The organism is Novosphingobium sp. TK71 (assembly GCF_055361505.1).
Map to the genome: position 1 here is coordinate 1494940 of NZ_JBSZKA010000001.1, position 55061 is coordinate 1550000.

Consider the following 55061-nt stretch of genomic DNA (forward strand, 5'->3'; position numbering starts at 1 on the left):
CATCATGGTCCCGACCGAAAATTCGCGCGAACTCGCGCGGCGCATCTCGAATGCCGATCTCGTGCTGTATCCCGATGCCGGGCACGGCGGCATCTTTCAATATCATGAGGCCTTCCTCGAAAAGGTCAGGGCCTTCCTCGCCGCTTGAGCGGTCGACACGGAGATACGAACATGGACTATGTGACGTTCGGCCGCACCGGCCTTCAGGTTTCGAGCCTTGCGCTCGGTACCGGCAATTTCGGCACCGGCTGGGGTTATGGCGCCGACGCTGACGCCGCCCGCACGATCTTCGATGCCTATGTCGATGCGGGGGGAAATTTCATCGACACCGCCGATGTCTATCAGTTCGGCCAGTCCGAAGAGATCGTCGGCGACCTGCTGAAGGGGCGCCGCGAAGATTTCGTGTTGGCGACCAAGTTCGCCAACGGCGCCGTGCCTGCGCCGAACCGCCTCGTCACGGGCAACAGTCGCAAGGCGATGGTCGCCTCGGTCGAAGCCAGTCTCAAGCGCCTCAAGACCGACCGGATTGACCTATACTGGGTCCACCATCCCGATACGGCCACGCCGTCGGAAGAGATCGTGCGCGGCCTCGACGATTTAGCCCGCGCAGGCAAGATCCTCTATGCCGGGCTCTCCAATTTCCCCGCGTGGCGACTGGCCCACGCCGCCACTATCGCCGCTCTTACAAATGCGGTGCCGATTGCCGCTGCCCAGTTCGAGCACAGTCTGGTGCACCGCGAACCGGAGACCGATCTGTTCCCGGCATGCCACGCGCTAGGCATCGCTCCCATCACTTGGTCGCCGCTTGGTGGCGGCATGCTGACTGGCAAGTATCGCAAGGGCGATACAGGCCGGAAGGAAGGCCTTGGCGGCCGCGTCTTCCAACCGGAAGATAGTGCAATCCGTACTGCAACGGTCGATGCGCTGCTGGCAATCGCGGAGGAACTCGACACTAGCCCGGACCACGTCGCCATCGCTTGGGCCATGGGGCATAGCGCCGTTCCGCTCATCGGACCGCGCACTCTTGAGCAGGCGCGGAGCAACCTTGGTGCCGCAGCATTATCGCTCTCGGTGGAGCATCGCACTAGGCTCGATCTTGCAAGCACGCCCCCGGCAGGGGAGAAAGTCTGATCAATCCCAGAAGGCCGGAGCCTAATGGTGTCCGTCTCTCCGACTGGCAAAGCTTCGCGCCGAATATTGCGCAGAAAACGACCAGAGCTTGATGGAATTGTTGCAGTGGCCGCTTCTCTCAAGAGGAGACGTTTCCGGTGGCAAATATGAACGACACATTCTGGTCGATACCTGCCGGAATACCTGACCTTCCGCACTTTGGGATCAGGATTTGCACCCTGAGCGGCCACAAAGGGTCGACGGCGGCCGTCTCGAAAATGATCGAGCACTGGGAAAGCGGCGGCCCAATCGCCTCTCTGCGGTATATACCTTTTTATCGATGCTTTTCGGTCGCCGGCAGATTCCGATGTCCGTCGCGACAAACCACCGAATGAGAGAGCGTCCTCGTTGACGCGGTCATCTGATATACCTACCTGCAACAACAGACGAGCGGTTGATACGGCTGCTCGCGTAAGCGTTAACGTCAACCAACGCACCACGATCACGAAGCCGCCCCGTTAAGGTGCGCCTCGTGCTGTGCCGGGTTGATAGATGCTGCCTCCTCCTGAATCCTCCGTTCGCCGTTCAAGCTTTGTCCTCGCTGCGGGCATCGTCCTGATCGGCGCGAACCTGCGTGCGCCGATCACCGTGCTTGGGTAAGCGCCGACGGAAGGCGGCGTTGACGTAGGAGCTATTTGCTTTTCCGCGGGCGCGGCGCCCATTTCTTGGCGAGCGCCGCGAAGCGGGCGTGGATTATCTCGATGTTGGGCTGAGTGTGGGGGTCATGGTCGTCGCCAAGAGCATCCAACGCCTCTTCATGATATTCATGCGACGGATCGGTGAGAGCCTCCAGCTTCTCGGCATAGCCCCACGGACCACCCGAGTCTTCCGGTGGGCGCATTCCGGTAGCTTCCAGCAGGCGCGGATAGCTGACTTGCAGGTCAGCTGGAGCGATGCCGTGGATCTTGACGCTGTGCTCCCATCCGTCGCCAAAGTCGTAGAGGTACTGGAAGGTCTTGCCGCGCATTCCCTCCAACGCCTCTGCGAGAGTCGTCTTTCGGGCATCAAGTGGGCCACCAAAGCCGTAGGACGGGTCAGGGATACCGAAGCCCGTGCGCCCGAAGGTTAGCTCCCACAGATGGCTATCGGTCCATCCCAACGCTTCTTGGAAGGTAGTATGCAAACGATCGAGCCGGATTCCGAGCGGCACTTCAATCATGCGGGTCACGGCGGGCGTCACGTCATCCAGAGTGATCGTCATGTGCACGACGAAGGCGTTGCTCAAGCAGCTTGCTCCAGGTTCTGGATCGCCCGTGCGGCCTGCCAGTTCCACGGCAGGAGTTCGTCGATCCGGTTGATCGGATGGTTGCCAATACGCTCGATCACGTCGGTAAACCAGGCTTCGGGCTCCACACCGTTCAAGCGGCATGTTTCGGCGAGCGAATAAAACAGCGCCGGGGCATCTCCGCCCTTTGTGGACCCGACGAACATCCAGTTGCGGCGCCCCAGAGCAACGCCGCGCAAGGCATTTTCGACCAGGTTGTTGCTGATCTCCAGCAGGCCATCTTCGCAATAACGGACCATCGCCGCCCAGCGGTTAAGCGGATAGCGGCATGCCTTCGCTAAAGTGCTGTCAGAAGACAGTCCCTGCATCTGGGCTTCGAGCCATGGTCGCAACGCTGCCAGTTTCGGGAGGGCCAGCTGCTGGCGAACCCGCCGCCGCTCATCGGCCGGTGCTCCCTTGATGTCGCGCTCGATCGCGAAGAGCTCGCTGATCCTCACCACCACTTCAGCCGCTACCGGTGACGAGTTCTTTTCCAGAATGTCGGTAAACTTGCGCCGCGCATGGGCCCAGCAGCCGACCTCGATCACGCCGCGCGGCGCTTTGGTCTTTGGGTCATGATATAGCGCGTTGTAGCCGGCATAGCCGTCCGCCTGAAGATATCCGCGGTAACCGGCAAGGTGGGCCGCGGGATGCTTACCGCCGCGCCCGGTCGTGAAGCGGAACGCCACGGCGGGCGGGCTCATATCCCCGCTTGAGCGGCTGTCGCGCAGATAGACCCAGAAGTAGGCGGTATGGCTACCGTCTTCGCCTTGCAGCAAGGTCACGGGCGTTTCGTCGCCGTGTATCTTCGGAGCATCGAGAATGTAGGAGAGCAACCGTTCGCCGAGCGGCGCCATCAGCCAGGCCAGCTTGCGGGACCAGCGGCCCATCACGTCGCGATCGATCTCCACGCCTTGACGGCGCAGGATCACCGACTGGCGATGCCAGGGTTGATGATCGACGAAGCGGCTGACGACGAGATGCGCGAGCAGTGCGCTGCTTGCCATCACCTTGGGCAGCGGCAGATCAATGGCCGGCGCCTGGCGGATCGTTTCGCAGGACCGACAGGCAATGCGCGGGCGAACATGACGCAGGACACGGAAGCAGGCGGGCACGTAATCCAGCACTTCCGTGACATCTTCGCAGATCACGGTCTCGTTCCCGCCGCAGCCGCATGGCTCGGGAAGATGCTGGGTCGTCTGGCGCGGGATATGCGCGGGGATCGGTGCTCGGGTTCCGGCCTTGCGCGTCGGTTTCGCCTTCGACACTGCAGGTGCGTCATCATTGGCCGGCTCTGGGGCATCGACCTCCTCGAACATCAACCGCAGCTGCGCGATGTCCATCTTCTCGGAGCTGCGACCGAACTGGACGCGCAGAAGCCGCGCCAGACGGTGCTCCAGCTTTTCGATCGTCAGGCCCTGAGCTTTGACGATCTGCTTTGCCGCCCCCAGTTCGGCCCGCTCCAGCTCCATGATCTCAGCCATCTCCCGCAGCATTTTCTGCAGGAGGACAGGGTCTGTGGGGAGACGATCAAGGTCGAACCGCATGCCATAGACTATAGCGCAAGCCATATCTCGCGCCTATAAAAAATGGCAGTTTTCCGAGCTTCCATCGCTCACGCGAGGGTCGGCGTGAGTACCTCCTCGTGAACAATTGCCTGCCGCCAATCCAGCCCTTCGATCAGCATCGCCAACTGCGCTGACGACAGCCGGGCGGCTGCTCCGCCCTGGGTTCGGGGCCACACGAACTTTCCGCGTTCGAGACGTTTTGCATAGAGGCAAAGCCCTGATCCGTCCCAGACCAGCGCCTTCAACCTATCGCCTCTTTTGCCGCGGAACAGGAATACGGCGCCGGAGAATGGATCTAGCTGGAGGATGTTGCGCACCTGCGCCGAAAGTCCATCGAAGCCCTTGCGCATGTCGCACGGCGCCAGTGACAGATAGATCTTCGCCGACGGCGGCAGCGTCAGGCTCAACGTTCAAGCTCCCCGACAACCTCGAGCGCCAACTTCAGCGCCTCTCTGTTGACCAGCTTGTCGATCGACACCGTGAAGTTGCCGTGCCGGATCTCGATCCGGCCAATCTCAAGCGATGGGCCTTGCGGTTCGGCGGGCGTCAGTTCGACCGGCACGAACCCCGCCATAGCACCGCGGAGCAATTGCTTGCGCCAGGTGTAAAGCTGACCGGTCCCGATCCCGTACCGACGCGCGACCACCGCCATGATGGCGCCGGGCTGCGTCGTCTCCTTCAGGATCGCCAGCTTCTCTTCGTCGCTCCAGTGCCGGCGACGTTCCACTCGAACGACCGCTCCGCCATCTCGGCGAGCGCTCATACGAGGCTCGTTTGACTGCTCGATATCCACTCGCAAGGCCTCCATGTGCCCTGCGAACTTCACGCCAATGCCCATCCGCACAAGGCCGGGTTCCGTCGGCGCTTACCTAGGATCGCGACGTTGATGATATGTTGGCAATCGAATTCGGAGCGCCATCGCCGCGTGAGCATCGCATCCATGATCTGGCAGAACTGGTCGATTGGGGCATGGCTTTCCGCTGTATGGATGGCGGTTCCAGACCGAGGCGGCGTGCACCCGCGCGTCGATCAAGAAGATGCAGGAGGTCTCGCGCCATAAGTCGGTGAAAGTGCTCCTCGGCTATGTGCGCTCTGCGGAGATGTTTGACGATCATCCCGGGGCCGGATTTCTTTAGTTGAGGACGAGGGATTAAAAAAAAAGCCATCCACAGTCAGGCGCAATGTAGTTGGTCGCGATGCTCGCCCGATAGTGAGAACGTAGCTAAGGTGAGGATCTGACTGTCGGTTTGCGTGAAGCATCGGCACCACACGAGACCGGAGAGATCAGGATGCATTTGAAGAAGCTGGCTGTCCGCAACTTCCGCAGATTGCAGGATGTCGTCATCGATCTCGCATCCGACATCTCTATCTTCGTAGGCGCGAACAACAGCGGAAAGACCTCGGTCGGGCACGCGCTTCAACTGTTCACCGGGCATGGCCGCTTCAGTATCCATGATTTCAGCGCGGAACTGTGGCCGGGCATCATAGCGTTCGGTGCCGGTGAGGAAGCCGGTGTCTTGCCGGCTGCGGAAGTCGATATTTGGCTGGAGATTGGCGCCGAGGACGTCCATCGCGCAATTGATCTGCTGCCGAGCCTCGCATGGGACAGCACACTCGTCGGCATGCGCGTCGCCTATGCCCCGATCGACCCCGAAGCGACGCGCGCTCGCTATACCGAAGCTCGTGATCGTGCCCTCGCTGCCGTTGACAAGGACGAGAATGGCGTGCCGGTGTTCGACCCGGCGCCGCGCCACCTTCGCGATTACCTCCGCGATCGTCTGAACGACGAATATGAGCTGCGCTACTTTGTGCTCGATCCGGCGAAATTCGACGCCGGAATGATCGCCGAGCCCGGCTATGTCCCCGCGTCGCTCGCGGGACGCGATCGCAGCGGACGCGAAATTCTGAACAGCATCCTCCGGATCGATTTCCTCAATGCCCAGCGCCATTTGTCGGATAGTCCAGGCGGCGCCCGAGCAGAGGACCTGTCGCGCGTGCTCAGCCGTTTCTACGGCCGAAACCTCGAGCAGAAGGGTGAGGATCTCGAGGCCCTCCGGGCACTCGCCGCATCTGAAGTCTCGCTCAACGAGCATCTCGAACGTGTGTTCGAGCCGACGCTCAGGAGCCTTGCGAAGCTCGGCTATCCCGGGCTGTCGAATCCACGGATGATGATCCGCTCGGCTCTCGATCCCGCGCAGATTCTGAGCAGTCGCGATGGTGCTCTGGTCCACTACGTCCTTGGTCCGGATGATGGCGCGGCTGATCCGCCGACGCTGCCCGACCGCTACAATGGCCTGGGATTCAAGAACCTCATCTTCATGGTGGTCGAGCTTCTCGATCTCCACGCCCAGTGGTTGGCGATCGAGGAGAACAGGCCGCCCGTCCATCTGATCTTCATCGAAGAGCCGGAGGCACACCTCCACGCGCAGTTGCAGCAGGCCTTTATCCGCAAGGTCATGGACCTCCTCGCGCTCAAGGGCGTGGAGCGGACCGCCTATACCAGCCAGGTGGTCGTCACCACACACTCCACCCACATCCTCTATGAGCGCGGCTTTCGGCCGATCCGCTATTTCCGGCGCAGCCGGACAGAGGCGACATCGACGTCGGACGTCCTCAATCTGTCCGCTTTCTACGACAGCACCGATCCCGAGGTTCGCACTTTCCTGGAGCGCTACCTCAAGCTTGCGCATTGTGATCTCTTTTTCGCCGATGCCGCAGTGCTCGTTGAAGGCAATGTCGAGCGACTGCTCTTGCCTCAGATGATCGAAACGGCCGCACCGCGCCTCCAATCGACCTACCTGACGATCCTCGAGATCGGGGGCGCGTTCGGCTATCGCTTCAAGGCGTTAATCGAGTTCCTTGGCCTTACCACGCTCATCATCACCGATCTCGACAGTGTCTTCGGTCCGCCAGCTCAGGCGGAGGCAGGTGCTGAGGCGCCTGCGATCGCGGCGGTAGAGGAGGACGGGGACGAGGACGATGGGGAAGCTGCTGGTCAGCCGCCGGGCAAGACCTGCATCGCCGGCCATCCGGGGGCGGCGACCTCCAATCAGACGCTTCTGCAATGGCTCCCGAAATGCAACACTGTCGATGCGCTGTGGGCAGCGTCCGCCGACGACAAAACGCAGGCGCGCGCCAACGACAACGCCGCTCTGGTGCGCGTTGCCTATCAATGCCGTACTGACGTGACCTGGGGTGGCGTCACCCTCTCATTGGCAGGCCGCACGCTGGAGGAAGCGTTCGCGCTCGAGAATCTCGCATGGTGCCAACATCTGGATCGTAAGCCGCTCCAGCTTCGCATCGCCAAGAACGACGAGAAGGATCTCGTCGAGCTGGTTCGCCGCATTCATAGGCGCGTCCAAGCACAGAGCTTCAGCAAAACCGATTTCGCTCTCGCGCTGCTCGCACAAGATCCTGCCACATGGTCCGTACCTGAATATATCGCCGATGGCCTTCGCTGGCTCGAAACCGAAATCGCGCCGCCAGAATCCGAGCCGGAGCCCGACGAGGCGGCAAGAGCGGACGAGGGGCCAGGTGACGCGGCCGGTCCGGATGATGAGGCCGCCGCGTGACTAGTCGGATCGGCAGCCCCGACACGCAGGCAGACATTGAGGTCCGCGCCTGCCTCGACAGCGTTGTCCCGCGCTCGTTCATAATGGTTGCGGGCGCTGGCTCGGGCAAGACGACATCGCTGATCAAGGCGCTCGATCACCTCGCCCGGACTCGTGGTCCCGCACTGCGCCGAGCGGGGCAGCAAATTGCCTGCATCACTTACACCGAAGTCGCGGTCGGTGAGATTTCCGATGATGTCGGTGTTTCGCCCCTGTTCCAAATCTCGACGATCCACAGCTTTCTGTGGTCCGTGATCCGGCCGTTCCAGAGCGATATCGCGACCTGGGTGGGTATTCGCATCGAGCAGAAGATCGCGGAGCGCCGCGAACATTACGACAAGCCGCGCACGCAGGCCCGAACCAAGGCCCGGTTGGAGATCGAGATCGCCGAGCTCGAAGCCCAACTCGCCGCGATCGGCGCCGTTGAGAGATTCATCTACGGCACCGGCAGCAGCTATGCCGAAGGCATCCTCGGCCATGACGATGTGTTGAAGCTGACGCCCTACTGCGTTGACGCACATCCACTGTTGCGCCGGGTCGTCGCCGGTCGTTTCCCGTTCATTTTCGTCGACGAGAGCCAGGACACCGACCCCGAAGTCGTCGAAGCGCTGCGCTCGATCGCTGCAGAGCAGCCTCGCTTGTGCGTCGGCTTCTTCGGCGACCCAATGCAGAAAATCTACATGAGCGGCACTGGCGCCGTTCCTCTCAGCCCTGGGTGGGCCGAGATCAACAAGCCGGAGAATTTTCGGTGCCCGACCTCGGTGCTCGGTGTGGTCAATGCGATCAGAGCAGCCGGTGACGGCTTGGTCCAGACCCGTGGACGCCGGATCAAGGTTGACGACGTCGAGCAGCCTGTGGTCGGCACAGCCAATCTTTTTGTCCTGCCGGCCGACGATCAGCGGAGTGCTCGCCTCGCTGCGGTCCGTGCCTGGCTCGCCGGAGAGACTGACGATGAGCTCTGGTTGAGTGACGTGCCCGAAGGCGATGTTCGGCTGCTGGTGCTTGTGCATCGCATGGCAGCAACGCGGCTTGGGTTTCCTAACCTCTATTCCGCACTCAATGACCGTGCGCCGATGAGTCTTAGCGAAGGGATCGCCGACGGCTCGGCCTGGCCGCTTAGACCGATTGCGCAGCATGTTCTGCCTCTGGTCGTGGCCGCGCGTGAGGGTGACCGCTTCACGGCAATGTCGATCCTGCGCAGCGAAAGCCCGAGGCTCGAACCGGAGCGTTTGCGCGGGCTACCGGCCGCTCCGATCCTGACGGGTCTTCAGCAGGCGCTCGACGCGTTGGTGGCGATGCTCGCGGATGGATCACAGGCAACGGTGCGGCAACTCATGCGGCATGTCCGCGACACTGAATTGCTACGCCTCGATGACCGGTTTGGGCCTCATTTGGTAGACGATCCGATTGATGATGGCAGCAGCGGTTTCTCCAATGTCCAGGCTTTCCTCGCCTGCCAGATTGGGGAGCTCTGGGCCTATCGGCGCTATTTCACCGAGGAATCGCCGTTTGCGACCCATCATGGTGTTAAGGGCGCACAGTTCGAGCGCGTTCTGGTCGTGATCGACGACGAGGAAGCGGCGTTTCACCAATACTCGTATGGCAAATATTTCGGCTATGCGCCGCTGTCGGACAATGACCAGGCGAAGATCGATGCAGGAGAGGAGACGGTGCTGGATCGCACCCGGCGTCTCTTTTACGTCTGCTGCTCGCGGGCAGTGAAGGATCTGGCGGTCGTCATCTTCGCCCCCGACGTGGCGGCGGCGAATGCGGCGATCGCAGCGAAGAACCTTTTCCCGGAAGCCTCAATTCGAAGCCTTGACGTACTGGCATGATCGGCGTTGTCTCACGCTACAGGTTGGTAAAAGTGCTCCTCGGTCCTTTGTCCTCTGCCGGGATGTTCAACGACAATGCCCGCGCAGGATACCGCTGACATGGCCGGGGGGACGCCGATTACGGAGTGGACGTCCGGCGATCGTCTCGTCGGAGACGACGCACGCGCGCTGCTCCGGGAACAGATCGAGGAGCACAGCGCCGGCTTGCACGCTGCGCTGGCGAAATTCGATCCGCAGTCGGCCTTCTCGAGCTTGTTCGAGACGATACGCGCGGTCGAGGAGTTCATCAACCTGCCATGCTTCGGCCTGAAGGAGCCTTGGCTATGGGAAGCGCTGCTGGACCTGCCTCTGGACGTGACCCGGGCCCCGCGCCGGTTCCGGGTCGTCCATCACCACATCGTCTATCAGTTCGGCGCAGCCTTCGCTCAGCGTTTCACGACGCTGATGGCGCAGACGATGGCGATCGGCGTCTCCTTCGCTATGCTCCGGATCGAGACGACCCGCGGGGCGTTCGGCACGGTCAACTCGGCGATCGACTACTTCCAGTCCCGACGCCGGCACCTGGTGTCGCTGCTGTATACCTTACCGGATGCGGCGAAGGGGCGGGAGCCGGTCCCTGTCATCGACACCCTCAACCTGTTCCTGCCGCTGGTGGAGCTCAATGGGGCAACCCTGACCGGGCTGTATCAGAAGGCAATGCTGGCCGAGGTCTTCCCGGATTTCGCCCTGCACGTCATGGGCGACGGCTTCTATGGCTCCCACGATTATGCCGTGCTCGACGGGCTGCACCTGGAGCCCGAGCGGACGACGATCGTCGACATGCAGGCGCTCGATCCGGAAATCCTGGAAGGGGCAGGCCTCGAGCCGGTATCGCCATCGCGCCTTTTCTCGGCTGCGGAGCTTCGCAATGACATCCGCCTGATGGAGGCGGCCTATGCCGAGTTCGATCTGGCCGGGTCCGATTTCAGGTTCGCGGCCGCCTTCGTCCGCCACATCGCCGATCTCGCCGAGGACGATTATTGGGTCCGCCTCTCACGCCGGAAGTTCGATCGTGTGGCGGATGCGCTTCGTCTGCCGCAGGCGCTTCGCCAGGCGCTGGTCCATCGGCCCGGGACCTATACGGAGAACACCAATAGCTATGCGCCGCTCATAGAGCTGGACGGCCAGTTGACTGGCTCGGTCGCGTTGCTCAGCCGGTTCCTCTATAACTGGCGCAACGTCTGCCTCTACAAGATCAGGCGCTATCAGATCCGGTCCGGCTTCATCTTCGAGCAGGCCGTTTCCGCAGAGCTGGAGGAGCAGGGCTTCACGCTCACCGGTATCAAGCGCATCAACCACAAGGAGTTCGATGTCGTCACCACGCGCGGCGGCATCATCTTTAACGTCCAGTGCAAGAACAACCTGGTCGACATCACCAAGATCGAGGCCAATGTCCGGCTCTTCGCCCGATATAATCGTGCGCGATCGGCAAGCTACGAGCGCGCGCTTCGGAAAGAGGAAAAGCGCGAGGATCTGCTGCGAACGGAGCTGGGGCTCGATCGGGTCGAACATCTCGTGGTGAGCCGCTTCCCGGTCGCCTCGGAGAATCCGCGGATTATTCCCTACAGCCGTATCGGCGACGTCCGCAGGATCGCGTCGGCAATCACAAAATCTCGTTAGGGCATGGGAAACGAAGCCTGCGCCCTTTAGGAAGAATGGGATTACGAAGCCTATTCACATCTTGCGGCGGTACTCATGCCCTATTGGAGCAGACAGCGGATTGAGCTGCCAATTTCCTCTTCCCTCCGACGCGGTCAGAGGGAATTGGCCGCATAGTTCATCGCTTTGAGATCGGTCAGCAGATCAGGGCCGGTCGGCACCCATCCAGTGATTTCGCGGGTTCTGGCACTGGAGGCAGGCATGTCCTCCCCCGCTAGCATGGCAAGCCATCCAAAGTAGTCCTGCGTTTCGTGGCGGGGCAGCGAAACCATCGGCAGATCCATGCCTTCGGCGAGAACCTGCGCGATGGCGCGGGCGGGAACTCCTTCTTCGCCGACCGCGTGAAAGCGTGTACCGGGTTCCGCTCCGACGATCGCGAGCGCATAAAGGCGGGCAACGTCGTTGACGTGGGCAGCTGGCCAACGGTTGGCCCCTTCACCGACGTAGGCGACTTTGCCCTTTGTGCGCGCGATTTCGATCCAGCTCGTGATGAGGCCTTGCCGACGCGTGTCGTGGACTTGCGGCAGGCGCATCACCGATACATTGACCCCTTCCTCAAGCAATGTCTGGCTGGCCTGTTCAGAGGCGATGCGCGGGTTCGGGTGGTTGAAGTTGACGACGCTTTCGACAGCGATGCCACCTTCTTCCGCAATTCCGATGCCCGTTCCGGAGGTGATCAGGAGCGGCCGGGGACTGCCTTTCAGAACTTCTCCGAAAGCGCTGATCACCTTGCGATCCTTCTCGCAATTCTCCACGAAACGGGAAAAATCGTGGTCGAAGGCGGTGTGGGCGATGGCATCTGCCATTTCTGCACCCGCGCGCATGCTCGCGAGGTCTTCCAGTGACCCATGATGCGCAGTCGCCCCGGCTTCGGCAATCGCCCTCGCGCCGTCCTCCGATCGCGTCAGGCCCAGCACTTCATGGCCGGCAGCCAGAAGCTCCGGCAGAATTCGCGAGCCGATGAAGCCCGTCGCGCCGGTCAGAAAAATCCGCATGACATATCTCCGATTGCGTTCGGAACGGGATATCGTCAACCTCATCATCCTGTTAAAGTAGTGACCTTATCCAGGTATAAAGATCAACAGGCAGACATGGCTTCTTCCAAGAACAACGCACTCGGAGTGTTCCTGCGCGACCGGCGCATGCGCCTCGACCCGGCGAGCTTCGGTTACTCGACAAGCCGTCGCCGGACTCCGGGTCTGCGCCGGGAGGAAGTCGCCCAGCGCGCCAATATCAGCGCCACGTGGTACACATGGCTTGAACAGGGGCGCGGGGGAGCCCCTTCGGCAGATGTCGTCGAACGCATCGCCACGGGCATGATGATGACGGAGCCCGAGCGCGAGCATCTCTATTTCCTGGCGCTCGGCCATTCCCCCGAAGCGCGGTACAATCACTCAGAGGCGATCACTCCGCGCCTGCAGCGCGTTCTTGATGCCATGCCGGTCAGCCCCGCGATAATCCGCACCGCGACCTGGGATGTCGTTGCCTGGAACCGGGCTGCGGCAACGATCATGACCGATTATGGAACGCTCCCCAAAGAGGACCGCAACATCCTGAGGCTCATGTTCTCGAATGCACGCATTTAGGCCGCGCAGGAAGACTGGATGCGTATTGCCCGCTTCGTTGTCGGGTCCTTCCGGGCGGATGCAGCACGAGCAGGAGCGGGTCAGGAAATCCGTCAGCTCGTCGAGGAACTCTCGGCGATGAGCCCCTTGTTTGCGACCCTGTGGAGCGACAACGAAGTGGTCGGCCACGGCTCTGGCGTGAAACGTCTTCATCATCCGGATCTCGGTAAACTCGAACTGGAATTCTCGACGTTTGCCGTGGAAGGACGGCAGGATCTCGTCATGATGATCTACAGCCCCGCGAATGAAGACGTCGAGCAGCGCATGCGGGACTTCCTGATGTTGGCGTGACCTTTTGATCCTTGGTTCAAGCGGAGAGGGAGGAAAGCTGCCGGTCCGGTCTCAGCGATCGGAATTCGGCGGCTGAGTGACCGGGAAGGGTCGCACGAATCGGCGGCGATTGAAGCTGGCTTGCTGTTCGATGGTGCCGGATCAATGGGCATTTCGTTTTCTCGCAGATCCCGAAACATTGCCTTAAGGTAGTTCCACTCAAGCTGGGACCTCCCAACCTGCCTCGTCTTCTTGGTGTGCCTCGGTGGGCGGAGCCTGGATCGATTCGCTCTGCGGCAAGATCGCGCGCGGGACTAGCGCCGCACTTTTCGCCTGCAGCTCTTCGAGCCGTTGATCTGCTGCCTCAGGGACCTCACCTGCACTGGTGACAGCCGCGAGGTAGCGGCCTGCCGCAGTCTCTTGATCAAAATACGCGGCTTCGCTCGACGAGTTTGTCGGATCCGCATCGAGCCTTTGAACAGCCATCACGTCGAACGCGCCGCACTCGTCAAGGCGAGCCCACGAAAACTCGTGAGCCAGACCCTCGAAGCAATTCTGACTGAATATCATCGCACCTGCGAGATCCTCAACTGAATAGACTGCCTTGAAGTCCTTGCCCGCGACCTTGATGCTCAGGGCTGCCAACGGTTCGACGGCCGGCGGCGCGGCGCTCGCGATTGCCTCGCTTGTCTGCGCAGTGAAGTTGGCGGCAGCCTGCTGTTGTTCACTCTTTGGCGTCGGCGAGCACTGTGCGATCGCGATAAAAGCGATAACTACAACAGCCACAATGCCCCATCCACCAGAGCCCTTGTTCGGCTTCGACGCTCCCGCCCTCGTCATTTCCAATCTCGCGAATTCTTCAAGAATGAGGATGCTATCGGCGGAGCAAATAGTCTTTGCAAGCAACTTGTTGGTTTAGTGTCATGGCCCCTTGCCTGACGCCAGGAATTTCCAGTAGACTGGCGAACGTGCGGGGGAAATATGCCAACTATTGTGTGCCGGCCGGGCTCGGAAGACGCCGAAAATCTTTTGGCGATACAATCCAATATCACCAGATTCTATCCCCATCTCGTGGTGCAGGTTGGTGAGGGCTACCTTACTCTGGAGCATGGATGCAGCCCGGAGGCGGAAATGCGTCGGGCGTTTCTCGCGGCTTGCCTTACCGTGCGATTCGGTGCGGTCAGTGCTGATTTTCGTAAGGGCGTCTGGGAGCTTCTCCTGCGATGATGCTGCACCCTGTGAGAGTGCGCGCCCTGTCTCAGGGAAGTCTGATGGTAAGCGATACCGGTCGCTTCGTGCTGGCATCGGATTCCTTTATGGAGCGAGCTGTCGCCAGCGGGATTTCTGAAGCTGATGGCGAGGTCCTCGGCGCACTGGGCCATGCGATCGACCCCAATGATGATTTCTCCGTTCACAGCCATGCCTATAGCATTGCCGAGCGCCTCGATCGCGCGAATGCGCTGGATTATCTGATTGTCGTTCCCACGCTGCGCTGCAATCTGAATTGCAGTTACTGCCAGGTCTCTCGTGCCGGCCTCAATCAGCAGGGTTTCGACTGGAATGACGAAACGCTTGCCGCGGTCTTCAGCATTATCGACGAGCTTGAGACGGACAGCATCAAGATCGAGTTCCAGGGTGGGGAATCAACACTTCGCCCCGATCTCATTCGTGCCGTCATGGAGCGGTGCGAGCGCTTTTTCTTCAAGCAGTTTGTGATCTGCACGAACCTGCAGCAGATTTCGGACGATGTGTTGGCGATTTTCGATCGCGATGATGTATATATCAGCACCTCTCTCGACGGTACGATTGCTGCGCACGAAGCGAACCGCACGGGTCCGGATACCTCGATTTTTATCGAGAACCTCAGATTTCTGGTTTCGCGTTACGGGTCCGGGAAGATTTCCGCATTGCCCACGCTGGACCCGCGTGATCCGCCTGAAATCGACTCAATCATCGAGACTTTCACTGCATTTGGCCTTTCGAGCATCTTCCTGCGCCCGATCAACTTCCAAGGCTTTGCACGAAAGCGTCATAAGGAATCCCAAGAGCAGGATCAGGCTTGGCGCAAATATTACGAGCGTTTCGTGCGACGCATCATCGAGCGCAACTGGCAAGATCAATCGCAATGCTTGGAGGAAACCTACTTTAGCATCTGCCTTCGCCGGGTTTTTCAACCCGGTGCCGATCGGCATGTGGATCTCAGGAACCCCAACCCGATCGGGGTCGATTATGTGGTTATCGACTATGATGGTACCGTCTTTCCTACCGACGAGGCCCGCATGCTGGCTCGCTCGGGCATAATCGACCTTTCGATCGGCGACGTGACCAACGGATGGAACACCGAAAAACGTCAGATCCTGAACGAAGCCTCCACCAACCAGTTCGACCCCAGCTGCAGCGAGTGCGCCTATCAGCCGTACTGTGGTCGGGATCTGGTCGATGACCTTGCGCGCTACGGAAGGGTCGATTGCGAACGGACGAGTACCGAGTTCTGCAGGCGGCATATGCACATTTACGATTTCATCTTCGATCTCACTTATTCGGATGATCCGGCAGTCCGTTACTCGCTGACAAAATGGCTGCGCCTCCCAGCCGTTCCAAGCGCGCTGGGGCCAAAAGTGTCATGATCCCGCTAACGCTCCAGATCGTCGCCGAAGCCGATACGGCGTTCGTTACCCGCCTCCAGATGGACCCGGATCGTTTGGGCGACGAGGCGGACTCGCTCTTCGTTGCCGATGAAGACGATGGCACGGTCTTCGCTGGCTCCAAGGGACTTATCTCGATCGACGGCTTTAACGGTCAGGAGCTTGCAGGGGACGTTCTGCTGGTTGAGCCAACAGTCGGCCGCGCGGAAAGGCTTCTTCGCAGCCAATCGGATCATAATACCCTGCTGGTCACCGAACGTTGTGATCAGCTATGTGTGATGTGCTCGCAGCCGCCCAAGAAAACGCACATCGATCGCTTCGTTCATTTTAAGGCGGCCTGCCTCTTGGCCGAGCCTGACAGCGTAATCGGCATTTCCGGCGGCGAGCCCACTCTATACAAGCCCCAGCTTCTTGATCTCATTGAGACCGTCCTGACCCAGCGGCCTGATTTGGCGTTTCACGTGTTGACGAATGCGCAGCACTTTGATGCCGATGATATAAACCGCCTTCGTGCTCCGCTCTACGATCGCGTAGCATGGGGCATCCCCCTTTATTCTAACGTCCCGGCCACCCATGATTTCATTGTTGGAAAGCAGGGGGCCTTCGGGCGCCTGCATGCAAGTCTGGGTGTTCTTCTGCAGGCAAGCGCACGAATTGAGCTGCGGACGGTACTCACTTCAAGTAACCTCGACGATCTTCCGGCGCTCTCGCAATACGTAGCGGCGCGGCTGCGATTTGTTGAAACGTGGTCGATCATGCAGCTTGAGAACATCGGTTTTGCGAGGAACCGATGGTCTGAGCTGTTCGTGGACCATTCACAGCGGTTCGCTTCGATCGGCAACGCCCTCGACCACGCCCTGCTTCATGGCGTTACCGTCCGGCTTTTCAATTTTCCGCGATGCTCAGTGCCTGCTGCTTACCGCGATCTTGCGCCGGCATCGATCTCGGACTGGAAGCGCAAATACCAGCCTGCCTGTTCGAATTGCAATGAACGAGACCTGTGCTCCGGTTTCTTCGAGTGGCACCCCGACGATGAAGCTGGCACGAAGGTCATGCCGTTATGATCCCTAAGAAGTTCCTGATCCCCAGCCTCATCGCGGCCGGCCTTTTCAGGCCAGATACCCTCCAGGTGGCGCTGGCGAACGCGGCATCAACGCCTGTCGATGATCCAAACGATGCGAAGCTGCTTCAACGCTTCACGCAGGATCATCCGATGCATTTCGCCGATCATCGGAGCCACAGCAGTCACCGAAGCCACAGTAGTCATCGGTCTGGCGGAGGCGGCCATTACAGTCATACAAGTCATAGATCGAGCACCGGAGGGTACGGTTCTTCCTATTCTCCTCCGCCTGTATCAAGTCCCGTCTATTCTGCCCCCGAGAGCTACACCAGTCAGAATTCCTCTGCGCCGAGCGTCGATCAGAACTCGACGCTGAGAGCCCGTTCACTCGCCGATCTTCCAAGCACCGCGGGTCCCGACAGAGCATCACCGCCTCAATCCGGGGTGCCCGCTACGATGGAGGGACGTACAGAGCGGTTCAAAGCCGTGGTCCGTCGCGTCCAGATAGGCCTTCTTGGCCATGGCGATTACGCGGGCGCGATCGACGGTCACGTTGGTCCTGCAATGCGAAAGGCCCTGCGAAAATTTCAAAATACTCACAAGCTTACCGTGACCGGCACGATAACACCGCAGACGTTGGATGCTCTGAAAATTGCCAGCAGCTAAGGCCGACATCCCAAGATTTACGCGCTCACCTGCGCAGTTCAAAGAGATGAACCCAAAAGCAGAACAGATCTGGAAAACCGGGCTACCCAAGCCCCGATTTGGGCGTATTCCCAATCTTGATCTTCTGAGGAGTTCGTTACCATGATTCGCAAGCTCATGACCGCCGTTGCTGTTGCCGGCATCCTCACTGCCACCCCGACGCTCGCCGCGCCCTGCAAGGACGCCAAGGGAAAGTTCGTAAAGTGCCCCGATTCTGGCGCTAAGCCTGCCGCGACGAAGCCTGGCGTGGTGAAGGATGCGAAGGGCAAGTGCCACATCGCCTCGGGCCCCAAGAAGGGCCAGTTCACGAAATGCACCTGATCTGACGAAGAGGCCGTATGGCTGCGACCATTATCCTGGCCGCAGCCGGCCTTTGCATCGCTTCTATCCATGATGGCGATACCCTGCGCCTTTGTAATGGCGAGCGGGTCCGCCTTGCCAACATCGACGCGCCCGAACTGCAGGACAGCCCTCGTTGCTCCTCGCAGCAGCGGCAGCGCCTTGCTGGATCGAAGAACCCGGCGTGGTGCGACTACCGGGTCGGGGAGCAGAGCCGCAACGCGCTGCGGGCTTTAGTGCTCATGGGCCGAGTCAGCATCGAGCGCCTTGGGCGGGATCGGTATGGGCGAACCTTGGGCCGGTTATACGTTGGCGATCAGGACGCTGGAGATTACCTGATCTCACGCGGTTTAGCTCGGCCATGGCGAAAGTGAGCGACTTGCAGAGGCGTAACTTCTGAAAGGCAACCACTACCGCGATACTAAGGGTATGAAGCTGCTCCGCACTGTCTGCTTGTTCTGCACCACGCGCAGCTGGACGCCGATCGACACAATTGCGGCGTGGCTATTTCTCTACATGGCCTGCGTCCGCATCTGGATCTGATCGCCATCACCGAGGGACCTCGGTGATGGACCGGACCGTCTGCACTTGAGACTCCACAGTTGGCTCTTAAACGGCGACAATGGGTCGAAGATCGAGCTCGAAGTGGCCTACCCGATGGCATACGGGACATTTCAAGTTCCGACACGGGAGAATTTCCAGGGAATTGGTGCAGCAGATCGCAGGCTCATTGCCATCACCAACTGTCCTATTCTGATCGCCATGAGGTTTGCGAAGATCAGTATCCGCAAGGCAGAAGCTGCGCTAGAACGGAGTATCACATCGGCGCACGAGCCCACGACACATGGCAACTCGCGACCGCTTTCAGGGTCCTGTTACATGTCTACCGCGCCGATCATCGATTTTCCGTCCGTTCGCACGACCGCGCAATTCCTGAGCGGCGGTGGCAATTGTGCGCGGCTTATTGCTGACCGGGACTGGTCCGCAACATCGCTTGGCCCGATCGAGCGTTGGCCGCACAGCCTGACCAGTGCGCTATCCATACTTCTGCGATCGCGCGTGCCTATCGTCATGCTTTGGGGGCAGGACGGTGTCATGCTGTACAACGATGCCTACTCGGAATTCGCGGGAAACCGCCACCCGGCATCGCTCGGCTCGAACGTGCGCGAAAGCTGGCCCGAACTCGCCGACTTCAACGATACGGTTCTGGCCGAGGGTCTTGCCGGGAACACGCTCCACTTTCGGGATCAGGAACTGACCATCCTGCGCAACGGGTTGCCCGAAACGGTCTGGATGGACCTCAACTATTCGCCGGTGCTGGACGACGACGGCATGCCAACCGGGGTCATATGCTTCCTGGCCGATACGACAGAACGAGTGGCGGCAGAACGGCGCGCGGAATTTCTGCTGGCACTCTCTGACGAACTGCGGCCATTGACCACGCCTGCGGACATCATGAACCGGACGGCCGCCAGCCTCGGCGAACTCCTGGGCGCAAGCCGGGTCTTCTATGCCGAGATTACCGATGCCGGGATGATGACCGTCGAGCGCGATTATGCGCGAGGAGTGGCATCGATCGTCGGTGTGCACTCACTTGCATCATTTGGTCCCGACCTACTTGCCGCCTATCGCGCCGGAGAACCCGTGGTGGTGCGCAACGTCGGCGAGGACGAGCGATTGAGCGCTCCGGCCCGCTCAGGCCTCACCTCGCGTGAGGTCGGCGCATTCATCGACGTCGTTTTGTTCAACGAAGCCCAATGGGTCGGCCTTCTCGCTGTCCAGAATGCAAGCCCGCGCATCTGGAGTGAGGCAGAGGAGAGACTGGTCCAGGAGGTGGGCGAACGCGTCAAGGTCGCGATCGAGCGCGCCCGGGCGGAACGCGATCGGCTGTGGGACCTTTCTCAGGACATGCTGGCGAGAGCCGACTTTGCCGGAATGATGTCGGCGGTCAATCCTGCGTGGACCAAGGTCCTGGGGTGGAGCGAGACGGACCTTCTGACCCGCGGCTATGCCACCTTCATGCATCCGGATGATGTCGTGCCGACCACCGACGCGATCGCCGAAATGGCAGTGACCGGGAAGCCTGCACGCTTTGAAAACAGGATTGCCACTCGCGACGGCGACTGGCGGCACATTGAGTGGACCGTCGCGCCCGAACCCGATGGCGAGAATTTCGTCGCTGTCGGCCGCGACCTCTCTGACGCGAGGGCGCGAGCGGCTGAGCTGGAAACCGCTCAGGAAGCCTTGCGTCAAAGCCAGAAGATGGAAGCCGTCGGTCAGCTCACCGGCGGGATCGCCCACGACTTCAACAATATGCTGACAGGCATCATCGGCAGCCTTGATCTCATCCAGCGGAATATCGGCGCTGGACGATTGGAGCGGGTCGATCGGTACATCGATGCGGCAAACGCATCCGCCCAGCGCGCAGCCGCTCTGACATCGCGTCTGCTTGCATTTGGCCGGCGCCAGTCACTGGATCTGCGGGCACTCGACATCAATGCTCTGGTTCGCAGCATGACTGAGCTGCTAGATCGGACGCTTGGCGAGCAGACGGCTCTTGAAACCCATCTGAAACCGGACCTGTGGGTCGCCTCCTCCGACGCGAACCAGTTGGAAAGCGCGCTTCTCAACCTGTGCATCAATGCTCGTGATGCGATGCCAGGCCGAGGAAAGCTCGTCGTAGAAACCGATAATGTCATTTTGGATGAGCACTACACCACGAACCACCCGGGCCTCACGCCCGGCAATTACGTGGTGCTGAGCGTCAGCGATACCGGGATCGATATGCCAGCCTCGATCCTCGAGAAGGTTTTCGAGCCGTTCTTCACGACGAAACCGGTTGGACAGGGCACGGGTCTTGGCCTGTCGATGATCTACGGGTTCGCCAAGCAGTCGGGTGGTCACGTACGCATATACAGCGAGCTGGGAATGGGCACGACCGTCAAGCTGTTCATCCCCCGCTCGCACGAGGCAACCGAGCCTGCAGCGGCTCCGAAAACGGAGATCGCGAGTGGTCAGGGCGAGATGGTGCTGGTGGTTGAAGATGACCCCTCAGTCCGACTCATCGTCACCGAGGTCCTGGAGGAAATCGGATATGGCGTCATCGAAGCGCTCGATGCGACTGCTGCGCTGCCGATGCTGCGGTCCGATATGAGCATCGATCTGCTGATTACCGATGTTGGCCTGCCCGGGATCAACGGTCGTCAGCTTGCCGAGATCGCGCGCGAGACCAGACCGGACCTGAAGGTGCTTTTCATAACCGGCTACGCACAGAATGCCGCGGTACGATCAGGATTTCTGGACGAGGGCATGGACATGCTCACGAAGCCATTTGCCATGGATGCTCTAGCAATGAAGATCCGCAATATCTTCGATTCCTGAGCAAGCCTCACATTTTGAAGCGATCGGCGGCGGGCTTCGCTATCTCGGGCACTTCTCGAGCGACGTTGGGCTTGTTGGGGGGATTTGTATGACGTGACTGGTCGCGAGCTGCCGGGAGAGCAGACCGTCCGCACCTGAGAGCATAAAATTGGGTGCTGAACGACCGACAAGGGTCGACGGGGGAAGTGGCTGCAACGCGCCAATCCAAGCCGCTCAGATGAGAAAGTGGCCCGCCTGCGAGCGGTCGGTCCGCTTTTGACCGGGGTTGGAACAAACCAGTCATCGCAGTCGCATCGCCGAACGGCGGGATCAACCGCTAGCCGCTGTTAGTGGCTTTTCCTAAAAGGATGGTGAAGCATGAATCAACTCACGACGTTGCGTATGAAACGGACAATTGAATTTCCGTCGTTGAAATAGGCATAAGCCTGCGCGCTGCTGTAGATCGCGAAGTCGCCCGCTTCGATCGACAGGCTGCCTTCCTCCAGTTCCACCCGCAACCAGCCTTCGGTCACGGCGACCATTTCGTGCCACCCGGCGGGATCAGGCTCGGCAACGTAGCGCTCGCCCGGCGCTAGCGCCCAGCGCCATAGCTGCGCCTCGGTGGTAGCCGGCACGCTCCCGAGCAGCACAGCCTCGCTGCCGAGCGCGGCGCCTCGCCAAGCTACTGCCTCTATGCGCCTGCTCTCGGCGTCGGGATCGGCGACCATCGCGACGAACCCGACGCCGAGCGCGTCGGCTAGGCGGTCGAGGCTGGAGAGGCTGATGTTGGTGTCGCCGCCCTCCAGGTTCACGATCATGCGCCGGCTGAGACCTGACGCCTTGGCAAGGGCATTCTGGCTCACCCCTGCCGCCTGGCGCAGGCGCCGAAGGTTGCTGGCGACGTGAGCGAGAACATCACCGCGCCCGTCTTGACTGTGCAATATGCTGCTCATAGGGAAGCGCACTATGCTGCACACTACCACCACCCGTAAAGTCTTATTTGCGCGTGCGGAACTTGCGCTGATCGGCGTGACCATGCTCTGGGGCGCGACGTTCCTGATCGTGCATGTCGCCATGCGCCACAGCGGGCCGCTGTTCTTCGTCGGGTTGCGCTTCGTTACCGCAGGGCTGATCGGGCTAGCCGTATTCGGCCGCGCGATGCGTGGGCTAACCCGGACGGAGCTGGTCGCGGGCGGCACGATCGGCGTCACCATCTTCCTAGGCTACGCGCTCCAGACCTATGGTCTCCAAACCATCAACAGCAGCACCTCCGCATTCCTGACCGCGCTCTACGTCCCGATGGTGCCGCTGATCCAGTGGGTGATCCTGCGCCGTCCACCCGCCGCTATGACCTGGGCAGGCATCGCTCTCGCCTTCATGGGGCTCGTGTTTCTGGCCGGGCCGAATGCCCTTGGCGTCGGCCTCGGCCGGGGCGAAATTGCCACGCTCATCAGCGCGGCAGCGATCGCCGGTGAGATCATCCTCATCAGCCACTTCGCGCCGCAGGTGGACAGCAGACGCGTGACGGTCGTGCAATTGATCGCGGGCGGGCTGCTCTCGTTTGCCACCATGCCGATCGCCAGCGAAGCGCTGCCCGCCTTCTCCTGGGTGTGGCTTGCCGCGGCGGTCGGGCTCGGGGCCGCCAGTGCGCTCATCCAGCTCACCATGAACTGGGCGCAGAAGTCGGTGTCGCCGACACGGGCGACCATCATCTACGCCAGCGAGCCGGTATGGGGCGGCGTGGTCGGCCGAATGGCGGGTGACCGCCTTCCGGCGCTGGCGTTGGTCGGCGCGGCGTTCATCGTCGCCGGCGTAGTGGTCAGCGAACTCAAGCCGCGCCGCTCCACCATTCAGGAGCATTGAGCGGTGTTATGCCAGTACTCCTGTAACGGGATCGAAATTCAGGAAGGCTGCGCGATCCGGCTGCGGACGAAATCTGCTCGTTCCACTACTGATACCAAGGGAAGTGCGACAAGCTCGTAGCCAAAACTGGTATAAACATCGACCATCGCATGATAGGTCGCCTCTGCCTCCGCGAGCGTCTGCTTGCGCTCGGTGTCCTGCTCGAAAATAGCGGGCCACGGCGGAGCGATGAACACCTTGTTTGCATAGCGGCGATGCACGGCCGCGTTGATCGCGGAGCTCGGAACCGGCAATCCGCACAAGCGCAGATAACCGATTACGTCAGGGATACCGCGATCGAAGATGATGGGGCCACGCACGCTCGTCGCCTCACGGTAAGACCTCATCTCCCATCCTAACATTAGCGCTGCGAACGCTTCCCGATCGCTCCAGGGTAGGGCTGTGCCGCCAATCTCCAGTTGGTCCTGGATTATAGCCCTGCCGGCCTCTGGCATATGTTGGATTCCCTCCATCGCGAGCGCGTCAATCAGACTCGTTTTTCCTGATCCAGGGCCGCCAGTGATGATATGAAGGTTGTTGGTCATACGATCCTTATGGCTAAAACCGGCCTTGCTGATACAAAATGGCCGGGGCATTGCAGTTTAATCGAGTTTCAGGATTTGCAGCGTTGCAGCGGCTGCTGTCCGGCAGTCTAGTGGCGCTCGATCGGCAGCTTACGATAAACCCAGATGTTCAGGCGAACAGAGGTGGACTGCAACATCTGGTGGGCTACTGCCGCGCGATAGCGGCATTTATCCCAGTTTCCGCACTCTGAACCCGACGGTCTTCTATCGGCCAGTCTTGGGCATCCTGAATGGCATAGCAGACCGGCTGCACCTGGGAGCGGACAATCGGCGGTTGAACGGCGACAAAGGGTCGGTGGTGTACGCGCACCCCGGGGCATGTAGCTATTCGAATTCAGCTGTTTCAGCAGGCCGCATGGCTATGAATTTCGCGGCATCGATGCCGCCTGTACGCAGGCTCGCCGTTAGGCGCCGGGCGGGTTCATCCCAGGGTTCGTCCGTCAGCTTGAATGTCCCCCAGTGCATGCCGACAGCCGCTTTTGCACCCAGGTCCAGCATGATCTGGATGGCATCGTCGGGATCGGTATGCTGGGCTGCCATGAACCAGCGCGGTGCATACGCACCGATCGGTAGGATTGCGACATCGACCGGCCCGAAGCGTGCCCGCAAGTTGCGAAAGATCGCACCTGTGCCGTAGCCAGTGTCCCCAGCGAAATAGACCGTCCTGCCAAAGGCCTGCAACATGAAGCCGCCCCACAGAGCCATGCGGCGGTCGCGGGCACCAAGCGATGACCAGTGCAAGGCCGGTACGACATGCGCTTGAGCACCCGGGGCGATGTCGAAGCGGTCGAACCAGTCGCCCGTTTCGACGCGGGCATCGGGGATGTGGCGGCGAATTATGCTGTCGTTGCCCAAAGGGGTGATGATCCTTGGGGCATGCCGCGCCTGAAGCTGACGCAGGGTCGCAACGTCCAGATGGTCGTAGTGATTGTGGGACAGGAGGACCGCGTCGATGGGTGGCAGATCGCTCATCCGGACACCCGGCGCGGTCACGCGGCGCGGCCCGGCAAAGGCGAGCGGACTGGCACGGTTGGACCAGACCGGATCGGTCAGGATCTTGAGCCCGCCGGTTTGGATCAGCACGGATGCATGGCCGACCATGGTGATGCACAATCCCTCCACCCGTTCCGCCGGAACGATGGGAGACACCGGCATCGATTTCGGCCATCTGGTCCGGGGAGCCGTGCGATACCAGCGCAGGATATCGCGCATAGACCGGTCCGTTTCCGGCTCTCCTGCCGAGTTCGTAAAGCGGTGCCCGTCGAAGTGGGATGAGACGGGCCCGGAGTAGTAGCGGTTCGCGGATGACATAGGGCCTCGCTTCAAGTGGATCACTTCACCTCCGCCCAGGCAATGGCGTCTGCGCCCGCCGGAAGAACCGCCGGACAGTCCGCGTCGGTCGCCGCACGGAAGATCGCATCCGCGACGTCCTGGGCCTCTGTGACCGGGCCATTGGCAGCCTCCATCATCGTCGCCAGCGTTTGCCGGGCATAGTCGGCATAGGGTTCGGCGAAGCCACCGGCATCGGCCACGTGGCCTTGGGCGGTGCTGCCAAAACTGGTCGATGGCGCCATGCCGGGCATGACGACCCGAACGCGGATGCCGAAGGGTGCCAGTTCGTGCGCGGCGGATTCGCTGAGAGCGTTCATCGCCGCCTTGCTGGCACGATAGACCGACAGCAGGGGCAAGGGCTTGTAGAGCGAGCTGGAACTGACATTGACGACGACGCCCGAGCGTCGCTCTCGCATCCCGGGAAGGACGGCCTGCATCATCGCGATCGCCCCGAACAGGTTGGTTTCAAAAACCTCGCGCACCGTTTCGAGAGGCGAGCCCTCGACCGCGTTCAGCCATCCCATACCGGCGTTGTTCACGAGCACGTCGATCGCTCCGGCCTGCCCGATTGCAGCCGCGATGCTGTCTGCATCGGTCACGTCGAGCGGAAGGATATGCAGCCGGTCCGACGTCGGGAGTGTACTGGCGGCCGGATTGCGCATGGTGGCTACCACGCGCCAGCCCTGGTTGAGGAAATGTAAGGCCGTGTCGCGACCGAAGCCGGTCGAACAACCGGTGATGAGGACAGTCTTCAACGGAAAACTCCTTGCAGGGGATCGTTCTTCTCCCTTAGATATGAATGATCCTTCAGCTTTGGTATTCGCATATGAGCCGCCCGACGCCTGCACTGCTAAAACCGCGCAAGACGCCGCGACAGGTGCGTTCTGCCGTGACGATCGAGGCCATTCACTGCGCGACCATTCAGGTTTTGCTGACGCGGGGACTCGGACATCTCACCACGACGCGGGTCGCCGAGCGCGCCGGCGTTTCCGTAGGTACGATGTACCAGTATTACCCCCACAAGCAGGCGTTGCTCTTCGCTCTGGTCGAGCGCCAGTTCAACCTGATCGAAACGGCGATGAGGGACGCGACAGACCAGTTGATGGGCGGTGACCTCAAGACGATCGCGCATGGCGTGGCGACGGCCTGGCTGGACGCGAAGATGGCAGACATGGTCGCCTCGCGCGCTATCTACGGCATCTCTGCCGAATTTGACTTGTCCGAACTGATGAGCAGAGCGGCGCAGACCATGACGGTGTCGATCGATGGGCTGCTCGCCAGTGCCTGCGATGCGCAATTCGCCGACCGAGCGTCAGTGGCTTTCATGCTAGCGGCGCTGTTGGGCGGGTCCGTCCGGGTCGTCATGGAGGCCGACCCTTCAGAGGAAAATTTCGCGCGACTTCGGCGCGAACTCCCCGAGGCCTGCCACGGTTATTTGGTGGCCGCCAGTCGGAGCGTGTAAGGATAAGCGGACCTTCCTCTTATCGGTGCGCTCAATTTGCCATTTAAGGTCCGGAATGGGTCGGTTTCAGAAAACGCTCGGCACTCGTCTTAATCCAATCAGCCTGATTTTAGTTTGAATGCTCTTGATGGCGATGAAATTGCCGATCTGATCATTCAAGCGATGCGACGAAGCGCCTTTCCTTGGGGCTGACGTGATCGAGACAGTCTTCCGAGCGACTGCTAACACTCTACGGTGATTACGAATTCTGACGGCCGGGGGCCGCCGGGATCTAAGCTCGAGATTGTTAAGACGGGGGCGGCATTGTTGAAGCAATTCCTTTTCATCGGCTTCTGTGCCAACGCGCTCGCCGCCTGCACGGATGCGTCCACGGGACAGGCCCAGGCAAAAGAGACGCCCGGCGTAGCCGTACAACGAGGGGACGGGCGGCCCTACGAGGTCACCGAAAGCGAGGTATGGGACGTGCCCGATCCCGCATCGCAACGAGGCTATCAGGTCTTCGTGGCCCTACCGCCATCCTACCGCACACAGCCTGAGCGTCGATATCCGGTAATCTATGCGACGGACGCCGATTACGCGTTCCCGATGCTCAAGCAGATCGGCCGCCGTCTCAATGTCGAGGGGCCGACCATCGAAGAGTTCATCCTCGTCGGGCTCTCTTATGCAAAAGGGGAAGGCGGCGTGGAAAGCCGCCGTCGCGATTACACTCCGACGGAGAACGGCCCTGCCGGATCGCCGAAGGGAGCGGTACACGGTCAAGCGAAGGCCTATCAAACCTATGTTCGGGACCAAGTGCTACCTTTCGTCGCTCAACGCTACCGGACGGACGAGAAGCGGCGGATTTTTCTGGGCCATTCATACGGCTCGCTGCTCGGCATGCAGATCCTGCTGAGCGAACCCGGCCTGTTTGATGGCTATGTTCTGGGGAGCCCCTCGTTCTGGTACGATCATCATTTCATGGTGAATCAGGCACGCGCCTACGCGACCAGCCACGACGACTTGCCGGCGCGGGTCTACATGTACATTGGCGAATACGAAGAGACGCGACCCGGCGATGCGCGTTTTTCCAAATCCGCCAATATGGTGACTGATACCAGGGACATGGATCAGATCCTGCGATCCCGCAGATATCCCTCCCTTCGTTTGCAGACGGAAGTTCTCAATGACGAAGATCACGTCAGCGTCGCGCCGCGCGGCTTCACCCACGGGCTGAAGTACCTACTGCCGGTCACAGTCGGGCTCCGCCAGTAGGATAGCGACCAGTCGGCTCCTGGGAAGGAAAGTTTTAGCGTTGAGCGTCTGGAATGGGTCGGCGACGGACTGGCAGCAACGCGCCCATCCAAGCCGCTCAATTGGAAAAGTCCCGCGCCTACGAGCGGTCAGTCCGGTTATGGCCGGGGCTGGGACGAAGCAGCCATTCGCAGGCGCGGTGTTGAACGGCTGGTCTCGGAAAAAGCAGACATAACCACCGGCGCTCAGGACGTGCTCCTCTTTCTGCTCCAAGCCACTCAGCTCGAGGTGAGATAGAAGTGCGGTGGGAATTTTACCCGCCGCTGCATGTCGTTGACCGCGCTGTCGGCAAGCGGCACGATTTCTCGTATTTCCTGCGAGCGCATTGTTCTGCGCGTGATATTCAGAGCTGCGCTGATACCGTATCTCGACCTGGTCGCGACTGTAGAGATCGATGGCGAGATATCTTTCACTTTGAATTCTACGCGTGATCTCGTTCCGAAACATCGCGCTGTAGAACACAGATCGGACGGTCAATTTCAGCGGGCAGATGCTGCGAACTAGCTCATCGAAACAGGGCATGATTCAGCCGCACCAAAACTTCCGCGCCAGGATTGATCGTTTCATGGCCCATTCGTTCCGCAATAGCCAATGTCGCTATATCGCGGCGTTTTGCAATCCTGTGTCGTTCGGTGGACGCTAGTGCAGGCCCCATCTCCTGATAGATCAGATCCGTGCAATAACAGGGAGAGAAGTGGCCCGGCTCGTCTGAACAGCCTTTGACGTTTGATAAGTGGATCGTCTGCGGGTTGGTTGTTCAAGCTGCCGCCTGCGGGGCGTCATGGAGGTCGGGCGTAGCCCGGCCGGAGTGACGCCCCGCAAGTCGCGGCCAATTCACGCTGCCACGGCCTGTGGCAGATTGTCAATGTAGGTTTGATCGGGCGGACGCCCACCGAGGCTCGAGTGAGGTCTCCGGGCGTTATAGAAGCCCAGATATCGGCCGATCGCGTTGCGCGCTTCGCTGACCGAAGCGTAGGCGTGCAGGTAGACTTCTTCGCACTTCACCGACCGCCACAGCCGCTCGACCACGACATTGTCGCGCCAGGCGCCGCGGCCGTCCATGCTAATCGCGATACCCTCGCGCCGGAGCACGCCGGTGAAGGCCTGGCTCGTGAATTGGCTCCCCTGATCTTTATTGAAAATCTCCGGCTTGCCATAGCGCGCCAGGGCTTCCTCGAGCGCTTCCACGCAGAAGTCGGCCTCCAGCGTGATCGAAATCCGGTGGCTGAGGACCTTGCGGCTGAACCAATCGACGATGGCGACGAGATAGACGAAGCCCCGGGCCATGGGGATGTAGCTGATATCCGTAGCCCAGACCTGGTTGGGCCTCACGATCGGCAGCTTACGCAGCAGATAGGGGTAAATCTTGTGCCCTGGCGCCGGCTTGGAAGTGCTGGGACGGCGATAGACCGCCTCGATCGCCATCTTCTTCATCAGGCTCGCGACATGGCAGCGGCCAATCTCGATACCCTCCTGGCGCAGGAAATCACGTAGCATTCGGCTTCCCGCGAACGGAAACTCCAGGGGCAACGCGTCGATGCGCCGCATGATCGCGAGATTCTCCGACGAAACCGGCCGGGGCAGATAATAGACACTGCCCCGGCTGATCCCCAGTTCCTTCGCCTGACGCTTCACCGGTAAGGTGTGCGTTCGGTCAATCATCGCGTTGCGCTCGGCAACAGTCCTGCCTTGCCGAGCGCGCCTTCCAAAAAGTCGTTCGCCAGCGTCAGCTCACCGATCTTGGCGTGCAGCGTCTTCACGTCGATCGCGGGCTCGTCCGAGGCTTTCTCCGAGCCAAACACGCCGGCCGCCCCTTCAAGCAACTGCATGCGCCAGGTCATGATCTGGTTGGGATGCAGGTCATAATCCTGTGCCAGCTCCGCCAGCGTCTTCTCGCCCTTGATCGCGGCAAGCGCTACCTTCGCCTTGAAAGCCGGGCTGTGGTTGCGCCGGGGTCGTCTGCTCATTCTCTGCTCCTATCTCGCAGCCTTTCTGGCCGCTCTCAGGCAGAATATCCAATTATCTCAGTGCGCAGATTCCCCAGGCCACCTCTATCTTCATGTCTTCTCTCTCTTCCTTGATAATCGGACCTTCTGCCATTCGCGGGTCCGGGGAATGGAAGTGCTGCCGGCGTTCGATCCGGATAGATGCACGGTTCAGTGGGCGACAAAGCCGCCGTCAACGGAGAGATATGCTCCAGCGACGAAGCTCGCGGCGGGACTGCACAACCAAAGAACGGCAGCTGCGATCTCTTCGGGTTGACCGAGACGGCCGATGGGCTGGTCGCGCTGGATCTGCTCCATCGCTTCAGCAGACCGTGCGACGAGGTCTCCAAGCATCGGCGTTTCGACGACGCCGGGGCACACCGCGTTCACCCGGATACCTCGGGACGCATACTCAACGCCCACGCTCTTCGTTAGACCGAGCACCGCGTGCTTCGTACCATGATAGGCGGCGCGACCCGGTAGCCCGACCAGGCCGCCCAGGGACGAGCAGTTGACGATCGCACCGCCACGCTGCTTTTCCATCTGACTCACTTCGTATTTCATGCACGACCAAACGCCGCGAAGATTGACGCTGTTTACCGCATCGAAGCCCTCGACCGTCTCTTCAGTGAATATGCCCGAAGGGCCGGCGATCCCGGCGTTGTTGAATGCCATGTCGAGCCTGCCGTAGGTCTCGACGACCTTAGCAATGAGGGCAGCCACCTGCGCATCGTCTGTGACATCGCAAGGCAGCCCGATGGCAGAATGACCAGCCGTAGAGAGTTTCGTTGCAGCCTCGACAATGCCGTTCATATCGATGTCTGCCAGAATCACCGACGCGCCGTTTTCGGCAAAAGCCTTGGCGGTGGCGAAGCCGATGCCGGCGCTAGCGCCGGTGACCAAGGCGACCTGTCCGGAAAAGTCGTAGGATGGATTTCCGGTCATTTGTCTGAGGTGCTCCTGTAGAATGGACTGAAATCCTTGCCCGATCGTGCTTTCAGCGTCAGGCTTGCGCGGCCCTGGCGATTGAGAGAATGCAAGGCCTTGCGATAAATTAGGCCAGCTTCTCGAGTGTGATCGGCAGACTTCGAATGCGTTTACCCGTCGCATGGAAGACGGCGTTGCCGATCGCAGGCGCGATCCCCACGACCCCGATTTCGCCGACGCCCTTGCCGCCCAGTGCCGTGGCTCTCATGTCCGGAATACCGACGGAGATGACCTGAACGTCCGGAACATCGGCATTCACGGGCACGGCATAATCGGCAAAGTTGGCGTTTACCGTGCGGCCGTCGCGCTGGTCGACATAGCCCTCTTCGAGCAACGTCTGCCCAAGGCCCATGATCATGCCGCCGATCCACTGGCTTTCGGCCAGCTTGGGATTGAAGATCCGGCCGCTGTCGAAGGCGGACACCATGCGCTTGACGCGGATCGTGCCGAAGTCCTCATCGACGCGGACTTCGACGAAATGCGCGCACCAGCTGTGCGCGGAAAGCCCGCCTTCGGTGGCGCCTTTCAACTGCGCGAAACTGCGGTCGGCGCCGTTCTTCATGTCTTCGGTGGCGCCCGCGGCGAAGGTGTTGCCTTCCACTTCCAATCTGGTTTGACCGACAGCCTTCAGCAGGTCGGCGAAACTAATCCCTCCGCGCGTTCGCCGCGCCGGCCGGATGACGCCCTTCTCGAAAGTCAGGCTTGATATCTTGGCGCCCGCCAATGGCGACTTGGGATCGGTCGCCGCAAGCGATAGCAAGGTGTCGCGCGCGTTCTTCGCCGCCCGGGCGACCGCGCCGGCCAGGTTGTTGGCCTGCTGCGAGCCCCCGGCGAGCGCTGATCGGGGGAGAATCGTATCACCGAGGCGAACCGTCACGGAGCCCACCGAAACCTCCAGCGCATCGGCCGCGGTCTGGGCGAGGATAGTATAGGTGCCCGTGCCGATATCGGTGCCGGCGCTGAGAACCTCAATCTGCCCACTGGCATGCAGGACGATTTTCGCTTCGCTGGCGGTGCGGATCATCGGATAGGCCCCTGCGGCCATGCCATAGCCGATCAGTTGCCGGCCTTCCCGCATCGAGCGGGGTTCGGGATTGCGCTTCCACCAGCCGATCGCTTCCGCGCCGGCCGCATAGGCTTCGCGCAGCTGCCGGGTCGACCAGGGCATCTGGTTGCTCGGATCCACGTCAGCCCAGTTGGCGAGGCGCAGCGTGAGCGGGTCCATCTTGAGGGCATAGGCCAATTCGTCCATGGCGCTTTCGAGCGCCCACGCGCTGGGGTTCTCACCGGGGCCGCGTTTCCAACCGGGCATGACCGCATTGACAGGCACGACATTGAGCCGCGACGTCAGATTAGGCGTGGCATACATGATCTTCGTCACATTGTTGCACGCCTCGACATGGGTCTCGTCGATCGCGGTCTCGTTCCAACTCTCATGGACAATGGAGAGGATTTTTCCGTCCTTCGTCGCGCCGATCGATAGATTTTGCCTGGTCGCAGGGCGGCCACCGAGGCCGGTGAACGTCTGCGGACGGGTGAGCGAGACCTTGATCGGCCGCCCCAGCTCGCGGGACGTCACGCAGGCCAGCCCGACATGGGGATGCGCGCCGATCTTCGACCCGAAGCCACCGCCAACATAGGGCGATATCACCCGCACATTGTCGATCGGGATGCCGAGCCATTCTGCCACGACGCCGCGCGCACCGCCGACCCATTGGCTGGGTTCCCAGACCGTGATCTTGCCGTCCGCCCATGACGCGATGCAGGCATGGGGTTCCAGAGGCACGTTGTATTCGCGTGCGGTCGTGTAGGTCGCATTCAACTTGACCTCGGCGCTGGCGAGCGCGGCCGGAGCGTCGCCCCATGCGGTGGCCATCGCATTGATCGGCTGCGGCTTGGCCTTGGGATCGTCCAGATCGAGGATGGGGCTCGCATCCTCATACACGACCTTGAGCAGGCTGGCCGCTTCGGTCGCCTGCTCGAAGGTCTCGGCAACGACGAGCGCGATGTGCATGCCGTTGAAACGGACGATGTCATCCTGAATCGGCGTGAACACCTCGGTTGCGCCGCCGCCCGCGCCGTAGAAGGTCGGCTTATTGATCTTCAGCGAATTCTGATGGGTATAGACGTCGATGACGCCGGGCAGCGCCTTGGCTGCCGAGGTATCGATGCTGATGATCCGTCCCGCCGCGCGTGTCGATTGCACGGTGACGCCGTACGCCATGTTCTCAAGCTTCTGCTCGATCGCATAGCGCGCCTGACCGGCGACCTTGAGAGGTCCCTCGGCACGCGACAGCGGCGCTCCCAGCGAAGGGCGCGCAGTGGGGGCGGGCTCATTGGCAAGCGCCGGCTCGCCTGTAAAGGCAAGCCCGGTGGAGGCGACGGCGGCGGCGCCGGCGCCCAACTTCATGATGGTGCGGCGGTCCAGACCGATATCGAGATCGGTATCCTTGCTCATGCGATATCTCCCACCGTCATCAGGGCACGTGCCACGACCTTGGGCGTCAGCTCGATCTTGAAGGCGTTATGGCCGCTCGACGTCGCGCCCTCGACGGCGGCAGCGGCGGCAGCGCGCAGCGTTGCCTCATTGAGCGTCTTGCCCTTAAGCGTCGCTTCGACAGCGTGCAGGCGCCACGGCTTGGTAGCGACGCCGCCCAAGGCGATGCGGACATCGCGAATGGTCCTGCCGTCGGCCTCGAGCTCGAGGCCGACGGCGGCGCTGGCGGCTGCGAACTCGTAGGACGCCCGATCGCGGACCTTGAGATAGTGCGAGCGCTTCAATGCCGCGACGCGTGGTATCTCGACGCCGACAATCATCTCGCCAGGCGAAAGTCTGTTTTCGATGTGTGGCGTTTTCCCCGGGACGAGGAAGAAATCGTTGACCGGAATGGACCGCTCAGATGAGCCCCGGACAATGACCTTGGCATCGAATGCCGTAAGCGCGACTGCAAAGTCTCCCGGATAGATGGCGATGCAGGCGCTGCTGGTGCCGAGCACCGCGTGATTGCGGTTGACCCCTCCGATCGCCGCGCATCCGGAGCCGGGATTGCTCTTGTTACAGTTGGCATAAGCGCCGGGGTCGCGGAAATAGGTACATCGGGTGCGCTGCATCAGGTTGCCGCCGATCGACGCCATGTTGCGGAGCTGCGCCGAGGCCGCCCGCCACAGGCTTTCCGAGACAACCGGCGCCACGTCCTTGACGTCGGCGTGGTCCGCGACCTTGCTCATCCTGGCGAGCGCCCCGATCCGGATAACGTCGGCCGACACGTCGATCGAATCGAGGCCGGAAAGGCGCGTAAGGTCGACCAGGCGCGCCGGGCGCTCGACATTGAGTTTCATGAGGTCGAGCAGCGTGGTTCCGCCTGCCAGAAATCTCGTCTCGGGCTTGCGCGCTTCGACGACTGCCGTCGCCGCATCGTCGGCGCGAATATAATCGAAGGTCCTCATCGTGTCGCTCCATGCTCGGGCGGGTTGGGCTTGAGGCGACTAGCAGCATCGCGAACGGCCGCGACGATGTGCGGATAGGCGCCGCAGCGGCAGATATTGCCGCTCATATATTCGCGTATCTCGTCATCGCTGTCGGCATGGCCTTCGCGGATGCAAGCGACAGCGGACATGATCTGGCCCGGGGTGCAGTATCCGCACTGGAACGCGTCGTGTTCGATGAAGGCGGTTTGAACCGCATGCAGCGTTCCGTCGGCCGGCCGCAATCCCTCGATCGTCGTGATCCGGCGCCCCTCGACCTGTGCCGCCAGGGTCAGGCAGCTCAGCACCCGCACGCCATCGACATGAACCGTGCAGGCGCCGCACTGGCCCTGATCGCAGCCCTTCTTTGTTCCGCACAGATCGGCATGCTCGCGCAGCGCGTCGAGCAGCGTCGTGCGTATGTCGAGCTGGAGATCATGACGCCTGCCATTGATCTCCAGCGCTGTTGAGCCGTTCGCCATGGGGTGCTCCTGTTTTTCGCAAACGGATCAGGCAGCCTGCCGCACATTGAACCAGCCGGTCATGGCCTCGATGACGGTCCACAATTTGGCTGGTATTGCGAGACGCGGCACGTCCGAAGCGCCGACGTCAAGCGCGACCGGTCCCGGCACATCGCCGCGCGCGTGGCGGACCCAATCTGGATTCATCACCAGCCCCTGACCGACGGCGACGAGCGACAGGCCTGCCGCGATCGCCTGGCTCGCTTGCTCGGGTGTCCGAATCTGGCCTGCTGCAATGAGCGGGATACGGCCATTCAGATAGTCTCGCACGATCTCGGTGATCGTCAGGCCGTCCGGCGCGTCGACCGGCCGTGCCTCAAGCGCATCGGCGAGCGACATATGGAGATAGTCGATCCCGGCGGCGATCAGGCGATCGACCAGATTGAGCGAGTCCGCGATACGCAGGCCATCGTCATGGGGTTCATCAACGGTGATCCGATAACCCAGCACAAACGGGCGCGTTGCATGATCGGCGATCGCCTTGCGAACCGCCGCCACGACGGCGAGCGGGAAGCGCATCCGATTTTCCAGCGAGCCACCCCACCGATCATCACGCTGGTTGAAATGTGGCGAGAAGAAATTCTGAAGCAGGAAGCCGTGTGCGCCATGCAGCTCGACGCCATCGAAACCCGCTTCGATGGCGCGGCGGGTCGCTTCGCCAAAGGCGTGGACGACCTCCTCGACCTCAGCGTTGGCGAGCGCACGCGGTATCACCGCGGGCGCCGATGGCCCCGCGTCGCCGGCAACCGCGCTCGCGGCGACGATGTCGGATACGAGATCCGGCGATGTCTTTACGCCGGCATGGAACATCTGAAGGATGGCCGGGGCGCCACCACTCTTGGCCGCCGTCGCCAACCGCTTCAGGCTTGGAATGAACTTGTCGTCGTAAGCCGCAAATTCATGCGTGAACCCGATGCCGTTTTCCTGGACATGGGTGCAACCGGTGATGACCAGGCCCACGTCCTTCACGCGCAGCCTGTAATAGGCCTCTTCTTCGCCGGACACAGTGCCGTCGTCATTGCCAGCCCAAGTGGTCATCGGGGCCATCGCGACGCGGTTTCGCAGGAGGATGCCGTGACCCAGCGAGACAGGTTCAAGAAGGTTCATTGGTTTCATATTCGAAGGTCCGTCATGTGATCAAAGGAGGGCAGCTGCCGCCCTCCGGGTTCTGTCGAGTGATGCTAAAGCGGCGTGATCAGAGTTCGCGCAGAGCTTGTTCGCTGGAGTCGATGTATCGTTCGCGCTGGAGCGTGCCGAAGCGACCATAGGGATAGTCTTCCGGTGTCGGGGCGCTGACGCTGTCCAACTTCGAAATCGCATCGGCGTCGATCTGAAGGTTCGCAGCGACAAGGTTATCCTCCAGCTGCCCCATAGTGCGGGCGCCAATGATGGACGCCGTCACAGACGGCCGGTTGTTGACCCAGCTCAGCGCGACCTGGCTGGGCGTAGCGCCGATCTCGTCGGCGATCTGCCGCAACGCATCGACGGTTGCCCAATTGCGTTCGGACGCGGCGTGCTCCTTGCCGATATGCCCGAGCATCGGGTTGCCGTTGCCGTAGCGCGTACCGTCCTTGTCCACGCCGTGCGCGCGATCATATTTGCCGCTCAGGAACCCGCCTGCCAGCGGCGACCAAGGCAGCAATCCGATGCCGTTATGCAGCGCGGCGGGGATGACCTCATACTCGATCTCGCGGCACACCAGGCTGTACTGCTGCTGCAGCGTGATCGGCACCTGAAGACCCATCGCCTTAGCCGTCGAGAGCGCAAGCTGGAGTTGCCAGCCGGTGAAATTGGACAATCCGACATAGTGGATCTTGCCGGCACGCGCGGCTGCGTCGAGGAAGGCAAGCGTCTCCTCGATCGGAGTCAGCGGATCCCAGCCGTGCATCTGATACAAATCGATCGCCTCGACCCCGAGGCGCTTGAGCGACGCATTCAGCGCGCGATGAAGGTGGGGGCGAGACGTGCCGACATCGTTCACATCGGGGCCGGTTCCAAACCGTGCCTTGGTCGCGATGGCAAGGCGGCTCGTGGTCTCGGGGCGTGCGGCCCGCCAGCGACCGAGGAGTTCTTCCGACGCGCCGCCGCCATAGACGTCGGCCGTGTCGATCATGTTGCCACCTGCTTCGAGGAAGGCGTCGAGAATAGCGAAGGCTTCGTCCTCGGGGGTCTCGGTCCCGAAGCCCATGGTGCCAAGGATCAGGTTCGAGGCCGACAGGCCCGAATTGCCGAGCTTGCGATACTTCATGGGTCTAAGTCTCCGATGCTTGGTCCTCACCGCAGACGCGCCCGAGACCATTTCACCGGATGAAGATAAACCTCACGGCATTAAGTGATTAGCCACCGCATTCTGCATAGCCTTAGAAGCGCGTTTTCTTAATGGGAGTGTGTCGCGGGGTTATTCCGCATTGTGCAGAGGTCAGGAGCTGCGATAGCGAAGCACTTCGAGCACGAGCGCAAAAGCGGGGGAGTGGTGCCGGCGGCTCGGATAGTAGAGATGATAGGCGGGCCGTGGCGGCGACCAGTCGGCAAGGACGCGGACCAGTCGGCCCTCCTGAATCAGCGCGTCCACCTGATCTTCGGGAAGATAGGCAAGCCCTAGCCCCTCGAGCGCGGCTTGGCGCATCAGAACCAAGGTGCTGAACGCTGCCCGTCCGTCGATGCGTACCTTCAGCTCACGCCCATCCTTGTAAAGGTCCCATGCGTAGTAACTGCCATAGGTAGGTAGCCGGAGCTTCAAGCAGCTATGCTCTGTCAGGTCGTGGGGCGTGAGAGGCGGTGGCCGTCCTTCGAAGTAGGACGGTGCGCCGACGACGGCGAAGCGAAAATCCCGGGCGATCGGGACCGAGATCATGTTCTTGTCGACCTGCTCACCGAGCCGCACGCCCGCGTCATATCGGTCTGCGACGATGTCTTTCAGACCATAGTCGCTGATGATCTCGACGTTTATGTCCGGGTATTCGAGGAGTAAAGGCGCGAGCTTTGGCCAGATTATGGTTTCGGCGGCGTGCTCCACGGTGGTGATACGCACCGTGCCGGCCGGCTTGTCGCGCATCCCGCTCAGCGCCGCGATCTCGCTTTCGATTTCGTCAAAATGCGGGCCGATGCTGTTGAGCAGACGTTCGCCAGCCTCGGTGACCGAAACGCTTCGGGTCGTGCGCGTGAGCAATCGCAGTCCCAGACGCGTTTCCAGCGTGCGCACAGTATAACTCAGCGCCGACTGTGAGACCCCCAACTGAGCCGCAGCCTTGGTAAAGCTCTGCGCACGCGCGACCGCGATAAAGGCCAGATAGTCATTCACGTTCTCTCGGCGCATTCAGAAGCCCAATTTCTAGGTCTATGCAGATAATGCCATCTAATAGGCCATTCCCGGATGAATTAAAATATCGACTTGTCGCCGGATTATGGTGAGCCCCTGTGCGCAGCGGCGGTAGTGCCTGGCAGCGATCTGAGGGCTGGATTTCGGGCAACGCGGCTGGGTGTCGGTCTCGATCGGCTGCTCAACAAACCGAGGCCGCGGCGCGGCATCACAAGAAGAGAAGGCAGATTCTATGGCTGACGAGAAAGTATGGTTCATCACCGGTGCGAGCCGCGGACTCGGCGTCGATATCGCGCAGAAGGCGCTGGCGGCAGGGCACTCCGTCATCGCAACAGGACGCGACGCAGAGCGGGTGCGGCAAGCGGTTGGTGCGCACGACCATCTTCTGACCGTCGCGCTGGATATCACCGATTCCAAGGCCGCAGCGGCAGCCGCCCAGGCCGGGGTCGATCGCTTCGGCCGGATCGATGTTCTCGTCAACAATGCCGGCAACTTCTATGCGGGCTTTTTCGAGGAGATCAGCGACGCGCAGTTCCGGGCGCAGTTGGAAACCAACTTCTTCGGCCCGTTGAACGTAACCCGTGCCATCCTGCCGATTCTGCGCAAGCAGCGTAGCGGTCAGCTGATCACTGTCACCTCCACCGCCGCTCTGGTCGGCGGAGCATTCACGTCAGCCTACGCGGCATCGAAGTTTGCGCTTGAAGGGTGGCTCGACTCATTGCGCCCAGAACTCGAGGCATACGGCATCGCCGTCATGTCCGTCGTGCCGGGCTTCTTCCGCACCGAGCTGCTGGTCGAGGGCGCCTCGACAATCTGGCCCGAGCTTTCGATCGAGGACTATGCCGAGCGCACCGCGCAGACGATCGAAGCGTTGAAGGGCATGAACGGCCAGCAGGTCGGTGATCCCGGGAAGCTCGCTGCGGCGCTGGTAACCCTGTCGGACTCCGGGGCGTTGCCCCAGCGCTTCGTGGCGGGTTCAGATGCCATCGCTGCCGTCGAGGCCAATCTGAATATCATTCAGGGTCAGATTGATGCGCACCGCGACCTGTCCGCGTCGATGTCCTTCGATGCAACGGCCTAATCATTACTGAGAAAGGCCCACTCATGATTTCGAAACTGACGGGAACCGTTGCGGTCGTGACCGGCGCAAGCAGCGGCATCGGCGCCGCCACGGCAAGACGCTTGGCGCAAGCAGGCGCCTCGGTCGCGCTCCTGGCACGCCGCAAAGAGCGGCTCGACGCCCTTGTCGCCGAGATTGAAGCGGCTGGAGGGACAGCACTCACCGTTCCTTCCGACATCGCTGACCAGGCACAGGCAGAAGCCGCCATTCAGTCGGTCATCGCCCGCTTCGGTCGGATAGACATCCTGATCAACAATGCCGGCCTCATGTTGATCGGCCCGATCGTCGGCGCAGATGTCGATGAATGGGAGCGTATGCTGGACGTCAATGTGCGTGGCCTGCTCTACATCAGCATGCGACTCTGCCGCATCTGCTGACTGCGGCGGCGGCTGGGCCCCGAAACGTCGCCGACGTGGTGAACATCAGTTCGACCGCTGGACGACGGGCATCCGCACTTTTTGGGATCTACAACCTGACCAAGTTCGGGGTGAATGGGTTCACCGAGTCGCTCCGCCAGGAGGTGACACGGCGCCATGTCCGTGTTGGTGTGCTGGAACCCGGCGCGGTCGTGACCGAGCTCATTTCGCATAATAATGACCACATGCTCAGCGAGATGCTGGAGCCGTTCAACGCACAGCATGAGCGCCTTGAAGCCGAGGATATCGCGGATGGGATCGCGTTCATGGTGACCCGTCCGCGCCGTGCGTCGATCGCAGAAATGTGGGTCATGCCGACCGACCAGGTGACCTAAATTAAGCGCGGCCAGACTTGCGGCGCTTTGCCGGAAAAGGCTCCCGCTTTCGAGAAAACGCGGAAGCCCGGGCATGCAAACTAAGGATCGCAAGCGTCGAGCGATGAGCGTCGCAGTTTCACATTCTGGGAGGTGCTGCTCATGCCGCACTATACTAAGGTGGACGACCGGTTTCGGCGCGAGCTGACTCTTTTGTCGTGGCGATGCAACGGCTGAAGTTGGTCGATAGTGTTGAAAAACTCAGCCTTGCAGTAGTCGTGAAGTCCTGATTCACTGGTCCTGTCGTAGGGAGACAGTCTGATGATGGGTGCTCGAACGGTGATGCAGGAGGCGCTGTTTTACAGCTTCAGCCTAGAGGACCATGTGCCGCAAAGTCACCTGCTGCGGGCCGTTGACCCCTTTGTGGACCTGAGCGGTATCCGGGAGAAGCTGCGGCCATTCTATAGTGAGACGGGCCGCCCTTCGATCGATCCCGAACTCATGATCCGGATGCTGCTGATTGGCTATTGCCTGGGGATCCGGTCAGAACGGCGGCTCTGCGAGGAAGTGCATCTCAACCTTGCCTATCGCTGGTTTTGCCGCCTCGGCCTTGACGGAGCGGTGCCGGATCATTCGACGTTCTCCAAGAACCGCCACGGCCGCTTTCGGGATAGCGATCTGTTGCGGGACCTGTTCGAGATGACGGTCACGCGCTGTATCGAGGAGGGATTGGTCGGTGGTGAGGGGTTTGCCGTCGACGCCAGCCTGATCAAGGCCGACGCGAACCGGCAGCGAGGTGTGCCCGGCGAGGAAGGCTTGCCCCCGGACATCGGCAACCATGCAGCCCGGGAGTATTTGGAGGTGCTCGATGCGGCAGCGTTCGGCGCGGCATCGCCCGTCACGCCCAAATATCTGTCACCTGCCGATCCTGCAGCGCGCTGGACGAGCGCTCATGGCGGACAAGCCTTCTTCGCTTACAGCACCAATTATCTCATCGATTTGGAAAACGCGGTAATTGTTGATGTTGAAGCCACCACGGCCATTCGCCCTGCCGAGGTGACGGCGCAGCGAACGATGATCGATAGGACGCAGAAACGCTTTGGCATTTGGCCACAGCGCTTGGCCGCCGATACTGGTTATGGCGATGCCGCCAATATCGCTTGGCTTGTCCATGAGCGCGGCATCGAACCGCATATTCCAATTTTCGATCATGCGGGCCGCCGGACTGGAAGCTACCAACGCGCTGAGTTCCGCTACGACCATCAAAATGATCTTTATGTATGTCCCGGCGGCAAAGAGCTGTTCCCGCGCCGCAAGAACTATGCGATCCCACCGCCTGACGTCGATCAAGACGGGTTCATCCGCTACCGCGCCAGTAAACATGATTGCGATGCCTGCGCTCTCAAGCCGCAATGCTGCCCAGGTCAGCCCAACCGAAAAGTGATCCGATCAATCCACGAGGGGGCACGGGATCTGGCAAGAGATTTGTCCAAAACCGACGCCTATGTCACCTCCCGCCGGGAGCGAAAAAAAGTTGAAATGCTGTTCGCCCACCTCAAACGCATCCTCAAGCTCGACCGCTTGCGTCTGCGAGGACCAAATGGTGCAAAAGACGAGTTCCTCTTGGCTGCCACAGCACAAAACCTCCGCAAGATGGCTAAGCTGATCCCGATGCCCGCCACCCCAGGGCCTGCATAATCGGAATGAGCCCTCCTAACTGCCCCTGAGTTGGCAACAGCGTCGATCTCAACGGGGGATTTTTCAACACTATCGGTCGACACCCGCCGGGAAAGCGGACCGTCAGCACCTAGAGGTCAAAAATTGGATGCTGAGCGTCCGATAGGGGTCGGCGACGGACTGGCAGCAACGCGCCCTAGTCAGCCACTCGAGGGCCGATCTGGCGTGCCAGGAAGCCGTCGGTCCGGTTACGCTTGTCGACCCGATCGGCTGGCAGTCGGGATGGGTGGATTGCAGCATGCCCGATTTTGAAAATGCAGATGCGGAGAGTCGATATGTCCGGCGCTGGAGCTCCCCGAAAACGACTATGGTATTCTAGGAACGGTGACGAGCCGCTGCATCAACGCGTCAGCAATAGCGGTCATGCCGTTTTCATTGGGATGATAGGGCACGAAACCCGGTGCCGATCTCTCCGTCGGGAAACCCGTAATCCATGGATCGCGGCTGCAGGCATCGTGGTGGGCTGACAATGTCGATGCCTGGATAACGTCGGCCTGCGTTTCTGCTGCCACACGCTTGGTGAGCCGCGCGAGCCTTTGCGCGACCAGCCTAATGCTCTGGACCGTATCCGGACTCATGGGAGCATTACCGCATGTCCCCGTTGCGGGTAGGACAGACAGATAATCCACGAAAACCAGTCGGGCGGTAGGCGACCGCCGATGAACTTCGGCGGCGATCTGTCGCATACCGGCCTCGACCTTTGTCCACGCATCAGCCCCTGCCGGGGGCGAGGGGCATTTGAAATTGCGCGACGCGGCAGGCACTGGAGCCGTAGTGCAGGAGGCAGACCACAGCATCCCGAAATAGCCGACATCATTGCCACCGATTGTTGCCGTGACTAGCTTGGTGTCGACAGTCAGCGCTTCGATCTGAGCTGGCAGTTCTTTCCACGGCCCGAGGACATGTTCGGTTGTAGCACCGCTACAACTTACATCGATGAGCCGCAAATTTAGCTTTCGAGCCAGGATATGCGCGTAGTTGTCCGTTGATCGCGCGCACCGGTTCTGTGGCTGATCCGCTGAAGTCGTGATGCCAGGCCCAGCGGCATAAGAACTCCCCATTGCCACATAGATTGATGCCGGCGAGATCGGACTGACATGCGTGGAACGCGGTGTCGCACAGGCGGCGATACTCAATAAAGTGAGCAGGCAGCCGAAACCCCATTTCAAATCGCGCAAGTTTGCATTCCTTTCGATGCCGTGCACCCAATCAAAGGTTCACGAAGGAACTACCAACGGCCTTACATCTTTGAAGTTTGAATTTACGAATGACCGAAGTGCGGTAGTGACCGCACTTCATGAATAGCTGCTATAGAGCCCCACATCATTGACCTGAGCAGTCGCAATGGGGCGTGTGCAGCTAGCCCTCTTTGCGCCCCTTTCTGCCCTTCGACATTGATTTCTTCGCACCTGGAAGCGGACATTCGATTTACGAATGGGTCTCCGACATTTCCGTCAGACGAAGGGTTAGGGTTGCCCAAGCTGCAGACAGTCCGCCGGATCATTTCTCATTTAGCATCTCGCTGATTTTCGCCGACAAGACCTCGATTTGGAATGGCTTCGTGATCATAGCCATATTGGTTCCGAGGAAACCGGCGCGGATCGCGGCGTTTTCCGCATAGCCTGTGACAAAGAGAATCGGGAGATCAGGATGATGGTCGCGCGCGATCTCTGCGAGTTGCCGCCCGTTCATGCCTGGCAGGCCTACGTCCGACACCATGAGGTCGAAATGCTGGCCGGAACGAAGTATTTCGCTGGCACGAGTGGGTTCGGCCGCCTCGAACGTCCGATAGCCAAGCTCCTCCAGCACGTCACGCACAACAAGCCGAACCGAGTCGTCGTCCTCGACCAGCAGAACGGACTGGCCATCGCCTTGCCGTACCGTGCCAAACGTCGCGAGGGCCTCACTATCGACCACGCTATCAGCTGCGGGCAGGAAAATGCTGACAGTTGTACCCATGCCGACCGTAGAGTGGATCCTGACCTGCCCATTCGACTGCTTGGCAAAGCCGTAAACCATCGAAAGGCCGAGGCCCGTGCCCTGACCGATCGGCTTGGTCGTGAAGAAGGGCTCGAATACTTTCTCCAGCGTCTCTTCGTCCATGCCAACGCCGGTATCGGAAACCGACACGATGACATAGCTGCCGGGCTCCACGCCTGGATGCTCGGAGCAGTAGACGTCATCAAGATCCGCCGTGCGCATCTCGATCGTGAGCCTCCCGCCGTCAGGCATCGCGTCACGCGCGTTGATCGCGAGATTGACGATCGCGCTCTCAAGCTGGTTCGCATCAACTATTCCGGCAGGCAGGGCATCAGCAGACACAATCGAGAGCTCAACCTTTTCAGTCATCGTCCGGCGCAACAGTTCCTCAAGGGACGAGACCAGAGCGTTGATGTCGGTGGCACGGCTATCAAGCGACTGGCGGCGGGAGAATGCAAGCAACCGGGCAGTCAGGCCCGCGGCGCGCTGTGCAGCGGCGGCTGCGGTGTCCATGAAGCGATCGATATCATCGATACGGCCCGATGCGATACGACGCTTCATGATGTCGATCGCGCCTATCACGCCGGTCAGCATGTTATTGAAATCGTGGGCGATGCCGCCTGTGAGCTGCCCGACAGTTTCCATCTTCTGGGCCTGGCGCAAGGCGGCTTCCGCACGCTCGCGCTCGACGGCCTCGGCCTCAAGCTGCTCGAGCGCGCTCTTGAGGTCAGCGGTACGCTCGGCGACCTGCGCTTCGAGGGTGCGAGCCGCATCGACGAGGGCCTCCTGGGCCCGTTTCTGTTCGTCGATATCGACGATCACGGAGATAGCACCTGTGACTGTGCCCTCCTCGTCCTTGAGAGGAACGCTGCCCACCCGCGTCCAGACATTCGGTTCGTTCGGCGGGTGATAGAGAAACTCCACGCCACCGAAAATTTCACCGCGAAGCGCGCGCATGCCGGGGAAGTCTTTGGGTTCGAGGCGCTTTCCATCGGCATCCCACGCCTCCCAGCGAGATTGGATGCTCGGATCCAAGCCTGGGATGGTGCCGTCAATGTCGAAGCGGCGGAACGCCGGATTGACAAGTTGCGTATCTCCCGCGGGACCGATGAAGGCGACGCCGACCGGCAAATACTCGAGCAAGGTCGACAGGCGGCGGCGCTCGGCCTCGAGTTCGACGACCTGATCACGAAGCAGGAACTGCTTCTGCCTTGCCTTCATGGCCGACGCGATAGCGCTCAGCAGAGACTCTGAGCTCAGGGGGCGTTCGAGCAAGACGACGTTGGTAGCATTGTCCGGCAATCGCCGCCTGATTGCTTCTGCGGCGATTCGGCGCCCTGCCTGACGGCCCGCGAGCAGGACGAAGGGCATGTCGGACCAGGCCGGTTGTGCTTCCAGCGCGTGACGCAAGGTCCCCAACTGTCCCGTCAACGCTTCTTCAGTGATGAGAATGGTGCCGACATGGTCGTCGAAAGCGCCCGCCAACTCATCGAGGCTCTCGCATATGAGGGTATCATAGCCACTTTGCGCCAGGAGACTGGCAACGCTTAGCGCGTCCTGTCCGTATGGAGCGTTTATGAGGACGCGATGCCCTTCGGGTGCGATCCTATGCACCTTCGCCGCGATCTTCCATGAGCGGCGCTTGGGGCCCGACATACTCCGGCGATCCAGTCAGGATACCTTTGAACTCCACAAGAGGCTCACCGACCCTCACGCCCTTCGCATCGATGCGGAACTCGCGAATCTTGTCCTCGTGTGGGCCACTGCGATTCTTGACGATGGAAATCGCCTTACGGAGGCGACCCTGCGCCTCGAAGAAGCGGATCAGGATCACGACGTCGGCGATGTAGGATACATTGAGATTGTGCCCCTGCATGTTGCCAAAGAAACCCTGCTGCGGGTTGACCAGCAGGGTCACGACGCCTGCTTGATTGAGATACGAAAGCAACTCGTGAAGCTGCAGGATCAGCTGCTGCTCCTGCGGCATCGCTGCCAGATACCCGTTGAGACTATCGATGAGGATGAATTTGGCGTTGCCCTCATTGACCTGCTTGCGGACCATGGCCGCAAACTGACCAGGCGCGACTTCGGCGGCGTCGAGCTGTCGCAGGGCGAGGCACCCTTCATCGATGAATCGTTGAAGATCGATCCCGAACGCCTTCGCACGTCCCATCAACGTGCCGATGCGCTCGTCGAATTGGTAGATGGCGCAATTCTCGCGTCGCCGGCATGCAGCTGCGATGTACTGGAGTGCTAGGGAGGTTTTGCCCGCGCCGGCAGGTCCGGTGATGAGCGTACTGGTGCCCCGCGCGGGCCCGCCGCTCAGCAGTGCGTCCAATTCCTCGACTTCGCTGCCGACCGGTTCGCCCACAAACGGCTTATGATGATCGGCGGCGATGAGACGGGGAAAGACGTCTAGACCGCCTTTTCGAATGATGAGGTCGTGGAAGCCTGCGACAAAATCGACACCGCGCAGCTTCTGGACCTGAAGGCGTCGGCGCGCGGCGCCGAAATCCAGAGTGAGACGCTCCAGTGTGATGACGCCGTGACAGAGGCTGTGCAGATGGCTGTCGCGCTCGGCCCTGGTGCCGGTCAGGTCATCGATCAGGATCACGGTTGTCTTGAGACCAGTGAAGAACTGCTTGAGCTGGAGGAGGTGACGGCGATAGCGGAGCGGATCCTGGGCCAGGAGACGCATTTCGGAGAGGCTGTCGAAGACGACACGCTTTGGCTTGACGCGCTCCACCTCCTTCTTGATGAGGTCGATGGTGCCGCCGAGTTCCATCTCCCAGCTATGCAGGATCGACTGCTCGCGTCCGGCGCCCAGCACTTCTTCTGCGGAAGCGAGCTCGAACAGGGCTACGCCGTCGAGGTCCCAACCATGCGACCGGGCGACAACCTCGAGTTCCTCACTGCTTTCCGAGAGTGTGATGTAAAGGACGGGATCGCCTCGTCTCGCACCGTCTAGAAGGAACTGGAGCGACAGGGTTGTCTTTCCTGATCCCGGGCTGCCTTCGATCAGATAGAGGCGGTTGGCCGGCAGGCCGCCACCCAGGATCAGGTCCAGACCTTCATTGCCTGTCGAAATGCGTTCTTCGGGTCCCAAAATTGCCCACCTTCGTTCCGTTCTGCGTAATGAACGCTTATCGAACGAAAACGTCCCCGATCACAATGAGGAGTCTCCTTTCCGCTTACTCTGGCGACGAAGGAGGAGGTAAGATCGATGCTATCGTAGACCGGCGCGCATCGCGCGACATCGGCGGCGGAACCGGCGGACTGCTTCTTGGTGTCGGCGCGGCCACGGTGCTGTGCAGGTTAGGGTTGCAGACTAAAGGCCGATCTTTGAAGGCCACGCTCTAAACGAGACGTTCCGGAATCGGCCCGTCTTGAGCATCCAGAATGGGAAAGCTGCCGGTCCGCACCTGGGAGCGTAAAATTGAGTGCTGAATCACCGCAAAGGGTCGGGGTGCGATGGGGCAGGGCTTTGGATAGTCCTGCCAATCGGCGGCGCGATTGGAAACATCCGGTTACGCTAACACCGATCATTCGTGGATTCGCAGGGGGAACAATGTGGGCGTGGCACAGGCCGGTCGCCGCGCATTGCAACGCCCGACAGCTAATCCCCGCGAGTGTCATTTGCGCTCCGCGGGCCGGCTGACCATCGTGACGTTCTTCGGATTGATCACGACGTTGATGCCGCTGGTCGTTGCCATTTCGGCTCCATAGTCGTCCAGATCGATGACCGCCGGCCGAACATCCAGCAGCTCGAACCCGGTGGACGCGAACGCGCTCGCCTCCTCTCCTTTCTGCTCGAGAATGACCTTGGTGGCGAGCGTGATCCCGCATCCGGCAAACTCTATGGTGTTGAAGTAGATCGCCTCCAGCCGGACCTCGTCGGTCACCCCGCCGATCGCGTCGAACTCAAAGCGTGCCGCGGAGGAGGGATTGAACATCATGTCGAGCGACATCTGCATCGCCGGTGCAGCCCAGATGTCTTCGAGCGAGAAAGGCTCCGATGTCGATATGCCAGCGATATCGAGGGCTTGTCGGAACCGCTCGACGAACTCCAGCAGGCGCGGAAGATCGTCGAGATTGGGTCCGTCCAATCCCTCTTGCGTGGGAATGCCCGGTATCCGGATGCCCCTGAAGTCCAGTTCCACCGTAGCCTTGCCACTTGCGAGGTAGGTCAATCCGCGCAGCAGTTGCCGACGCTTTCGAGGTGGAAGCTGCCCTCGTAGAACAGCAGATTGAGGGCGGCATGGCGAATCGCAAGCATCGGTCCGCCCTCGACCGGAAACGGAATCGCTGTCTCACAGTCGAACACGGCGGCCGGAAGCAGCGGCCCTGAGCGCACGATGATCGCGCATGGACCTATCGTCGGCAGATCGATCGGGAATTCCTCCATCCCTTCCAAGAGGGAGCCTTTGTAGGGGACCCGGATCCCGAAGCGACGATCATAGGCCTGGAGCTGGACCGGCCTCAGCGGCACCTGTGCGTCGCCAGCTGGTGGCGCTTGCCCTCGAAATAGCCGTCGACGTCTGTGGGGCAGATCTCGGCGAGCGCATCGCGCAGCCCTTCGGCAGTGGGCTTGAAGCGGCGCCCTTTTCGATAGTCGAAGGACATCCAGATGTGGTTGATGTCCGTCCGACCCTCGGCCTCGGCGACGCGCAAGCGGCGTAGGATCTTGGCGAGCTCCTTGCCGAGAAGATGAATGACATAGCCCATGAGCTCGGTCCCGTCCGGACGCATCCGGAAGACGACGATAGCGGACGGCCCCCGGTCCTTCGCCAGACGCTCCATCGCCGACAGGCGCGCGCGCACCGCCCCGCTCTCGCCGGCAGTGCATTTGAGCTGGACCATGCATGCGCGCGGCTCGCGTTGATCAAGCGTTTCCTGCGGCGTTCCTTCCATCGGAAACTCAACACGAAAATCCCAGCCTGCCCGATCACGGCTCGTACGGCTGCAGATCAGCTTAGCCTGGGTGCACAGTTTGGCGAAGAGGTTCTCGCCAGCTTCTCCCAGTTCATCGGGGGTCAAGGCTCCAGTCATGGCGCCTGTCAATTCCTGTTGAGGCCCATCGCGCGGCTCTGGAGCTTGTGCTTCCAGAGCTGCTCGACTGCGACGATCTCCTCATTGGTCGCCGACGATCCGCTGACCTCGAGGATGCTGACCTGATAGTCGCTGGGCTCGCTGCTCTTGAGACCAATATTGCCGCCATGTCCGTCCTGGGCATAATTCTGCCAGCGGCCGAAAAAGCCGGCGTCGCCAGTTGCCGAGCCGACGTATTGCTCTCTGGTTTTGGCCGACGTGAGGAGATAGACGCCGCGTGCCGCGCGTAGGGCAGAGACCCAGGTCGCTGGCAGCCCCTGCACGTCGGAGATGTTCGCGATGAAGTGCGTGTATCCCGGAAACGCATCTTCCCGGAACGCGCGGGTCAGCTCGACGATTGGCTTATTCTGTCGATCCGGACGCTGTACCCAGGACCTGGCGCCCGCCCCCCATTCGATCCACAGCCGTCCGATATAGAGTTCAAGTTCGCCGACCCGAGCCGTCTCATAGAGGTCGAGCTCGCCATTGCTGAGAGTCATGCCAGGAACGAGATGGAGCGGATCGATCCACGAAGCATCGACCGTGCCGACGCGCCGGGCTGTATAGATCCCTGCGAACAGCGTTCCACCGGTCGGCGGAGCCACGAAGCTCGCCCAGAAGGGCACCGCGAGCCCGGCGCGGTTGCCAATCGTCTGCACCCGTTGATACTCTTCGAAGGAAGGCCGGTCGTCCCGCCAAAGCAAATAGGGCGTGCGGCCGTTCGGCGCCTTCGTCTGGTGGCGGAGCAGACGGACCTGCCCGGCGGCGAGCCCCGCTTTCTCGAGCAGATCTGTGAATAGCAGCATCAGAACCCCCTAATCTGCTGGACGAGGGTCGAGCGCGGCGGCTGTGTCACGCCAAAGGCTGCGGCGATCTCTCCCCATGCGGTTTCGAGCTCAGTCAGCCGCTCGTCCTCGCCCAAGCCCGCCAAAGTGAACTCGGCCGTGGCGCTAGGCTCAAGGGCCACCGGCTTGCCGCCCCACCGTGTGTCCGAGATCCAATGCAGGCCTTCGAGGCCGGTGGCACCGATCATGACATCGAACGGGCCTTTAGCGCCCTGCCGTTGCAGGACTGGTAGGTTCTCGTCGATGAAGTCATTGATATGCGAGATAAGCGCATCGGCGAAGAACAAGGCCCGATCCTCCCGATCGGCGATGAAAGGGTCGACGCCCCAAAGCTCGCCGGTGCTGCGAAACTGCATCACACAATTGGTCAGAGGCCTTTCACCTGATGCCCGCAGACTACCACTGTAAACGATGAAACCGCCCTTGGTGGCACCCCAGCTATACCCCTGCGTCGGCCCCATGATCCGCGGGCGGACGCCATCTTGGACGGTCTCGCGCGGCGCCGACCAATGACGCGGACGAATGCGGACATAGCCGTAGGGGCCTTCGGTCAGGACTTTGGTGCCGGGCGCGCCATCCTCGTTGATCGTCAGTGGAGTGGCGGGATCGAACCACAGGGCCGGATCCGCGGGATGAGCGTACTGCCATGCCGGTGAGCTGGGCTCAGGCAGCGCCGGCGTTGCGACGGCGATCGATGCTCGCAGGGCCTCGCGCAGCGCGGACCGGAGCTTGTCCCGTTCCGTTCGCAAGTCCGCCGAGGGCGCGCCTTCCGGCAGATGGAAACTCATCGGCCCCCGCCGTCCGCGCATGTCGAACGGGAGCTGCTCGATAGTCGCCCCGGGATAGGCCGTGTTCCACACGTTGATGACGCGCTCGAGTCCAATTGCGCGCTTCGCATAGCCGAGTTCGATCAGAACGTTGGGATTGGCGATCGCCTTGCCGTTGGCCGCTACCGCGATCGGGGTGACGTCTCCGACGAAGACCTTGGCAGCCTCGATTTTGGCGAGGATGGTGCTGACGATATCCGGCGAGCCGGCGACACCCTTCGTATCGGAGGTAAGCTCGTGACGTTCCTCGAGTTCGGCATCCAAATCCTCGATTGCCAGCGCGAGGGCGTCGCGCACGATATTGCGAGTGACGCGCGGGTCGAGATCACTTTGCCAAGACCAGAAAATAGTACTCATCGCCCCCCTTTGTAATGCTCCTCCCGCGACATGCCATGTGTTAATATACGTGCAAACCGTGATAGGTCCGCGGCGCGTCATTCGCATGTGTGTCGCCGCCCGAACGAACGGCGAATTTCGAAGAACGCGCGCGGGGCATCGAACGGCGGCTATGTCGGCGGTTCCGACCGGGCGGCCTGAGGCAGCCCGAATGACTCTCCATTTCAGACTGCGACGTCCGTGCAGCTAGAAGCGAGCGTCTTAATCTTGTCGGCACCTGCCGGGATAGCAGACCGTCGGCAGCTGGGGATCAAAAATTGGGTGCTGAGAGTCTTAAATGGGTCGACGTAGGATGCAGACAACACCCGCATCGTGACCAGGCGCAGTCGCGGCAAAGCCGATGGAATGCCGCCATCTGCGCATCATTTCCAGCGTCAAGCTGCGGCTTGGTCCCAAAGGCCCATTAGCGAGGTAATTGCAGCATCGATCTGCGACAAAGGCACCCCGTCTTTTACTTCAAATGACATGCCAGTCAGGAAGGTGTTTAACGTCCTCGCCACCGCAATCGTATCAGTGGTTGGTGACAGATCTCCGTTGGCTTTCGCTCTCTCCACATGACGTTCGATTCCCTGCCGGTTGCGTTGACGTTCCTTTGCGAGCAGCGCCTCGACCTGCCGATTTTCTGGGGAACAATTGCTGGCTCCCAGCATGATCAGACAGCCGGGAGGATGCGATTTTGCGGTTTGCATCGCAGCGGATTTACGCAATGCCGTCTCGATCGCATCGCGCGGCGTGAGCGTATCATCCTTCAGGCTTGAAGTTACCTGACCATAGAATCCGATATAACGGTCCACGACATCCTGGAACAGCGCCTCCTTGGACGTGAAAGCCGCATAGAAGCTGGCCGATGATAGCCCTCCCATGCTGGACCTGAGCTGCGACAAGGATGTCGGCTCATAACCTTGGGCCCAGAAAAGCATCATCGCCGCATCGATGGCGGCGTCTCGGTCAAAAGTGCGCGGGCGTCCTGTGCGTGGCATGCCGTCCTCATTTATGGATCAATCGCTCTATAAATCATTGCCATCCGGCTGTCACCAGCGTACTTATGGATCGATCAATCCATAAATGTGAACGTTTCGATGCCTAACAAAGAATTCAATCGGGCAAGCGATCCCATGCCAGTTTCCGCACTGCTAGCGCTCGCGATGACTGGCTTCATCTGCATCGCCACCGAAACCCTGCCGGCCGGACTGCTGCCACAAATTTCCTCGGGCATGGACATTTCATCAGCCCTCGCAGGCCAGACTGTTACTGCTTATGCGATCGGCTCACTGATCGCTGCCATCCCCCTCAGCATCGCGACGCAGGGGTGGCGACGGCGCAGTGTGTTGTTGCTGACGATTGTCGGTTTCCTCGTCTTCAACTCGATCACTGCACTTTCACATAACATACTGCTCACGATGGCAGCCCGGTTCATGGCCGGCATGTCGGCGGGATTGGCCTGGAGCCTGCTGGCGGGATACGCGCGCCGGATGGTTGCACCCGACCAACAGGGCCGAGCGATGGCGATTGCCATGGTTGGAACGCCTGTAGCCTTGTCCCTCGGTGTTCCCTTCGGAACCTGGCTGGGTGCCGCAGTCGGCTGGCGTTCTGCTTTTGGTGTTATGTCACTCCTGACGATCGTGCTGATCCTGTGGGTCCTGGCGAAGGTTCCCGATTATCCCGGTCAGGCCCGCAGCGCGCGCATGCCGCTTTACCGCGTTCTCACTACACCAGGGGTTCGTTCCGTGTTGGGGGTCGTCGTCTGCTGGATGCTCGCACACAACATCCTTTACACCTATGTGGCGCCGTTCGTGACGCCTGCTGGTCTGGCAGACCATGTAGATCTCGTCCTGCTCACATTTGGCATGACAGCTTTGGTCGGAATATGGCTGACCGGGAAGCTGGTCGACCATTTTCTGCGGTTGACCGTGCTGGCCAGTCTTGCTCTGTTCGCGCTGGTCACGGTGATGCTTGTGCTAGGCGCTCGATCCGTCATCGTTATCTACGTCTGCACTGCGATCTGGGGCTTGACCTTCGGCGGCGCGGCAACTTTGCTCCAGACCGCCCTCGCAGATGCTGCCGGCAATAGCGCGGACACGGCCCTGTCGATGAATGTCGTTGCCTGGAACGGTGCGATCGCAGCCGGCGGCCTTGCCGGCGGTTTTATGCTTGAGGCTTGGGGTGTTGCAGCATTCCCTTGGGCCATGCTCGCATTGATATGCGTTGGATTTGTGATCGCCTGGTCAGCACGCGCACACGGCTTTCCTTCAGGAAGCCGGACTAGAGGTATGTCGGTTATAGGACATTGATTTAACGCAGGTGCGGGGGGCAGGTTGCCGCTCCTCGAGCCTTCCGTACTTAAGCAAGCGAAGGCGGTATCTTTCAGCAGGATTACGAATAGCCGCGAAGCTGCTCGCCCAGGCTTGGGTGACGGATATCGCATGCTGGGCAGCAGGAAAGGGTCGACCAGCGACCGGCCGCCTTATTGAAACCGCGTAAAACGGGAACGCCCGGCCCTGGGACAAAACTGCCGTTTACGAGCGCCACCCCGAACGGTAGGTTCCGGATCAAGCAGCCGTTCGCCGGGCTGCAGCCGGCTAGCCAGCGGACGAGATGCCTGGCCGATTGCGGAACGACCGATCGGCGACGTGGAGCGATTTACCGGCAGAGTAAGGAGAGGCTCCCGCGGTGGAGTCGCTCAACAATGCCCCGAGCCGAGCTATCCTAGACAATTATTTTTCCTCGCTTAGACGCTGGGTCAACGACGCGTCGAACCGGTTAGCTAAAGCCTCGCATGCTCCGCGTGCGCGATAGCCATCCGGATCGCCGCGCAGCTTAGCCAGCTTTTCTTCCCCGCCGGAGTGCTCGGGGTGACCGGTAATGAGGATGTCGCAAGGGAGCATGCGCATGGTTGCAAAAGACTGGTGAAACTTGCGTACAACTGCAGGATGTTCTGAATATCTGTAGGTTCCATCGGTCAGTGAGTTCAGGCTGGCAGCGAAGACGATGTCGGCACAGGTATGAACATCGCCCTCTGCTGACCTGGTACACGATGACCAAGACCAGCTCATGCTACCGGGCGTGTGGCCAGGTGTCGCGTGTGCGGTAACAACGACGTTGCCCAGCCGGATTCGCTGCCCATCACGTACTACAGTCACACGGCTGACAGATGGATAGGTGAATAGCGACGAGCGCTGCGGATCCTCGGCGCCGCTGCGTCCGGCGCGCAGCACCGGGGCGGCGGCAGCACTGGCCATCACTTTTGCTCCGCTGGCGCTGGCCAGAGCGGCTATTCCTCCGGCATGGTCATAATGCGGTTCGGTGCTGAGGATGTATTTTACGTCCTGAATGCTGAAGCCTGCCGATTTAAGACTTGCCTCAACAAGTGGGGCGGCTTGTGGAAGTCCAGCATCGATCAGGATTAGTCCATCATCGGTGACAATCATCACCACATTCAAATGCGTGAAACCTACCAGCCAAGTCGAACCGAAGATATTGATCGGCCCGGCAGGCACAAGCCAGCGAGGGGCGAGATCCACTGCAATAGGCCGAGTAAGAGCGTCGGCTGCGCGCGAAGCTGGCGGATTTGCATCCGCGCTTCGCGCAGCAGAACTTGCCACCAAGGCGAGCGCAGAAATCGCGCCCTTCCTGGCAAAGCATCTGAAGCTAGCCATCAAAGGCTGATGAAGTGGCATCGCGCTGGCCCGTCCGTAGAATGCGCGCGGGACGAATGCCTCCGCATGATACGCATCTCGTGCGTATGACTTTCTGTGGTGTGTGAACGAAGCGTTTCTTGTATTGCCCGAGCGGCGGCCAAACACCAAACGCGGGTCAGCGTTGGGCATTACGCACGAACCGCAGCAATTTCACAAGCTCAGGGTTGGACGAACCTGGGTTTGCTCAGACATGACGAAGGACAGCTTCCGAGTGATGGACATTAGCCGCTGTCCGACGACAATGGGCGTCTTGCTGCCAAGCAGCTATCAAACTTGCGAACGACCGGAAATGTCGAGAGCGGAGGTTCGAAGGTCCGGGTCGGAAAGTCGTCTTTTGGTCGCGACCTGACGGTTACCGGACGGTCCGGACCTGGAATGTGAAATTGGTGCCTGAATAGCGACAAAGGGTCGCGGCCCGCTGTAAGCGCCCTGCCCCCGCGCGCCTTAGAGGCGAAGCGGCGCCGCATTCCATCGTCGAACATGCCGGGAGGTGCGGACCGTAAAGCCGTGGCCTTAAGGCACGCGCGGACGATCCTTGCCCTGTCCGCCATAATCAACGCGGCGGATGCCTCGTGATCGCGCGGAATCACTGAACCGCCGACTTCGCAAGCGGTTGTAAAAGCTAACTTAAATCGGGATTTTG

General features: G+C 60.8%; 46 protein-coding genes and 2 pseudogenes (1 of these 48 running past the window's edge). 19 read left to right on the forward strand and 29 right to left on the reverse strand.

All coding sequences use genetic code 11. The annotated features are described in order from the left end of the window. Positions 1-148, forward strand: partial view of an alpha/beta fold hydrolase gene (locus ACXJ16_RS22680; RefSeq protein WP_463922121.1) — the 3' end only. The gene continues 698 nt to the left of window position 1, outside the view; 148 of the gene's 846 nt are visible here — the last part of the coding sequence; its start codon lies beyond the left edge, outside the window; its stop codon occupies positions 146-148. Positions 149-171: 23 nt separating this feature from the next. Next, positions 172-1131: an aldo/keto reductase gene (locus ACXJ16_RS22685; RefSeq protein WP_463922123.1), complete on the forward strand. Its 960-nt coding sequence runs from the start codon at positions 172-174 to the stop codon at positions 1129-1131. A gap of 670 nt (positions 1132-1801) precedes the next feature. Here ACXJ16_RS22685 and ACXJ16_RS22690 read toward each other — a convergent pair. The 4 genes from ACXJ16_RS22690 to tnpA all read right to left on the reverse strand — a co-directional run bounded on the left by ACXJ16_RS22690 (position 1802) and on the right by tnpA (position 4765). Next, on the reverse strand, positions 1802-2395 hold the full coding sequence (locus ACXJ16_RS22690) for a plasmid pRiA4b ORF-3 family protein (RefSeq protein ID WP_463922125.1): 594 nt from the start codon (positions 2393-2395) through the stop codon (positions 1802-1804). Then, positions 2392-3981 (reverse strand): IS66 family transposase, encoded by a 1590-nt coding sequence (gene tnpC, locus ACXJ16_RS22695; RefSeq protein ID WP_463922127.1) that lies wholly within the window; start codon positions 3979-3981, stop codon positions 2392-2394. The genes ACXJ16_RS22690 and tnpC overlap by 4 nt, the downstream gene beginning before the upstream one ends. Before the next feature lie 68 nt (positions 3982-4049). Beyond that, complete coding sequence (gene tnpB / locus ACXJ16_RS22700; protein ID WP_463922129.1) at positions 4050-4409, reverse strand: IS66 family insertion sequence element accessory protein TnpB; 360 nt, start codon at positions 4407-4409, stop codon at positions 4050-4052. Beyond that, the gene (tnpA, locus tag ACXJ16_RS22705) at positions 4406-4765 is read right to left on the reverse strand and encodes an IS66-like element accessory protein TnpA (protein WP_463922131.1); all 360 of its coding nucleotides are present in this window, start codon (positions 4763-4765) and stop codon (positions 4406-4408) included. The genes tnpB and tnpA overlap by 4 nt, the downstream gene beginning before the upstream one ends. Before the next feature lie 526 nt (positions 4766-5291). Between tnpA and ACXJ16_RS22710 the strand changes: the two genes are divergently transcribed. The 3 genes from ACXJ16_RS22710 (at position 5292) to ACXJ16_RS22720 (ending at position 11107) form a co-directional block, all read left to right on the forward strand. Beyond that, positions 5292-7574, forward strand: coding sequence for an ATP-dependent nuclease (locus ACXJ16_RS22710; RefSeq protein WP_463922133.1), 2283 nt, complete (start codon positions 5292-5294; stop codon positions 7572-7574). Further along, complete coding sequence (locus ACXJ16_RS22715; RefSeq protein WP_463922135.1) at positions 7571-9448, forward strand: UvrD-helicase domain-containing protein; 1878 nt, start codon at positions 7571-7573, stop codon at positions 9446-9448. Before ACXJ16_RS22710 ends, ACXJ16_RS22715 begins: the two co-directional genes overlap by 4 nt. Positions 9449-9547: 99 nt before the next feature. Next, positions 9548-11107 carry a hypothetical protein gene (locus ACXJ16_RS22720; RefSeq protein WP_463922137.1) on the forward strand — a complete coding sequence of 520 codons (1560 nt, stop codon included), beginning with the start codon at positions 9548-9550 and terminating at the stop codon, positions 11105-11107. A 134-nt stretch (positions 11108-11241) separates the two neighbouring features. On the opposite strand, the gene ACXJ16_RS22725 is transcribed toward ACXJ16_RS22720, so the two are convergent. Beyond that, positions 11242-12141, reverse strand: a complete 900-nt coding sequence (locus tag ACXJ16_RS22725; RefSeq protein ID WP_463922139.1) for an SDR family oxidoreductase — start codon at positions 12139-12141, stop codon at positions 11242-11244. A gap of 96 nt (positions 12142-12237) precedes the next feature. Between ACXJ16_RS22725 and ACXJ16_RS22730 the strand changes: the two are divergent. Continuing rightward, a pseudogene (locus ACXJ16_RS22730) lies at positions 12238-13062 on the forward strand (helix-turn-helix transcriptional regulator). A 198-nt stretch (positions 13063-13260) separates the two neighbouring features. Here the strand turns inward: ACXJ16_RS22730 and ACXJ16_RS22735 are convergent. Then, positions 13261-13947, reverse strand: coding sequence for a hypothetical protein (locus tag ACXJ16_RS22735; protein ID WP_463922141.1), 687 nt, complete (start codon positions 13945-13947; stop codon positions 13261-13263). A 320-nt stretch (positions 13948-14267) separates the two neighbouring features. On the opposite strand from ACXJ16_RS22735, the gene hxsB reads away from it, so the two are divergent. Then, positions 14268-15668, forward strand: coding sequence for a His-Xaa-Ser system radical SAM maturase HxsB (gene hxsB, locus ACXJ16_RS22740; protein ID WP_463923311.1), 1401 nt, complete (start codon positions 14268-14270; stop codon positions 15666-15668). After that, positions 15665-16750: a His-Xaa-Ser system radical SAM maturase HxsC gene (hxsC, locus tag ACXJ16_RS22745; protein WP_463922143.1), complete on the forward strand. Its 1086-nt coding sequence runs from the start codon at positions 15665-15667 to the stop codon at positions 16748-16750. Before hxsB ends, hxsC begins: the two co-directional genes overlap by 4 nt. Before the next feature lie 86 nt (positions 16751-16836). On the opposite strand, the gene ACXJ16_RS22750 is transcribed toward hxsC, so the two are convergent. Then, the gene (locus ACXJ16_RS22750; protein ID WP_463922145.1) at positions 16837-16974 is read right to left on the reverse strand and encodes a hypothetical protein; all 138 of its coding nucleotides are present in this window, start codon (positions 16972-16974) and stop codon (positions 16837-16839) included. A 228-nt stretch (positions 16975-17202) separates the two neighbouring features. Here ACXJ16_RS22750 and ACXJ16_RS22755 point away from each other — a divergent pair, with 228 nt between their 5' ends. The 4 genes from ACXJ16_RS22755 (at position 17203) to ACXJ16_RS22770 (ending at position 21171) form a co-directional block, all read left to right on the forward strand. After that, on the forward strand, positions 17203-17412 hold the full coding sequence (locus ACXJ16_RS22755; RefSeq protein ID WP_463922147.1) for a peptidoglycan-binding protein: 210 nt from the start codon (positions 17203-17205) through the stop codon (positions 17410-17412). A gap of 141 nt (positions 17413-17553) precedes the next feature. Then, the gene (locus ACXJ16_RS22760) at positions 17554-17772 is read left to right on the forward strand and encodes a hypothetical protein (protein ID WP_463922149.1); all 219 of its coding nucleotides are present in this window, start codon (positions 17554-17556) and stop codon (positions 17770-17772) included. A 17-nt stretch (positions 17773-17789) separates the two neighbouring features. After that, complete coding sequence (locus ACXJ16_RS22765) at positions 17790-18164, forward strand: thermonuclease family protein (RefSeq protein WP_463922151.1); 375 nt, start codon at positions 17790-17792, stop codon at positions 18162-18164. 505 nt (positions 18165-18669) lie between these two features. Then, positions 18670-21171 (forward strand): GAF domain-containing hybrid sensor histidine kinase/response regulator, encoded by a 2502-nt coding sequence (locus ACXJ16_RS22770; RefSeq protein WP_463922154.1) that lies wholly within the window; start codon positions 18670-18672, stop codon positions 21169-21171. A gap of 362 nt (positions 21172-21533) precedes the next feature. Here the strand turns inward: ACXJ16_RS22770 and ACXJ16_RS22775 are convergent, their stop codons facing one another. Further along, positions 21534-22103, reverse strand: a complete 570-nt coding sequence (locus ACXJ16_RS22775; RefSeq protein WP_463922156.1) for a helix-turn-helix domain-containing protein — start codon at positions 22101-22103, stop codon at positions 21534-21536. A 13-nt stretch (positions 22104-22116) separates the two neighbouring features. Between ACXJ16_RS22775 and ACXJ16_RS22780 the strand changes: the two genes are divergently transcribed. Further along, the gene (locus tag ACXJ16_RS22780; RefSeq protein WP_463922158.1) at positions 22117-23013 is read left to right on the forward strand and encodes a DMT family transporter; all 897 of its coding nucleotides are present in this window, start codon (positions 22117-22119) and stop codon (positions 23011-23013) included. A 38-nt stretch (positions 23014-23051) separates the two neighbouring features. Here ACXJ16_RS22780 and ACXJ16_RS22785 read toward each other — a convergent pair whose 3' ends face one another. The 3 genes from ACXJ16_RS22785 to ACXJ16_RS22795 all read right to left on the reverse strand — a co-directional run bounded on the left by ACXJ16_RS22785 (position 23052) and on the right by ACXJ16_RS22795 (position 25723). After that, complete coding sequence (locus tag ACXJ16_RS22785; RefSeq protein WP_463922160.1) at positions 23052-23648, reverse strand: AAA family ATPase; 597 nt, start codon at positions 23646-23648, stop codon at positions 23052-23054. Positions 23649-23960: 312 nt separating this feature from the next. Beyond that, positions 23961-24947, reverse strand: a complete 987-nt coding sequence (locus tag ACXJ16_RS22790) for an MBL fold metallo-hydrolase (RefSeq protein ID WP_463922162.1) — start codon at positions 24945-24947, stop codon at positions 23961-23963. Positions 24948-24967: 20 nt separating this feature from the next. Next, the gene (locus ACXJ16_RS22795; RefSeq protein WP_324699388.1) at positions 24968-25723 is read right to left on the reverse strand and encodes an SDR family NAD(P)-dependent oxidoreductase; all 756 of its coding nucleotides are present in this window, start codon (positions 25721-25723) and stop codon (positions 24968-24970) included. A gap of 44 nt (positions 25724-25767) precedes the next feature. On the opposite strand from ACXJ16_RS22795, the gene ACXJ16_RS22800 reads away from it, so the two are divergent. Continuing rightward, positions 25768-26430 carry a TetR/AcrR family transcriptional regulator gene (locus ACXJ16_RS22800; protein ID WP_443478757.1) on the forward strand — a complete coding sequence of 221 codons (663 nt, stop codon included), beginning with the start codon at positions 25768-25770 and terminating at the stop codon, positions 26428-26430. A gap of 306 nt (positions 26431-26736) precedes the next feature. Further along, positions 26737-27681: an alpha/beta hydrolase gene (locus tag ACXJ16_RS22805; RefSeq protein ID WP_463922165.1), complete on the forward strand. Its 945-nt coding sequence runs from the start codon at positions 26737-26739 to the stop codon at positions 27679-27681. A gap of 873 nt (positions 27682-28554) precedes the next feature. On the opposite strand, the gene ACXJ16_RS22810 is transcribed toward ACXJ16_RS22805, so the two are convergent. The 8 genes from ACXJ16_RS22810 to ACXJ16_RS22845 form a co-directional block, all read right to left on the reverse strand. Further along, a protein-coding gene (locus ACXJ16_RS22810) for an IS3 family transposase (protein ID WP_463922167.1) occupies positions 28555-29687 on the reverse strand; the annotation gives its coding sequence in 2 pieces (ribosomal slippage) (positions 28555-29426 and positions 29426-29687; 1134 coding nt in all). A 189-nt stretch (positions 29688-29876) separates the two neighbouring features. Continuing rightward, positions 29877-30650 (reverse strand): SDR family oxidoreductase, encoded by a 774-nt coding sequence (locus ACXJ16_RS22815; RefSeq protein ID WP_463922169.1) that lies wholly within the window; start codon positions 30648-30650, stop codon positions 29877-29879. A 109-nt stretch (positions 30651-30759) separates the two neighbouring features. Beyond that, positions 30760-33150, reverse strand: a complete 2391-nt coding sequence (locus ACXJ16_RS22820; protein ID WP_463922172.1) for a xanthine dehydrogenase family protein molybdopterin-binding subunit — start codon at positions 33148-33150, stop codon at positions 30760-30762. Further along, a complete protein-coding gene (locus ACXJ16_RS22825) occupies positions 33147-34139 on the reverse strand; it encodes an FAD binding domain-containing protein (RefSeq protein ID WP_324699382.1) in 993 nt (330 codons plus the stop codon). Before ACXJ16_RS22825 ends, ACXJ16_RS22820 begins: the two co-directional genes overlap by 4 nt. Then, entirely contained in the window at positions 34136-34639 is a 504-nt protein-coding gene (locus tag ACXJ16_RS22830; RefSeq protein WP_463922174.1) for a (2Fe-2S)-binding protein, read from the reverse strand. Before ACXJ16_RS22830 ends, ACXJ16_RS22825 begins: the two co-directional genes overlap by 4 nt. A gap of 27 nt (positions 34640-34666) precedes the next feature. Beyond that, positions 34667-35794 carry an NADH-dependent flavin oxidoreductase gene (locus ACXJ16_RS22835; RefSeq protein ID WP_463922175.1) on the reverse strand — a complete coding sequence of 376 codons (1128 nt, stop codon included), beginning with the start codon at positions 35792-35794 and terminating at the stop codon, positions 34667-34669. Between the two features lie 79 nt (positions 35795-35873). Then, the gene (locus ACXJ16_RS22840) at positions 35874-36926 is read right to left on the reverse strand and encodes an aldo/keto reductase (RefSeq protein WP_463922177.1); all 1053 of its coding nucleotides are present in this window, start codon (positions 36924-36926) and stop codon (positions 35874-35876) included. 171 nt (positions 36927-37097) lie between these two features. Further along, complete coding sequence (locus tag ACXJ16_RS22845) at positions 37098-37994, reverse strand: LysR family transcriptional regulator (RefSeq protein ID WP_324699379.1); 897 nt, start codon at positions 37992-37994, stop codon at positions 37098-37100. A gap of 235 nt (positions 37995-38229) precedes the next feature. Between ACXJ16_RS22845 and ACXJ16_RS22850 the strand changes: the two genes are divergently transcribed. From ACXJ16_RS22850 to ACXJ16_RS22860, 3 genes and pseudogenes are all read left to right on the forward strand, one after another. After that, the gene (locus ACXJ16_RS22850; RefSeq protein ID WP_324699378.1) at positions 38230-39078 is read left to right on the forward strand and encodes an SDR family NAD(P)-dependent oxidoreductase; all 849 of its coding nucleotides are present in this window, start codon (positions 38230-38232) and stop codon (positions 39076-39078) included. A 23-nt stretch (positions 39079-39101) separates the two neighbouring features. After that, positions 39102-39868, forward strand: a pseudogene (locus tag ACXJ16_RS22855) (SDR family NAD(P)-dependent oxidoreductase). Positions 39869-40168: 300 nt separating this feature from the next. Next, positions 40169-41545, forward strand: coding sequence for a transposase (locus ACXJ16_RS22860; protein ID WP_463922183.1), 1377 nt, complete (start codon positions 40169-40171; stop codon positions 41543-41545). Between the two features lie 344 nt (positions 41546-41889). Here the strand turns inward: ACXJ16_RS22860 and ACXJ16_RS22865 are convergent, their stop codons facing one another. From ACXJ16_RS22865 to ACXJ16_RS22905, 9 genes are all read right to left on the reverse strand, one after another. Continuing rightward, complete coding sequence (locus tag ACXJ16_RS22865) at positions 41890-42762, reverse strand: SGNH/GDSL hydrolase family protein (protein ID WP_463922184.1); 873 nt, start codon at positions 42760-42762, stop codon at positions 41890-41892. 322 nt (positions 42763-43084) lie between these two features. Next, positions 43085-45220, reverse strand: coding sequence for a hybrid sensor histidine kinase/response regulator (locus ACXJ16_RS22870; RefSeq protein WP_463922186.1), 2136 nt, complete (start codon positions 45218-45220; stop codon positions 43085-43087). Beyond that, positions 45171-46670 (reverse strand): ATPase domain-containing protein, encoded by a 1500-nt coding sequence (locus ACXJ16_RS22875; protein WP_463922188.1) that lies wholly within the window; start codon positions 46668-46670, stop codon positions 45171-45173. The genes ACXJ16_RS22870 and ACXJ16_RS22875 overlap by 50 nt, the downstream gene beginning before the upstream one ends. A gap of 526 nt (positions 46671-47196) precedes the next feature. Then, a complete protein-coding gene (locus tag ACXJ16_RS22880; protein WP_463922189.1) occupies positions 47197-47754 on the reverse strand; it encodes a hypothetical protein in 558 nt (185 codons plus the stop codon). Beyond that, complete coding sequence (locus ACXJ16_RS22885; protein ID WP_463922190.1) at positions 47751-47969, reverse strand: hypothetical protein; 219 nt, start codon at positions 47967-47969, stop codon at positions 47751-47753. Before ACXJ16_RS22885 ends, ACXJ16_RS22880 begins: the two co-directional genes overlap by 4 nt. 74 nt (positions 47970-48043) lie before the next feature. Continuing rightward, positions 48044-48601: a hypothetical protein gene (locus tag ACXJ16_RS22890; protein ID WP_463922192.1), complete on the reverse strand. Its 558-nt coding sequence runs from the start codon at positions 48599-48601 to the stop codon at positions 48044-48046. Positions 48602-48621: 20 nt separating this feature from the next. Continuing rightward, the gene (locus ACXJ16_RS22895; RefSeq protein WP_463922193.1) at positions 48622-49458 is read right to left on the reverse strand and encodes a GIY-YIG nuclease family protein; all 837 of its coding nucleotides are present in this window, start codon (positions 49456-49458) and stop codon (positions 48622-48624) included. Further along, positions 49458-50681 (reverse strand): hypothetical protein, encoded by a 1224-nt coding sequence (locus ACXJ16_RS22900; protein ID WP_463922194.1) that lies wholly within the window; start codon positions 50679-50681, stop codon positions 49458-49460. Before ACXJ16_RS22900 ends, ACXJ16_RS22895 begins: the two co-directional genes overlap by 1 nt. A gap of 413 nt (positions 50682-51094) precedes the next feature. After that, positions 51095-51700, reverse strand: coding sequence for a TetR/AcrR family transcriptional regulator (locus tag ACXJ16_RS22905; protein ID WP_463922196.1), 606 nt, complete (start codon positions 51698-51700; stop codon positions 51095-51097). A 99-nt stretch (positions 51701-51799) separates the two neighbouring features. On the opposite strand from ACXJ16_RS22905, the gene ACXJ16_RS22910 reads away from it, so the two are divergent. Then, entirely contained in the window at positions 51800-53011 is a 1212-nt protein-coding gene (locus ACXJ16_RS22910; protein ID WP_463922198.1) for an MFS transporter, read from the forward strand. Positions 53012-53434: 423 nt separating this feature from the next. Here the strand turns inward: ACXJ16_RS22910 and bla are convergent, their stop codons facing one another. Further along, positions 53435-54322 carry a subclass B3 metallo-beta-lactamase gene (bla, locus tag ACXJ16_RS22915; RefSeq protein ID WP_463922200.1) on the reverse strand — a complete coding sequence of 296 codons (888 nt, stop codon included), beginning with the start codon at positions 54320-54322 and terminating at the stop codon, positions 53435-53437. Between the last annotated feature and the right edge of the window lie 739 nt (positions 54323-55061).

Excerpts from the sequence above, each read along its gene's own strand:
- ACXJ16_RS22775 (WP_463922156.1), bottom strand. The coding sequence starts at position 22,103 with ATGAGCAGCATATTGCACAGTCAAGACGGGCGCGGTGATGTTCTCGCT.
- ACXJ16_RS22710 (WP_463922133.1), top strand. The coding sequence starts at position 5,292 with ATGCATTTGAAGAAGCTGGCTGTCCGCAACTTCCGCAGATTGCAGGAT.
- ACXJ16_RS22785 (WP_463922160.1), bottom strand. The coding sequence starts at position 23,648 with ATGCCCCGGCCATTTTGTATCAGCAAGGCCGGTTTTAGCCATAAGGAT.
- ACXJ16_RS22770 (WP_463922154.1), top strand. The coding sequence starts at position 18,670 with ATGTCTACCGCGCCGATCATCGATTTTCCGTCCGTTCGCACGACCGCG.
- ACXJ16_RS22910 (WP_463922198.1), top strand. The coding sequence starts at position 51,800 with ATGCCTAACAAAGAATTCAATCGGGCAAGCGATCCCATGCCAGTTTCC.
- ACXJ16_RS22830 (WP_463922174.1), bottom strand. The coding sequence starts at position 34,639 with ATGGCGAACGGCTCAACAGCGCTGGAGATCAATGGCAGGCGTCATGAT.
- tnpA (WP_463922131.1), bottom strand. The coding sequence starts at position 4,765 with ATGAGCGCTCGCCGAGATGGCGGAGCGGTCGTTCGAGTGGAACGTCGC.
- ACXJ16_RS22900 (WP_463922194.1), bottom strand. The coding sequence starts at position 50,681 with ATGAGTACTATTTTCTGGTCTTGGCAAAGTGATCTCGACCCGCGCGTC.
- hxsB (WP_463923311.1), top strand. The coding sequence starts at position 14,268 with ATGCTGCACCCTGTGAGAGTGCGCGCCCTGTCTCAGGGAAGTCTGATG.
- ACXJ16_RS22845 (WP_324699379.1), bottom strand. The coding sequence starts at position 37,994 with ATGCGCCGAGAGAACGTGAATGACTATCTGGCCTTTATCGCGGTCGCG.
- ACXJ16_RS22820 (WP_463922172.1), bottom strand. The coding sequence starts at position 33,150 with ATGAGCAAGGATACCGATCTCGATATCGGTCTGGACCGCCGCACCATC.
- ACXJ16_RS22720 (WP_463922137.1), top strand. The coding sequence starts at position 9,548 with ATGGCCGGGGGGACGCCGATTACGGAGTGGACGTCCGGCGATCGTCTC.
- ACXJ16_RS22800 (WP_443478757.1), top strand. The coding sequence starts at position 25,768 with ATGATCCTTCAGCTTTGGTATTCGCATATGAGCCGCCCGACGCCTGCA.
- ACXJ16_RS22815 (WP_463922169.1), bottom strand. The coding sequence starts at position 30,650 with ATGACCGGAAATCCATCCTACGACTTTTCCGGACAGGTCGCCTTGGTC.
- ACXJ16_RS22905 (WP_463922196.1), bottom strand. The coding sequence starts at position 51,700 with ATGCCACGCACAGGACGCCCGCGCACTTTTGACCGAGACGCCGCCATC.
- ACXJ16_RS22825 (WP_324699382.1), bottom strand. The coding sequence starts at position 34,139 with ATGAGGACCTTCGATTATATTCGCGCCGACGATGCGGCGACGGCAGTC.
- ACXJ16_RS22760 (WP_463922149.1), top strand. The coding sequence starts at position 17,554 with ATGATTCGCAAGCTCATGACCGCCGTTGCTGTTGCCGGCATCCTCACT.
- ACXJ16_RS22685 (WP_463922123.1), top strand. The coding sequence starts at position 172 with ATGGACTATGTGACGTTCGGCCGCACCGGCCTTCAGGTTTCGAGCCTT.
- ACXJ16_RS22725 (WP_463922139.1), bottom strand. The coding sequence starts at position 12,141 with ATGCGGATTTTTCTGACCGGCGCGACGGGCTTCATCGGCTCGCGAATT.
- ACXJ16_RS22835 (WP_463922175.1), bottom strand. The coding sequence starts at position 35,794 with ATGAAACCAATGAACCTTCTTGAACCTGTCTCGCTGGGTCACGGCATC.
- ACXJ16_RS22755 (WP_463922147.1), top strand. The coding sequence starts at position 17,203 with ATGGAGGGACGTACAGAGCGGTTCAAAGCCGTGGTCCGTCGCGTCCAG.
- hxsC (WP_463922143.1), top strand. The coding sequence starts at position 15,665 with ATGATCCCGCTAACGCTCCAGATCGTCGCCGAAGCCGATACGGCGTTC.
- ACXJ16_RS22850 (WP_324699378.1), top strand. The coding sequence starts at position 38,230 with ATGGCTGACGAGAAAGTATGGTTCATCACCGGTGCGAGCCGCGGACTC.
- ACXJ16_RS22780 (WP_463922158.1), top strand. The coding sequence starts at position 22,117 with ATGCTGCACACTACCACCACCCGTAAAGTCTTATTTGCGCGTGCGGAA.
- tnpC (WP_463922127.1), bottom strand. The coding sequence starts at position 3,981 with ATGCGGTTCGACCTTGATCGTCTCCCCACAGACCCTGTCCTCCTGCAG.
- ACXJ16_RS22895 (WP_463922193.1), bottom strand. The coding sequence starts at position 49,458 with ATGCTGCTATTCACAGATCTGCTCGAGAAAGCGGGGCTCGCCGCCGGG.
- ACXJ16_RS22790 (WP_463922162.1), bottom strand. The coding sequence starts at position 24,947 with ATGTCATCCGCGAACCGCTACTACTCCGGGCCCGTCTCATCCCACTTC.
- ACXJ16_RS22750 (WP_463922145.1), bottom strand. The coding sequence starts at position 16,974 with ATGGCCGCCTCCGCCAGACCGATGACTACTGTGGCTTCGGTGACTGCT.
- ACXJ16_RS22870 (WP_463922186.1), bottom strand. The coding sequence starts at position 45,220 with ATGTCGGGCCCCAAGCGCCGCTCATGGAAGATCGCGGCGAAGGTGCAT.
- ACXJ16_RS22860 (WP_463922183.1), top strand. The coding sequence starts at position 40,169 with ATGATGGGTGCTCGAACGGTGATGCAGGAGGCGCTGTTTTACAGCTTC.
- ACXJ16_RS22885 (WP_463922190.1), bottom strand. The coding sequence starts at position 47,969 with ATGGAGGAATTCCCGATCGATCTGCCGACGATAGGTCCATGCGCGATC.
- ACXJ16_RS22840 (WP_463922177.1), bottom strand. The coding sequence starts at position 36,926 with ATGAAGTATCGCAAGCTCGGCAATTCGGGCCTGTCGGCCTCGAACCTG.
- ACXJ16_RS22765 (WP_463922151.1), top strand. The coding sequence starts at position 17,790 with ATGGCTGCGACCATTATCCTGGCCGCAGCCGGCCTTTGCATCGCTTCT.